The sequence below is a fragment of the Burkholderia sp. Bp9143 genome, from assembly GCF_003853645.1.
Taxonomy (GTDB): domain Bacteria; phylum Pseudomonadota; class Gammaproteobacteria; order Burkholderiales; family Burkholderiaceae; genus Burkholderia.
Window position 1 is genome coordinate 1 of record NZ_QTPO01000037.1, and the last position, 57,476, is coordinate 57,476.

The 57,476-nt window shown below is 67.3% G+C and carries 47 protein-coding genes (1 of these 47 running past the window's edge); 18 read left to right on the forward strand and 29 right to left on the reverse strand.

All coding sequences use genetic code 11. The annotated features are described in order from the left end of the window. Positions 1-53: 53 nt before the first annotated feature. Positions 54-542 (reverse strand): hypothetical protein, encoded by a 489-nt coding sequence (locus tag DIE23_RS25580; protein WP_124614663.1) that lies wholly within the window; start codon positions 540-542, stop codon positions 54-56. Positions 543-587: 45 nt separating this feature from the next. Between DIE23_RS25580 and DIE23_RS25585 the strand changes: the two genes are divergently transcribed. Beyond that, complete coding sequence (locus DIE23_RS25585) at positions 588-2,012, forward strand: DHA2 family efflux MFS transporter permease subunit (RefSeq protein ID WP_124614664.1); 1,425 nt, start codon at positions 588-590, stop codon at positions 2,010-2,012. Between the two features lie 255 nt (positions 2,013-2,267). Here DIE23_RS25585 and DIE23_RS25590 read toward each other — a convergent pair whose 3' ends face one another. The 3 genes from DIE23_RS25590 to DIE23_RS25600 form a co-directional block, all read right to left on the reverse strand. Beyond that, entirely contained in the window at positions 2,268-3,011 is a 744-nt protein-coding gene (locus DIE23_RS25590; protein WP_124614665.1) for a 2OG-Fe(II) oxygenase, read from the reverse strand. Between the two features lie 295 nt (positions 3,012-3,306). Next, positions 3,307-4,899: an inorganic phosphate transporter gene (locus DIE23_RS25595; RefSeq protein ID WP_124614666.1), complete on the reverse strand. Its 1,593-nt coding sequence runs from the start codon at positions 4,897-4,899 to the stop codon at positions 3,307-3,309. A 223-nt stretch (positions 4,900-5,122) separates the two neighbouring features. Next, positions 5,123-6,031, reverse strand: coding sequence for a LysR family transcriptional regulator (locus DIE23_RS25600; protein ID WP_124614667.1), 909 nt, complete (start codon positions 6,029-6,031; stop codon positions 5,123-5,125). A gap of 127 nt (positions 6,032-6,158) precedes the next feature. Here DIE23_RS25600 and metE point away from each other — a divergent pair, with 127 nt between their 5' ends. Further along, positions 6,159-8,453: a 5-methyltetrahydropteroyltriglutamate--homocysteine S-methyltransferase gene (metE, locus tag DIE23_RS25605; RefSeq protein WP_124614668.1), complete on the forward strand. Its 2,295-nt coding sequence runs from the start codon at positions 6,159-6,161 to the stop codon at positions 8,451-8,453. A 178-nt stretch (positions 8,454-8,631) separates the two neighbouring features. Here metE and DIE23_RS25610 read toward each other — a convergent pair whose 3' ends face one another. Further along, positions 8,632-9,957, reverse strand: coding sequence for an MFS transporter (locus DIE23_RS25610; protein ID WP_124614669.1), 1,326 nt, complete (start codon positions 9,955-9,957; stop codon positions 8,632-8,634). 53 nt (positions 9,958-10,010) lie between these two features. Next, on the reverse strand, positions 10,011-10,967 hold the full coding sequence (gene speB, locus DIE23_RS25615; protein ID WP_124614670.1) for an agmatinase: 957 nt from the start codon (positions 10,965-10,967) through the stop codon (positions 10,011-10,013). A gap of 139 nt (positions 10,968-11,106) precedes the next feature. Here speB and DIE23_RS25620 point away from each other — a divergent pair, with 139 nt between their 5' ends. Then, a complete protein-coding gene (locus tag DIE23_RS25620) occupies positions 11,107-12,021 on the forward strand; it encodes a LysR family transcriptional regulator (protein ID WP_124614671.1) in 915 nt (304 codons plus the stop codon). 175 nt (positions 12,022-12,196) lie between these two features. On the opposite strand, the gene DIE23_RS25625 is transcribed toward DIE23_RS25620, so the two are convergent. After that, positions 12,197-12,661, reverse strand: coding sequence for an Lrp/AsnC family transcriptional regulator (locus DIE23_RS25625; protein ID WP_044848788.1), 465 nt, complete (start codon positions 12,659-12,661; stop codon positions 12,197-12,199). A 134-nt stretch (positions 12,662-12,795) separates the two neighbouring features. Between DIE23_RS25625 and DIE23_RS25630 the strand changes: the two genes are divergently transcribed. From DIE23_RS25630 to DIE23_RS25640, 3 genes are all read left to right on the forward strand, one after another. Continuing rightward, positions 12,796-13,416, forward strand: a complete 621-nt coding sequence (locus DIE23_RS25630; RefSeq protein WP_124614672.1) for a LysE family translocator — start codon at positions 12,796-12,798, stop codon at positions 13,414-13,416. 260 nt (positions 13,417-13,676) lie between these two features. Beyond that, positions 13,677-15,266, forward strand: a complete 1,590-nt coding sequence (locus DIE23_RS25635; RefSeq protein WP_124614673.1) for a protease pro-enzyme activation domain-containing protein — start codon at positions 13,677-13,679, stop codon at positions 15,264-15,266. Between the two features lie 73 nt (positions 15,267-15,339). Then, positions 15,340-17,016: a S10 family peptidase gene (locus DIE23_RS25640; RefSeq protein ID WP_124614674.1), complete on the forward strand. Its 1,677-nt coding sequence runs from the start codon at positions 15,340-15,342 to the stop codon at positions 17,014-17,016. Positions 17,017-17,090: 74 nt separating this feature from the next. Here the strand turns inward: DIE23_RS25640 and nadE are convergent, their stop codons facing one another. The 3 genes from nadE to DIE23_RS25655 form a co-directional block, all read right to left on the reverse strand. Continuing rightward, on the reverse strand, positions 17,091-17,939 hold the full coding sequence (gene nadE, locus DIE23_RS25645; RefSeq protein WP_124614675.1) for an ammonia-dependent NAD(+) synthetase: 849 nt from the start codon (positions 17,937-17,939) through the stop codon (positions 17,091-17,093). A gap of 238 nt (positions 17,940-18,177) precedes the next feature. Continuing rightward, positions 18,178-19,047, reverse strand: coding sequence for a DMT family transporter (locus DIE23_RS25650; RefSeq protein WP_124614676.1), 870 nt, complete (start codon positions 19,045-19,047; stop codon positions 18,178-18,180). Positions 19,048-19,313: 266 nt separating this feature from the next. Next, on the reverse strand, positions 19,314-19,499 hold the full coding sequence (locus tag DIE23_RS25655; protein WP_006752380.1) for a hypothetical protein: 186 nt from the start codon (positions 19,497-19,499) through the stop codon (positions 19,314-19,316). Positions 19,500-19,704: 205 nt separating this feature from the next. On the opposite strand from DIE23_RS25655, the gene DIE23_RS25665 reads away from it, so the two are divergent. Both DIE23_RS25665 and DIE23_RS25670 read left to right on the forward strand, forming a co-directional pair. Continuing rightward, entirely contained in the window at positions 19,705-20,463 is a 759-nt protein-coding gene (locus tag DIE23_RS25665) for a DeoR/GlpR family DNA-binding transcription regulator (RefSeq protein WP_124614677.1), read from the forward strand. A gap of 104 nt (positions 20,464-20,567) precedes the next feature. Further along, positions 20,568-22,361, forward strand: a complete 1,794-nt coding sequence (locus tag DIE23_RS25670) for a phospholipase D-like domain-containing protein (RefSeq protein WP_124614678.1) — start codon at positions 20,568-20,570, stop codon at positions 22,359-22,361. A gap of 157 nt (positions 22,362-22,518) precedes the next feature. Here DIE23_RS25670 and DIE23_RS25675 read toward each other — a convergent pair whose 3' ends face one another. The 3 genes from DIE23_RS25675 to DIE23_RS25685 form a co-directional block, all read right to left on the reverse strand. Beyond that, entirely contained in the window at positions 22,519-23,193 is a 675-nt protein-coding gene (locus tag DIE23_RS25675) for a TetR family transcriptional regulator (protein ID WP_044848780.1), read from the reverse strand. 118 nt (positions 23,194-23,311) lie between these two features. Then, on the reverse strand, positions 23,312-24,580 hold the full coding sequence (locus tag DIE23_RS25680; protein ID WP_124614679.1) for an FAD-binding oxidoreductase: 1,269 nt from the start codon (positions 24,578-24,580) through the stop codon (positions 23,312-23,314). A 133-nt stretch (positions 24,581-24,713) separates the two neighbouring features. After that, positions 24,714-26,294 (reverse strand): amino acid permease, encoded by a 1,581-nt coding sequence (locus DIE23_RS25685; RefSeq protein WP_124614680.1) that lies wholly within the window; start codon positions 26,292-26,294, stop codon positions 24,714-24,716. Positions 26,295-26,936: 642 nt separating this feature from the next. Between DIE23_RS25685 and DIE23_RS25690 the strand changes: the two genes are divergently transcribed. Continuing rightward, positions 26,937-28,448: an aldehyde dehydrogenase family protein gene (locus tag DIE23_RS25690; RefSeq protein ID WP_124614681.1), complete on the forward strand. Its 1,512-nt coding sequence runs from the start codon at positions 26,937-26,939 to the stop codon at positions 28,446-28,448. 140 nt (positions 28,449-28,588) lie between these two features. Here DIE23_RS25690 and DIE23_RS25695 read toward each other — a convergent pair whose 3' ends face one another. Then, positions 28,589-31,051, reverse strand: a complete 2,463-nt coding sequence (locus tag DIE23_RS25695) for a DUF3772 domain-containing protein (RefSeq protein WP_124614682.1) — start codon at positions 31,049-31,051, stop codon at positions 28,589-28,591. 416 nt (positions 31,052-31,467) lie between these two features. On the opposite strand from DIE23_RS25695, the gene DIE23_RS25705 reads away from it, so the two are divergent. After that, positions 31,468-32,883 (forward strand): MFS transporter, encoded by a 1,416-nt coding sequence (locus tag DIE23_RS25705; protein WP_124614684.1) that lies wholly within the window; start codon positions 31,468-31,470, stop codon positions 32,881-32,883. A 296-nt stretch (positions 32,884-33,179) separates the two neighbouring features. Then, positions 33,180-34,448: a hypothetical protein gene (locus DIE23_RS25710; RefSeq protein ID WP_124614732.1), complete on the forward strand. Its 1,269-nt coding sequence runs from the start codon at positions 33,180-33,182 to the stop codon at positions 34,446-34,448. A 112-nt stretch (positions 34,449-34,560) separates the two neighbouring features. On the opposite strand, the gene DIE23_RS25715 is transcribed toward DIE23_RS25710, so the two are convergent. Further along, positions 34,561-36,759 (reverse strand): penicillin-binding protein 1A, encoded by a 2,199-nt coding sequence (locus DIE23_RS25715; RefSeq protein WP_124614685.1) that lies wholly within the window; start codon positions 36,757-36,759, stop codon positions 34,561-34,563. Positions 36,760-36,856: 97 nt separating this feature from the next. After that, entirely contained in the window at positions 36,857-38,410 is a 1,554-nt protein-coding gene (locus DIE23_RS25720) for a PLP-dependent aminotransferase family protein (RefSeq protein ID WP_124614686.1), read from the reverse strand. A 127-nt stretch (positions 38,411-38,537) separates the two neighbouring features. Here DIE23_RS25720 and DIE23_RS25725 point away from each other — a divergent pair, with 127 nt between their 5' ends. Beyond that, entirely contained in the window at positions 38,538-39,176 is a 639-nt protein-coding gene (locus DIE23_RS25725; protein ID WP_124614687.1) for an FMN-binding negative transcriptional regulator, read from the forward strand. Between the two features lie 157 nt (positions 39,177-39,333). On the opposite strand, the gene DIE23_RS25730 is transcribed toward DIE23_RS25725, so the two are convergent. The 4 genes from DIE23_RS25730 to DIE23_RS25745 all read right to left on the reverse strand — a co-directional run bounded on the left by DIE23_RS25730 (position 39,334) and on the right by DIE23_RS25745 (position 41,600). Further along, complete coding sequence (locus tag DIE23_RS25730; RefSeq protein WP_124614688.1) at positions 39,334-39,651, reverse strand: hypothetical protein; 318 nt, start codon at positions 39,649-39,651, stop codon at positions 39,334-39,336. Next, a complete protein-coding gene (locus DIE23_RS25735; RefSeq protein WP_124614689.1) occupies positions 39,648-40,280 on the reverse strand; it encodes a type VI secretion system amidase effector protein Tae4 in 633 nt (210 codons plus the stop codon). Before DIE23_RS25735 ends, DIE23_RS25730 begins: the two co-directional genes overlap by 4 nt. Before the next feature lie 3 nt (positions 40,281-40,283). Beyond that, complete coding sequence (locus DIE23_RS25740; RefSeq protein WP_124614690.1) at positions 40,284-40,838, reverse strand: PAAR domain-containing protein; 555 nt, start codon at positions 40,836-40,838, stop codon at positions 40,284-40,286. A gap of 189 nt (positions 40,839-41,027) precedes the next feature. Beyond that, a complete protein-coding gene (locus DIE23_RS25745; protein ID WP_124614691.1) occupies positions 41,028-41,600 on the reverse strand; it encodes a thioredoxin family protein in 573 nt (190 codons plus the stop codon). A gap of 228 nt (positions 41,601-41,828) precedes the next feature. Between DIE23_RS25745 and DIE23_RS25755 the strand changes: the two genes are divergently transcribed. Both DIE23_RS25755 and DIE23_RS25760 read left to right on the forward strand, forming a co-directional pair. Then, complete coding sequence (locus tag DIE23_RS25755; RefSeq protein ID WP_124614693.1) at positions 41,829-42,569, forward strand: response regulator; 741 nt, start codon at positions 41,829-41,831, stop codon at positions 42,567-42,569. Beyond that, on the forward strand, positions 42,566-43,888 hold the full coding sequence (locus DIE23_RS25760) for an ATP-binding protein (RefSeq protein ID WP_124614694.1): 1,323 nt from the start codon (positions 42,566-42,568) through the stop codon (positions 43,886-43,888). Before DIE23_RS25755 ends, DIE23_RS25760 begins: the two co-directional genes overlap by 4 nt. Positions 43,889-44,027: 139 nt before the next feature. On the opposite strand, the gene DIE23_RS25765 is transcribed toward DIE23_RS25760, so the two are convergent. The 3 genes from DIE23_RS25765 to DIE23_RS25775 form a co-directional block, all read right to left on the reverse strand. After that, positions 44,028-44,762: a metallophosphoesterase gene (locus DIE23_RS25765; protein ID WP_124614695.1), complete on the reverse strand. Its 735-nt coding sequence runs from the start codon at positions 44,760-44,762 to the stop codon at positions 44,028-44,030. 121 nt (positions 44,763-44,883) lie between these two features. Further along, positions 44,884-45,420, reverse strand: a complete 537-nt coding sequence (locus DIE23_RS25770) for a GNAT family N-acetyltransferase (RefSeq protein ID WP_124614696.1) — start codon at positions 45,418-45,420, stop codon at positions 44,884-44,886. Positions 45,421-45,462: 42 nt separating this feature from the next. Further along, entirely contained in the window at positions 45,463-46,095 is a 633-nt protein-coding gene (locus tag DIE23_RS25775) for a LysE family translocator (protein ID WP_124614697.1), read from the reverse strand. Here DIE23_RS25775 and DIE23_RS25780 point away from each other — a divergent pair. The 3 genes from DIE23_RS25780 to DIE23_RS25790 all read left to right on the forward strand — a co-directional run bounded on the left by DIE23_RS25780 (position 46,094) and on the right by DIE23_RS25790 (position 50,079). Continuing rightward, positions 46,094-46,414, forward strand: a complete 321-nt coding sequence (locus tag DIE23_RS25780; protein ID WP_124614698.1) for a hypothetical protein — start codon at positions 46,094-46,096, stop codon at positions 46,412-46,414. The two genes, DIE23_RS25775 and DIE23_RS25780, sit on opposite strands and share 2 nt — an antisense overlap. After that, on the forward strand, positions 46,411-47,604 hold the full coding sequence (locus DIE23_RS25785; RefSeq protein WP_124614699.1) for a porin: 1,194 nt from the start codon (positions 46,411-46,413) through the stop codon (positions 47,602-47,604). The genes DIE23_RS25780 and DIE23_RS25785 overlap by 4 nt, the downstream gene beginning before the upstream one ends. A gap of 552 nt (positions 47,605-48,156) precedes the next feature. Next, on the forward strand, positions 48,157-50,079 hold the full coding sequence (locus DIE23_RS25790; protein WP_124614700.1) for an SMP-30/gluconolactonase/LRE family protein: 1,923 nt from the start codon (positions 48,157-48,159) through the stop codon (positions 50,077-50,079). A 25-nt stretch (positions 50,080-50,104) separates the two neighbouring features. On the opposite strand, the gene DIE23_RS25795 is transcribed toward DIE23_RS25790, so the two are convergent. From DIE23_RS25795 to DIE23_RS25820, 6 genes are all read right to left on the reverse strand, one after another. Continuing rightward, complete coding sequence (locus DIE23_RS25795; protein ID WP_124614701.1) at positions 50,105-51,061, reverse strand: c-type cytochrome; 957 nt, start codon at positions 51,059-51,061, stop codon at positions 50,105-50,107. After that, the gene (locus tag DIE23_RS25800) at positions 51,058-51,744 is read right to left on the reverse strand and encodes a c-type cytochrome (RefSeq protein ID WP_124614702.1); all 687 of its coding nucleotides are present in this window, start codon (positions 51,742-51,744) and stop codon (positions 51,058-51,060) included. The genes DIE23_RS25795 and DIE23_RS25800 overlap by 4 nt, the downstream gene beginning before the upstream one ends. A 46-nt stretch (positions 51,745-51,790) precedes the next feature. Beyond that, complete coding sequence (locus DIE23_RS25805; protein WP_124614703.1) at positions 51,791-52,843, reverse strand: extracellular solute-binding protein; 1,053 nt, start codon at positions 52,841-52,843, stop codon at positions 51,791-51,793. Between the two features lie 8 nt (positions 52,844-52,851). After that, complete coding sequence (locus DIE23_RS25810; RefSeq protein ID WP_124614704.1) at positions 52,852-53,643, reverse strand: transcriptional initiation protein Tat; 792 nt, start codon at positions 53,641-53,643, stop codon at positions 52,852-52,854. Between the two features lie 215 nt (positions 53,644-53,858). Further along, a complete protein-coding gene (locus DIE23_RS25815; RefSeq protein ID WP_124614705.1) occupies positions 53,859-55,139 on the reverse strand; it encodes an MFS transporter in 1,281 nt (426 codons plus the stop codon). A 138-nt stretch (positions 55,140-55,277) separates the two neighbouring features. Continuing rightward, a complete protein-coding gene (locus DIE23_RS25820) occupies positions 55,278-56,741 on the reverse strand; it encodes a mannitol dehydrogenase family protein (RefSeq protein WP_124614706.1) in 1,464 nt (487 codons plus the stop codon). 157 nt (positions 56,742-56,898) lie between these two features. On the opposite strand from DIE23_RS25820, the gene DIE23_RS25825 reads away from it, so the two are divergent. Then, positions 56,899-57,476 carry the 5' portion of a GntR family transcriptional regulator gene (locus DIE23_RS25825; RefSeq protein WP_124614707.1) on the forward strand. The gene runs 154 nt beyond the window's last position, so the window shows 578 of its 732 coding nt (coding positions 1-578); its start codon is at positions 56,899-56,901; its stop codon lies off the right edge, out of view.

A 57,476-nucleotide genomic window follows, 5' to 3' on the forward strand; every position in this document is an offset into this window, starting at 1 on the left:
TACGCCGATGATAGTGCGGATTCCCGTGTGAAAGTAGGTAATCGTCAGGCTCCCTAAGCCAGAAACCCCCGCCCGAACAGGCGGGGGTTTTTGCATTTTGCGGCGCGGAAAAGCGCGATCCGTCGACGTGGTCGTCGATGAGCGGGCAGGACCGTCTGCACCCACGGTTCTCGAGCAATCCGCCACTTTGCACCACCGAGATCTCCCGGCACATCCTTCTTCAGATCAGACCAATCCCCCTCAGTCAGCGTCCGGCCAATGTCAGTGAATCCGGCGATGGTGATGTGATGGCCGACGATGTGCGATGTTGATCGACGATTGTCGATAAATGCCACTTTCCGGCGAAAAATGCCCCTACTTGATCTACCCGTCCTTCGACGTGTCGCGTCGACCTGATCGTGTGCGCCATTCGGCGAACGCAGCACGATATCGTCATAAAAATCTATGCGCATAAAGTCCAGCTGCGCATGCCCGACAGAGCGGACAACCCGCCCTTCAGAGTAATATCGCCATTCGTCCCGATTCCCGGCGCTTGTCTCCATCTGCCGGCACTCGGCGTCCTTCGCATTCCGTCTCCCGTACCGTTCATGACTGACAGCCCTGCCCAAGGTGGTCGGACGACCGACTTCTTGCCGTATCTCGTCGCCGCAACGTTCTTCATGGAGTACCTCGACACGACCGTGATCGCGACCGCGCTGCCGCAGATGGCGCGTTCGTTCGGCGTCGGGCCGAACGCGCTGAGCCTCGGGATGACGGCGTACATGCTGGCGCTCGCGGTGTTCATCCCGATCAGTGGCTGGATCGCGGATCGCTATGGCTCGCGCACGGTGTTCGCCACCGCCATCTTCGTCTTTACCGGCGCGTCGGTGCTGTGCGGGCTGTCCGAGGGTGTGGTGACGTTCACGGCCGCGCGCCTGCTTCAGGGTGTCGGCGGGGCGATGATGGTGCCGGTCGGACGGATGATCGTCGTGCGCAGCACCGAGAAGGCCAGGCTGATGCGTGCGATCGCGACGATCACGTGGCCGGGCATCGTCGCGCCGGTCGTCGGGCCGCCGATCGGAGGCTTCATCACGACCTACGCGTCATGGCGATGGATCTTCCTGTTGAATGTCCCGTTCGGCATTGCTGCGCTCGTCTGTACCTGGCTGATCGTCCGGAACACGCGGGCCGACGAACAACGGCCGCTCGACTGGGTCGGCTTCGTGCTGGCCGGTGGAGCGCTGACCTGTCTGCTGATCGGTACCGAAGCGGCTGGCCAGCAGGACGTCGACTTCACGCGCGCGGGCATTCTGGTGGGCGCGAGCGTGTTGTTCGGCATCGCCGCGTGGATGCACGCGCAACGCTGCACGCATCCGCTGCTCGATTTCACGACGCTGAAGGTGCCGACGTTCTCGGTGACGGTAATCACCGGCTCGATCACGCGGATGGCGATCAATGCCGTGCCGTATCTGCTGCCGCTGCTGTTCCAGATCGGCTTCGGGCTGTCGCCGTTCCAATCCGGCCTGCTGCTGCTCGCGAGCGCGCTCGGCAATCTCGGGATGAAGGCGGGAACCTCGTGGATCCTCGACCGCTTCGGTTTCCGGCGCGTTGCGCTCGTCGACGTGACGATCGTCGGCATCTTCACGATCGCGTGCGGCTGGCTGACCGCGTCGACGCCGTTGGCGATCACGCTGTGCGTCGTCTTCGTCTACGGACTCACGCGGTCGATGCAGTTCACGACGCTTGCGACGCTGGCATATGCGGATATCCCGGCTCGGCAGACGAGCGCGGCCAGCACGCTGTGGAGTGCCGCGCAGCAGATGACGATCGGGATGGGGATCGCGTTCGGCGCGTTGTCGCTGCGGCTCGCGGCGTTGGTGCGTGGCGACGCGGTCGGCGTGCACTACGTACTCGACGATTTTCGCTGGGCGTTCGTTGCAGCGGGCGTGCTCGCGCTGCTGACGTTGCCGGGCTATGCGCGACTGGCCTCCAATGCTGGCGATCGCCTGCGGGCAAATGTGGCCCGAGGGTAGGCCGGATCTCTCGTTGCATTGGCGTTGCTGCAGGTGAGGGCTGCGGCTTTTCGTTGCTCACCTGAAACGTCGATCCATCATGGCGACGATGGTCCGACGGGCGGCGCAACCCGTCATCCGTTACTGCGGACGATGAGCAGACCGTGCGGCGATGCCACGGTACAACTCGCCTCGAACAATGATGGGTGGGAACCGCTGCGCGAACCCATCCGCGTGCCGAATGGCACGACAGCGCCATGCGCGCTTCGCGGGCCGTCACTGTGCGTCATGGAAGATGATGCCGACCGTGTAGCGGTGGCCGCTTCGAATTCTGCTCACACCATGGCGCAAGTTGACGCGGTAGGCGCCGCGCGTTCCCTGCACGGGCCTGCCATGCACGGCGAAGATCACCGCGTCGCCTTGTGTCAGCGGCACCACTTCCGCGCGTGACTGCATGCGTGGCCGCTGTTCCGTCAGCACGAACTCGCCGCCCGTGAAATCCCGACCAGGTGCCGACAGCAGGATCGCGACCTGGAGCGGAAAGACATGCTCGCCGTACAGGTCTTGATGGAGGCAGTTGTAGTCGTCGGGACCGTATTGCAGGATCAGCGGCGTCGGTCGTGTCTGTCCCGCCGCGTGGCAGCGATCGAGGAATGTCTCGTGCTCTTTCGGATAGCGGACGTCGATCCCGAGTGCCTGGTTCCAGCGATTCGCGATCGGCGCGAGATGCGGGTAGAGCGTCGCGCGCAGCTCGGCGACGACCGCAGGCAGCGGGTACGCGAAGTACTTGTATTCGCCGCGCCCGAACCCGTGCCGTGCCATCACGACGCGTGAACGATAGAGCGCATCCGGCGGATAGAGCGAGGCGAGCGCATCGCATTCGCTTGCGGAGATCAGGCCCGGTACACGCGCACATCCGTAGCGATCGAGCTCGACATCGACGGTCGACCAGTCGATTGCGTCGACGCGTTGCGCGATGTCCGTCGATTCGACGGCAGATTGCAGATCGGCGATATTCACGGGCCTACCTCGGTTCGTCAGCAGTGTGGCGTCGTACAGTCGCGCGGAATATTCGCAAGCGTCGCGTGTACGGTCGAAGTCACGATGAAAGTTGATGAAGCCAGTCTAGCGGCGTCCGTGTGCCGGCGCGCTCCAGATCTTGCGCTCCAATTCGGAAGGGGGAAAGGGGAGGGCGCGGCACGGACACGTCGAATGCCGCGACGTGTCGGAGCGGAGAAGCGGAGAAGCGAAGAAGCGACGTTGGAACCTGCTACAGCAGGCGGCCAGCGCTCACCGGCCACCCACCGTTCCCCAATCAAGCCACCGACCGGAACAGCCAGTAGAGCCCGCCTGCCAGCACGATCGACGCGGGCAGCGTCAGCACCCATGCAAGCACGAGGCTGCGCACCGTGCTCCACTGCAGCCCGGATCCGTTCGCCCCCATCGTGCCCGCGACGCCCGACGACAGCACGTGCGTCGTCGACACGGGCAGGCCATACACGTCGGCTGCGCCGATCGTCAGCATCGCGACGAGTTCGGCCGACGCGCCCTGCCCATACGTCAAATGCTGCTTGCCGATTTTCTCGCCGACGGTCACGACGATCCGCTTCCAGCCGACCATCGTGCCGAGGCCCAGTGCGATCGCAACGGCCACCTTTACCCACGTCGGAATGAACTTGGTCGCGTGGTCGAGCTGCTTGCGATAGTTGTCGATCGCGAGCTTGTCGTCAGCGGCGAACGCGGGCTGCCCCGACTTCTCGATCAGGCGAATGGCTTCGGACACCAGATACATCGTATTGCGCACGTTGTCGACGTCGCGTTGCGGCACCGCCGCCATCGACCCCGACGCGCCGACCGCGGTCGCGAGCGACGTGGACAGCTGCTGCACGGCCGGCAGCACGGCGGGCGTCAGGTCACGATGCTGCACGTAGTGTTCGACGTCGGCACGCGGGTTCGCGGACGGCGCGACGCCGTTCGTGTACTTCCCGAGCGTCGCGGCAGCCTGGTTCGCGACGGCGACGAAGGTCTGCGTTTCGGCCGGCGTGACGGCCTTGTTCAGCGCATACGCGGTCGGCACCGTGCCGATCAGGATCAGCATGATGAGGCCCATTCCTTTCTGCCCGTCGTTCGACCCGTGTGCGAACGACACGCCCGTGCACGTGAGGATCAGCAGGCAGCGAATCCAGAACGGCGGCGGCTGATCCTTCGGTGGCTCCTTGTACAGTTCCGGAATCGGCACGAGTGCCTTCAGCACGAGCAGCAGCAGTGCCGCGCACAGGAAGCCGACGATCGGCGAGAACAGCAGCGACTTGCCGACGCCGAGCGCCTGGCCCCAGTCGACGCCGCTCGTGCCCGATGGCCCGTGCATCAGCTGGTTCATCAGACCGACACCGATGATCGACCCGATCAGCGTATGCGAGCTCGACGACGGCAACCCGAAATACCAGGTCGCGAGGTTCCACACGATCGCGGCGATCAGCAGCGCGAACACCATCGCGAAGCCTGCGCCGCTGCCGACCTGCAGGATCAGTTCGACCGGCAGCAACTGCAGGATGCCGAACGCAACGGCGCCGCTCGAGACCATCACGCCGAGGAAGTTCCACATGCCGGACCAGATCACCGCGACGTTGGGCGTCAGCGAGTGCGTATAGATCACGGTGGCGACCGCGTTGGCGGTGTCGTGGAAGCCGTTGACGAATTCGAAGCCGAGCGCGATCAGCAGCGCGGCGCCGAGCATCAGGTACGGAAACAGCGATCCTTCGCGGACCGGCGACAGATCGGCGATCAGGTGCGTGGCGATATAGATCGCACCGAGCGCGAGCACCAGCAGGAACACGGCATAGCCGACCTGCCCGGTGCGTTCGACGGAGCCCGAATTGTTCGGTGCGGACGAAGCAGGTTGATTCATGACGGCATCTCGTAAGGGAACCGCGTCCGATCCTAGCTTTCGCTACCAGTCAGTTTGATGACAGTCGGGAGGGCGAATCATTGCTTTACAGGTGTGTAAGGGGTTGGTGCCGTTACGTCGCGACGCGACATGCCGTGCCGGCTCGCGTCGTCGTCCATATAGTGAACAACGGGCCTGCGCATCGGCATGCGGACCGCCGGAAGTGCGCACGGCGCGAGCGCGGCTAGCGCAGCATGCGCGGCGCGTTCCACGTCGATTCGCGCGCCAGCGCGACGAATGCGGCCAGATAGTCGATCGACGCATCCGCGTCGCGGATGCCGAGGAAGATCTGTTTCGCGATGCCCTTCTTGCCGAGCTTGACCGGCACGACCGGCATGCGGTCCGCGTATTCATCGGCCAGCCATCTCGGCAGAGCGGCCACGCCGCGCCCGCTCGCCACCATCTGCAGCATGATGTCGGTCGTCTCGATCGACTTGTGGCGCCGCGGCACGATGCCGGCCGGCGTCAGGAACTGGTTGTAGATGTCGAGCCGGTCGGTCTCGACCGGGTAGGTGATCAGGACCTCGTCGGTCAGCTGCTCGGGCGTCACGTAGTCGGCGTTCGCGAACCGGTGCGCATCCGCGACCACCAGCACCTGCTCGTAGTCGAACACGGGATCGAAGCGCAGCCCCGGCTTGTTCAGCGGGTCCGGCGTCACGAGCACGTCGATGTCATGGCCGAACAGCGCGCCGATGCCGCCGAACTGGAAGCGCTGCTTCACGTCGACGTCGACGTCCGGCCAGCGCGACAGGTACGGCGACACGACCTTCAGCAGCCACTGGTAGCACGGGTGGCACTCCATCCCGATGCGCAGCGTGCCGCGCTCGCCCTTCGCGTACTGCTTCATCCGCTCCTCGGCGAGTTCGAACTGCGGCAGCAGCCGGTGCGCCAGCTTCAGCAGATACTGCCCGCCCTGCGTGAGCCGCAGGCCGCGCCCCTCCCGATCCCAGATCGGCGTGCCGAGCTGCTGCTCGATTTTCCGGACGGTATGGCTGAGCGCCGATTGCGTGAGATGCAGCGCGTTGGCGGCTGCGGTCAGCGAGCCCTGGCGCTCGACTTCGCGGATCACGACGAGATGGAATCGTTCCAGCATGGCTATCGCTCACCCAACAAATACATGAACAAATTTAATGGATAAATGAAATAATGCCATTTTATTTCATGGGGTGAAATCCCTATGATGGCTGCCGGATCGACTATTTCTTCTGGACGGCAGCTTCATGGTTACGACACACAACCTCGGTTTTCCGCGCATCGGCGCGAAGCGCGAACTCAAGTTCGCTCTCGAACGCTACTGGAAGGGCGAATCATCGCGCGACGCGCTGAAGGCACTCGGCACCGAGCTCCGCCAGCGCCACTGGAACGACCAGCGCGACCTCGATCTCGTACCGATCGGCGATTTCGCGTTCTACGATCAGGTACTCGACATGAGCTTCACGCTCGGCAACCTGCCGACGCGCGTGCAGGACTTCCATGGCGATGCGCTCGACAATTATTTTCGCGTCGCGCGCGGCCGCTCGGCGGAGTCGGCGGAAGCACACGCGGCATGCTGCGGCGGTGTTGCGGCCGGTGAAATGACGAAGTGGTTCGATACGAACTATCACTACATCGTCCCGGAATTCCATGCGGATACGAACTTCTCGCTCGATCCGTCGCGCCTGCTCCAGCAACTGGCGGAAGCACAGGCGCAGGGTGTCGCCGCGAAGCCGGTGATCCTCGGCCCCGTCACGTATCTGTGGCTCGGCAAGGCGAAGGACGATTCCGATCGCCTCGCGCTGCTGCCGAAGCTGCTGCCGGTATATGGCGCGCTGCTCGACACGCTGACCGCGCAGGGCGTCGAATGGGTGCAGATCGACGAACCGATCCTCGTGACCGAGCTCGACGCCGAATGGCGCCAGGCGCTGCGCACCGCATACGACGCGCTCGAGACGCGCCGCATCAAGCTGCTGCTCGCGACGTACTTCGGCCAGCTTCAGGACAACCTGACACTCGCCGCCTCGCTGCCGGTCGACGGCCTGCATATCGATGCGATCAACGCCCGCGACGAACTCGACGTACTCGTGCGCGAACTGCCGGCCGACCGCGTGCTGTCGGTGGGCGCGATCAACGGCCGCAATATCTGGAAGGCGGACCTGAGTGCGACGCTCGACTGGCTCGAACCGCTCGCGAAGCAACTGGGCGATCGCCTGTGGCTCGCACCGTCGTGCTCGCTGCTGCACGTGCCGGTCGATCTCGCGAGCGAGGAGAAGCTCGATGCGGAGATCCGCTCGTGGCTCGCGTTCGCGCTGCAGAAGCTCGACGAACTGAAAGTGCTCGCGACCGCGCTGAACGAAGGCCGCGACGCGGTGGCCGACGCGCTCGCCGCGAACACGGCCGCGATCGACTCGCGCCGCCGCTCGCCGCGCGTGAACAACCCGGCGGTGAAGGCCGCGATCGCGCGCATCGACGCGCAGCTCGGCAACCGCGTGAGCCCCTATACGGAGCGCGCGCCGAAGCAGTCGGCACGACTGAACCTGCCGGCGTTCCCGACGACGACGATCGGCTCGTTCCCGCAGACCGCCGAGATCCGCCAGGCGCGCAGCCGATTCAAGGCCGGCGCGCTGGATGAAACCGGCTACCGCGCGGCGATGCACGCGGAAATCGAGCGCAGCGTGCGCGAACAGGAATCGCTCGAACTCGACGTGCTCGTGCACGGCGAAGCCGAACGCAACGACATGGTCGAATACTTCGGAGAGCAGCTCGACGGCTACGCATTCAGCCAGTTCGGCTGGGTGCAGTCGTACGGTTCGCGCTGCGTGAAGCCGCCGATCCTGTTCGGCGACATCAGCCGCCCGAAGGCGATGACGGTCGAATGGATCACGTACGCGCAGTCGCTGACGAACAAGCCGATGAAGGGCATGCTGACCGGCCCGGTGACGATCCTGAACTGGTCGTTCGTGCGCGACGACCAGCCGCGTTCGGTGTCGTGCTACCAGCTCGCGCTCGCGATTCGCGACGAAGTGCTCGATCTCGAGAAGGCCGGCGTGCGCGTGATCCAGATCGACGAGGCCGCGCTGCGCGAAGGGCTGCCGCTTCGCCGCGCGCAATGGGGCGAGTACCTGAAGTGGGCGGTCGAGTCGTTCCGCATCACCGCGAATGGCGTGCAGGACGATACGCAGATCCATACGCACATGTGCTATTCGGAGTTCAACGACATCATCGCGTCGATCGCCGACATGGACGCGGACGTGATCACGATCGAAACGTCGCGCTCGGACATGGAACTGCTCGACGCTTTTGACAGCTTCAGGTATCCGAACGAGATCGGGCCGGGCGTGTACGACATTCACTCGCCGAACATCCCGACGCAGGATCACATCGTCGGCCTGATGAAGAAGGCGGCCGGGCGGATTCCGGCGGAACGCCTGTGGGTGAACCCGGACTGCGGGTTGAAGACGCGCCAGTGGGCGGAAGTGATTCCGGCGCTGACGAACATGGTCGCTGCCGCGAAGACGCTGCGCAGCCAGGTGAAATAACGCAGCGAACGCTGCGCGGCTGCCGTCGCGATCGATGATCGGGCGGCACGCTTGCGGCCCGCATGTGCGGGCCGCTTGTCGTAATGAATGTTCGGGGAGGCGGGGGCGTTGCGGCGTACCGCCGGACGCCCAATGCAAACGGGCAGGCGATGTCGCCTGCCCGTTGCGTGAGGTGAGGTTACGCGGTACGTGTGCCGCGCGGCAGCGCATCGTCCGCCTTGCCGGGCGCGCCCGCATCGTCGATGCTGACGCGGCGCGAGATCAGCCACACGCACACCGACGACAGCATGGCGGCGCTCATGTACTGGATCGCGAGCGGCCACCATTGCGGCGCGGTGTTCTGTGCGATCAGCGTGGCGACGAGCGGCGTGAGGCCGCCGGCGATCGCGCCGCACACCTGGTACGCGATCGAGATCGCCGTGTAGCGGATGCGCGCGATGAAGATGCCGCTGACGAAACCCGCGACCACCGAGTAGTAGCCCGATTCCGCGAGCGTCGCGAGGCCGACGCCGACCGTGATCGACAGCGGCGTGCCCATGTGCACGAGCGGCAGCATCACGAACGGCACGATCGCGGCCCAGGCGCCGGTGATCAGCAGCACGCGCGTCGTGCCGAAGCGCTGCGCGAGGAACGCGGCCGCGAGCTGCACGACGAACTGCAGCACGGCGACGATCGTCATGCAATGCAGCACCATCGACCGGTCGAGCGACAGGAACTGCGTCGCGTAGCTGATCATGAAGATGTTGCTGAAATACACGCCGGCGATCCCGTACACGTTCGCGCCGATCGCGAGCAGCAGCAGCGGCCAGTACTTGAGCGCTTCGCGCACCGGGTTTTGCGCGGTGTTGCCGCTTTTCCTGACTTCCTCGAACTCGGGCGATTCGGACACGCTCGCGCGGATCACGAAGCCGACCGCCAGCAGCACGGCGCTCGCGAGGAACGGCACGCGCCAGCCCCAGCTCATCATGTCGTCTTTCGACAGCGTGCTGATCGCGCCGAACGCGAGCATCGACAGGATCAGGCCGCTCGCGCTGCCGAGCTGCGCGAACGACGCGAAGAACGTGCGCTTGCCTTCGGGCGCATGCTCGCCGGCGAGCAGCACCGCGCCGCCCCATTCGCCGCCGACCGCGATGCCTTGCAGCACGCGCATCAGCACCAGCAGGATCGGTGCGATCACACCGGCCTGCGCATGGGTCGGCAGCAGGCCGATCGCGACCGTCGACACGGCCATCAGCATCAGCGTCGCGAGCAGCGAGCGCTTGCGGCCGAAGCGGTCGCCGAGATAGCCGAACATCACGCCGCCGAGCGGCCGCGCGAAGAAGCCGACCGCGAACGAGCCGAACGACGCGAGCAGGCTGACGAAACGGCTTTCACCGGGGAAGAACAACGGCCCGAACACGATGGCGGCGGCGGTCGCGTAGCTATAGAAGTCGTACCACTCGATCGTGGTGCCGACGAACGAAGCGAGCGCCGCCCGCTTCGGTTGCTTGACGGAAGTCCCCATCTGTTATGTGCTCCTCTGGAATCCTCTGATCTGGAATAGGTCGTGTGCCGGGATCAGTCGCGATAGGCGACGCCGGGCAGCACGCACAGCAGCTCGTACGCGAGGTTCGCGCCGAGCAGGGCCGTGGTGCCGAACGGATCGTACGGCGGCGCGACTTCGACGAGATCGCAGCCGACGATGTTCAGCCCCTTCGCGCCGCGGATGATCTCGAGCGCCTGCGGTACCGTGAGGCCCGCGATTTCCGGCGTGCCGGTGCCCGGCGCGTAGGCCGGGTCGATGCCGTCGATGTCGAAGCTGATGTAGACGGGCGTATCGCCGATGCGCGCGCGCACTTCCTCCATCAGCGGCGCGAGCGACTTGTTCCAGCATTCCTCGGCCTGGACCACGCGGAAGCCCTGCTCGCGGCACCAGTCGAAATCCTCGGCGGCATAGCCGGTGCCGCGCAGGCCGATCTGCGTGACCTTGTCGCCGTGCAGCAGGCCTTCCTCGACCGCGCGGCGGAACGGCGTGCCGTGCGCGATCTTTTCGCCCATCATCGTATCGTTCACGTCGGCGTGTGCATCGACGTGGATCAATGCAACCTTGCCATGCTTGCGGTGGATCGCACGCAGGATCGGCAGCGCGATCGTATGGTCGCCGCCGAGCGTGATCGGCTTGCAGTCGTGCTCGAGAATCGCGTCGTATGCGGCCTCGATGCGCGCGATGGAATCGTGCAGGTTGTACGGGTTGATCGCGACGTCGCCGATGTCGGCGACCTGCAGCGAATCGAACGGCGCTGCGCGCGTGGCCATGTTGTACGGGCGCAGCAGCACGGATTCCGTGCGGATCTGGCGCGGGCCGAAGCGCGCGCCGGTGCGGTTGGAGGTGCCGAGGTCGAACGGCACGCCGACGAAGCAGGCGTCGAGCCCGGCGGCGCTCGCCACGTGCGGCAGGCGCATCATCGTCGCGATGCCGCCGCAGCGCGGCATTTCATTGCCGCCGAGCGGCTGGAAATGGGTGTGGTCGTTCATGGGCTTGTCTCTTCCGATGTGGGGTTGCCGTATCATTCGACGCGGCCTGGCACATAGTTTTACGCGTCACGCCGGAAAGAAGAATGCGAAGATATCGACGTAAACATCGATTTCCATCGATGTATGGAAGGGGGATAACGTGCTCGGGAATCTGTCGACCCTCGATCTGCGGTTGATCCGCGTGTTTCTCGCGGTCACGGACGCGGGCGGCGTGTCGGCCGCGCAGGCGATGCTGAACGTCGGCCAGTCGACGATCAGCGCGCAACTGTCGTCGCTCGAGACGCGGCTCGGCTACCGGCTCTGCGAGCGCGGCCGCAGCGGCTTCCGGCTCACGCCGAAAGGCGAGCGGTTCCACGCGATGAGCCGCAAGCTGCTCGCCGCGCTCGACGAATTCGGGATGGCGGCGCGACACATGGACCGCCAGCTGGTCGGTACGCTGCATATCGGCCTGATCGGCCATACGCCGGTCAGCCAGAACGCGCGGATCGCCGAGGCGATCGCCGCGTTTCGCACGCGCGACGAGGCCGTGCGTTTCTCGATCTCGGTGCGCGCGCCGGGCGATCTCGAGGAGAAGCTGCTGAGCGACGAGATCCAGATCGCGGTCGGCTACTTCTGGCATCGCGTGCCGTCGCTGCACTACACGCCGCTGTTCATCGAGCGGCAGGTCGCATACTGCGGCCGCGGCCATCCGCTGTTCGAACGTGCCGGCGCGCTGACGCCGGACGATGTCGCCGGATTCGAGTGGGCCTGGCGCTCGTATCCGCTGCCGGAGGCGCAGATGTCGACGACGCCCGATCGCGTGACCGCGACCGCCGACAACATGGAGGCCGTCGCGCTGCTGATCCTGTCTGGCCATCACCTCGGCTACCTGCCGCAGCACTTCGCGGCGCCGTATGTCGCGCAGGGATTGCTCGCGCCGCTCAATCCGGAGCAACTGCGCTACGACGTCACGTTCCACATGGTCGTGGCGCGCGACGGGCGCGGCGATCCGCTCGTCGAAGCGTTTCTCGAGGATCTCGAACGCGCGCACCAGTCGCCCGACATCGTCACGTAGGCGGACGAATCTCGGCGCGCACGCCAGTTGCACGACATCGTCGTGCAGGCCCGACGACGTCGACAATGTGAACAAGCGTTACGCCGGCGTGCCCGGTCATGGCCCGCATCGAAACGCGTCGACGTGACGGGTCGAGTGTCCGTCGTGCGCGGCCTTCCGTCCGGGGCCGCCCGCATCACGGCACCGGCAACCCCGCATCGTGCTTCACCTCCCGCAACGACAGCGCCGATTCGATCGACGTGACGCCCGGCAGCATCCGCAGCGAGTCGCGCAGGAACGTGCCGTAGTCGTCCAGATCGCGCGCGACCACCTGCAGCAGGTAGTCGGCCGTGCCCGCGACGTTGTGGCACGCGAGGATCCGCTCGATGCCAAGCACTTCCCGTTCGAACCGGTCGGCGACCTTGCGGTCGTGCGTCGCGAACCGCACGAGCACGAATGCGACCACGCCGAAGCCGAGCGCCTGGCGCGACAGCTGCGCGCGGTAGCGCTCGATGTAGCCGTCGTTTTCGAGACGTTTCAGGCGCCGTGCGCACGGCGTCTCGGACAGGCCGACGGAATCGGCGAGGCGCGCGATCGGCAGGCGGCCGTCGCGCTGCACCGCGGCGAGGATCGCGCGATCGGTTTTGTCGAGTTCGGTCATGTTGGCGGAATCCTTTTCTGTATTCCGTGATTGTGGCGGATTCCGCCATGAATCGCCAATCCTGAGCCAAAGATGGCCAATAATCCCTCCACCTTCAGCGGCAACATATCGTCATTGAAGGACGGGGGCAGACCATGATTTCCACGCATTTGCTGTTGATTTATCTGGCCGCGCTGGCGGCCATCTACGCGGTGCCCGGGCCCGACATGGCGCTCGTGCTGCAGACCAGCATCGGCCGCGGCGTGCGCCCGGGCATGGCGGCGGCGGCCGGCCTGTCGCTGTCGCGCACCGCGCACGTGACGCTGTCCGCCTGTGGCGTCGCGGCGCTGATCCGCAGCGCGCCGTGGCTGTACGAGGTGATCCGCTACGGCGGCGCGCTCTATCTCGCGTACGTCGCGATCCAGGTGTTCCGTTCGCCCGTGTTCGCGCTCGGCGACGGCGACGCGGCGGCGGGCGAGTTGCGGCAGTCGTTCTTCAAGGGGCTGCTGACGAACCTGCTGAATCCGAAGGCACTCCTGTTCTGCTCGGTGCTGCTGCCGCAGTTCGTGCGCCCCGAGGCCGGGCCCGTCGTGTGGCAGATGTTCGAGCTCGGCGCGTTGCTCGTCGCGGCCGGCGTATGTTTCGACCTCGCCTGCGTGTTCGGCGCGTCGCGCATCGCGGCGTGGATGCGCGCGCATCCGCTCGCGCAGACGGTCCAGCGCTGGACGTTTTCCGCCGCGCTGATCGGGTTCGCGCTGCGCCTGTCGATGGACTGAGTTGCTTCATCGCATCGCCGCCGCGCGGGTCGACAGGCCGCACGGTGGCGCTGCGCCGATCGGTACGGACCGCGTGCAAGGCCGGTCTTCGCGCGCATGCGCCCGCCGCAGAAGGGCGTGCGCGCAAATCATCTGACTGATCTAAACTCCCCTTAACCTCGCGCTTTCGCGAACCGACTGACCGAACGGAACCGTCTCCCGCCGGCCCTGTCCGATTTCCTGGCTGTTCCGTGCAACGCGGTACCAAGGAGGGTCTGAACATGGCAAGGCATCTTCACGCCGACCGTGAACCCCGAATCGTCGCCGAGTCCAAGTGCCTCGGCCCGTGCGATCCGGCAGAACGCATTCACGTCACGATCATGTTGCGGCGGCAGGAAGAAGGGCAACTCGATACGTTGGTCCACCAGCTCGCCACCGGCGACGCACAGGCGAAACCGCTGTCGCGCGAAGCGTTCGCGCAGCGTTTCTCCGCCAATCCCGACGACATCCGCAAGACCGAGGACTTCGCGCGTCGTCACCAGCTGACGGTCGATCGCGTCGATCCGGTCGAAAGCGTCGTCGTGCTGTCCGGCTCGATTCAGCAGTTCGAAGCGGCATTCGGCGTGAAGCTCGAGCGTTTCGAGCATCGCGCGATCGGCCAGTATCGCGGCCGCTCGGGCCCGATCGCGCTGCCGGACGAGCTCGGCGATGCCGTCACGGCCGTGCTCGGCCTCGACAGCCGTCCGCAGGCGCGGCCGCACTTTCGGCTGCGCCCGCCGTTCCAGCCCGCGCGCGGCGCCGCCGGCGTCACGTTCACGCCGATCCAGCTCGCGTCGCTGTACGGCTTTCCGGCCGGCGACGGTGCCGGGCAATGCATCGCGATCGTCGAACTCGGCGGTGGCTATCGCGCGGCCGATATCCAGCAGTATTTCCGCGGGCTCGGCATCGGCACGCCGCCGACGCTCGTCGACGTGAACGTCGGCACCGGCCGCAATGCGCCGACCGGCGAGGCGAACGGCCCGGACGGCGAAGTCGCGCTCGACATCGAGATCGCCGGTGCGATCGCACCGGCCGCGAAGATCGCCGTCTACTTCGCGCCGAACAGCGACGCAGGCTTCATCCAGGCCGTCAACGCGGCCGTCAGCGACAAGACCAACCGGCCGTCGGTGATCTCGATCAGCTGGGGCGGGCCGGAAGCGATCTGGCAGGCGCAGTCGGCGCAGGCGTTCAACCGCGTGCTGCAGGCGGCCGCGGCGCAGGGGGTCACGGTGTGCGCGGCGTCGGGCGATAGCGGCTCGGGTGACGGGCTGCAGGACGGCACGGATCACGTCGACTTCCCGGCGTCGAGCCCGTACGTGCTCGGCTGCGGCGGCACGCAACTCGATGCGCTGCCCGGGCAGGGCATTCGCAGCGAGGTCACGTGGAACGACGAGGCGGCCGGCGGCGGCGCGGGCGGCGGTGGCGTCAGCACGCTGTTCGACCTGCCGGCCTGGCAGCAGGGGCTGACCGTCGCGCTCGCCGACGGCAGCACCACACCGCTCGCGAAGCGCGGCGTGCCGGACGTCGCCGGCGATGCATCGCCGCAGACGGGCTACGAGGTGTCGGTCGCCGGCACGGCCGCGGTGATGGGCGGCACGAGCGCGGTCGCGCCGCTGTGGGCCGCGCTGATCGCACGGATCAACGCGGCGGCCGGCGCATCGGCCGGCTGGATCAATCCGGCGCTGTACAAGAATCCGGGCGCGCTGCGCGACGTCACGAAAGGCTCGAACGGCAGGTATGCAGCCGCGTCCGGCTGGGATGCGTGCACGGGCCTCGGCAGTCCCGACGGCCCGAAACTCGCGGCGATCCTCGCGCGCAAGCCGTCGAGCTGACGCGCCGGCACGGACCTTCTTATGCGACGCGGGTTTCCTGCCCGCGTCTTTTTTCACCTCCAGGAGCAGCACGATGGGCATCGATTCCGCATCCTCCGGCGGCGTGTATCCGCTGCATCACGGCGACCACAATTCGCATGGCGTGCCGCCGACCATCAGTCCGGTCGCGTTGAGCCACGGCCGCGACCAGCCGTTCTTCGATCCGGTCGCGTATGGCAACGGCCCCGACGACTCGGTGACCGACACAACCGAAGCGGCTGCGATCACGCACCATACGATCCTGATCGACGGCAAGCGCATCGCGTACACGGCGACGGCCGGCCATCTCGTGACGGTCGACCCGAGCAGTTCGCAGCCGGCCGCGAAGCTCTTCTACGTCGCGTTCACGGCCGACGGCGCGAAGGAGGAAACGCGGCCCGTCACGTTCTTCTACAACGGCGGGCCCGGGTCGTCGTCGGTGTTCGTGCTGCTCGGCTCGTTCGCGCCGAAGCGCATCAAGACGTCGATGCCGGGGTTCACGCCGCCCGCGCCGTACCAGATGGAAGACAACCCGGACAGCATGATCGACCACAGCGACCTGGTGTTCATCAACCCGGTCGGCACCGGCTATTCGGCGGCCGTCGCGCCGAACAAGAACCGCAATTTCTGGGGCGTCGACCAGGATGCGGATTCGCTGAAGCAGTTCATCAAGCGCTACCTGACGAAGAACAACCGCTGGAATTCGCCGAAATACCTGTTCGGCGAATCGTACGGCACCGCGCGCAGCTGCGTGCTCGCGTACAAGCTGCATGAGGACGGCGTCGACCTGAACGGCGTCACGCTGCAGTCGTCGATCCTCGACTACCGGCAGGCCGGCAATCCGGTCGGCGCGCTGCCGACCGCGGCGGCCGACGCGTGGTATCACAAGAAGCTCGGCGTCAAGCCCGCGCCGACCGATCTCGGCACGTTCGTCGAGGAAGTCGCGCAGTTCGCGCGCACCGACTACCTGACCGCATTGCGCAACGTGCCGCATGCCGACCCGGCCGCCGTGCTGAAGCTGTCGGACTATACGGGCATCGACACGGCGACGCTGCAGACGTGGGGGCTCGACATCGCGGGTTACAACGCGCGCGGCAATTCGCTGTTCCTGACGACGCTGCTGCAGGCGCAGGGGCTCGCGCTCGGGTCGTACGACGGGCGCGTGACCGGGATCTCGTCGGGCATCGCCGGCAAGGTCGATCCGAACTCGGGCGGCAACGATCCGACGATGACGGCCGTGACGGGCGTCTACACGGCGATGTGGAACAGCTACCTGAACGAGCAGCTGAAGTTCACGTCGAACTCCGCGTTCACGGACCTGAACGACCAGGCGTTCCAGAACTGGGACTTCAGCCACATCGACCCGACCGGCGCGCAGCAGGGCATCGATGCGAAGGGGAACCTGATTCTCTATACCGCGGGCGATCTCGCCGCGGTGATGGCGCTGAACGTCGACCTGAAGGTGTTGTCGGCGAACGGCTTGTACGATTTCGTCACGCCGTTCTACCAGACCGTGATCGACCTGCAGCAGATGCCGCTCGAGGATCAGAAGGTGCGGCAGAACCTGTCCGCGCGCTTCTATCCGTCGGGGCACATGGTGTATCTCGACGGCGGGTCGCGCACCGCGCTCAAGCGCGATCTCGCGACGATGTACGACGCGACGGTCAGCGATACGGGCGCGCGGATGCGGATTCGCGCCCTGCAGGCGAAGAAGACGGGCGGGCACGCGTAGCGCTGCCCGTCATGCACGTGCCGCGCGCAACCGCCATGGTTCGCGCGCGCGGTGTTTTGGCCGGAGCGGCCGGCTTACGCGGCCGGCCAGTCGAACGGCGTGTACGGCAGCGCGCGCTTGTGGCGCGAACCGTCGTAGAAGCGCAGCACCGTTTCGTACACGCTGTCGGCGACGGGCTTGCCTTCGAGGAAATCGTCGATCTCGTCGTAGGTGACGCCGTACGCGTGCTCGTCGGGGCGCAGCGGACGCAGTTCCTCGAGGTCGGCCGTCGGCACCTTCATCACGATCAGTTCGTCGCCGCCGAGCGCGCGGGCGACCGCACGCACGCGACGCTTGCTCAGGCCGGCGAGCGGCAGCACGTCCGCGCCGCCGTCGCCGAACTTCGTGAAGAAGCCCATCAGCGATTCGGCTGCGTGGTCGGTGCCGATCACGATGCCGCGCCGCGCACCGGCGACCGCGTACTGCGCGATCATGCGCTCGCGCGCCTTGATGTTGCCGTGCACGAAGTCCTGCTGTGCCGGGTTTTCGAACGCGTGGCCGGATGCGACCAGCGATGCGAGCATCGCGTCGGCGGCGGGCTTCACGTCGACCGTGAATGTTTCGTCCGCGCGCACGAACGCGAGCGCGCGCTGCGCGTCGGCTTCGTCGTTCTGCACGCCGTTCGGCAAGCGCATTGCGATGAAGCGGGCGTCATAGCCGCCGGCGCGCAGCTGTTCGACCGCCAGCTGCGCGAGCCGTCCGGCCGTCGACGAATCGACGCCGCCGCTGATGCCGAGCACGTAGGTCCGCAGGCCGGTCGAACGAAGGTACTGCGCGAGGAAATCTACGCGGCGGGCGATCTCGGCGTCGACGTCGAAATGGGGGGCGACGTTCAGTTCGGCAATGATCGCGCGTTGGCGGCTGGCGTAATCGGCGGATGTCATGAAGGGAGTTCCGGAACGAAATGCAAGGCGCCCATCATAAGCGCAATCGCGGGCCGGCGCCGTGCCGGGCATGCGATCCGGCGGCCGCGCGTTGCTTCGGCGAGACGCGATGCATCGTCATGGTGCAGCGCGCGGGGCGGCGCATCGTAGCGTGCGCGTGCACGCTTCGTTTCGATGCATGAAGGGGCGCTTTGACGGGTGCTTCCCGCGCCCGCTCCCGTTCGCGTTCGCGTTCGCGTCAGCGCCGCGCGAGCACGACGCCCACCAGCGCGAGCGCGAAGCCGGCGAGCTGGACGGTCGCGAGCGTTTCGCCGAACAGCAGGTAGCCCTGCAGTGCGGCGAGCGGCGGCGCGAGGAACAGCAACGACGTCGCGCGCGCGGCGTTGCCGCGCCGCAGCATCCACATCAGCATCGTGACCGCGCCGCCGGACAGGAACACGACGCCCCATACGAGCGAGATCCACAGCGCCGGCGCGCCGATCCAGCGCGTTTCGTGCAGCAGCACGACGAAGACGGCCGCGACGATCGCCGCGCCGAGGTTCTGCACGGCGACGGCCGTGCGCAGGTCGTTCCGCGCGAGCTTGCCCTTCTGGTACAGCGAGCCCGCGGTGATCGAGCCGACCGACAGGATCGACACGGCCACGACGAACCACGCGGGCGCGGCGCCCGGCGGCGGCGCGACGCCGCCCGCGACCTTCGGCGCGAGCACGAGCGCGACGCCGGCGAGCCCGAGCGCCATCCCGAGCCAGCCGCGCGCGGGCAGCCGCTCGTTGAACAGCGGCACCGCGAGCACGGCGGTGGCGAGCGGCTGCAGTGCGCCGAGCAGTGCCATCACGCCCGCGTTCAGCCCTTGTGCGACGGCCCAGTAGCTGGCGCCGAGATAGACGCCCTGCAGCAGCGCGCCCGCGATCAGGTGGCGCGGCCATTCGCGGCGGGCCGGCCACGGCGCGCGCGCGGCGAGCGCCACCGCGCCGAACAGCACGGCCGTGCCCGCGAAACGCGCGAGCAGGAACAGGTTCGGATCGGCGTAGGGCTTGATTGCCCGGGCGACGATGAAGCCGGTGGACCACAGCGCGACGAAGGCCGCGGCGACGAGCGAGGTAAGCATGCGTGGCGAGCCGCGATACGGCCGGACGAATCGTGAAGTCGGCCAGTATCGGGCGAAGCGGTGCTGCCGTCTTGTCGGATTCTGCACTCGTTCGTCGCGCGTGCGGGGCGCATGCGTGCGGCCATGCGCGGCGCGTGGCTTCGAGTGGTGGCAACGGACGCAAAACGCCGCAAGCGCGGCAGCGTACCGGCCGTTCGGTTATCGGCCGGGCGGGTGAAGGCGCCGCGGCATGAAAGCGCGTCGTGGCGCGCGCAGAGGAAGGGAGATCAGTCCAGCGAGAACGTGTCGAGCGGCTGGTTCGCGCGCGCGTCGGTCGCGAAGCGCGCGGCGAGCTGTTCGTACAGCCGGCGGGCCTCGTCGAGCGTCAGGTCGATCCAGTACGGATCGCCGGCCCCATCGTTGAGTCGTTCCGGCGAAAACTGGATTTCGAGCACACTGCCTTTGCGGTACATGGCGCAAGCCCCTTGATGGTCTGTCGTTCGGCGAAACGCAGAGTGTAGCAACCGCTTGCCGCACCGATTCGCGCGCATCGGGCAATACAGAATTTCGCTTTCGTGAAACGCGGCGGCCGCCGGACGCGCCGCCGTCAAATGGCGGTCAAACGGTCGTAATACAATGATTGGCTTACCCATTACCAATCGCCTCGGGCGCATTGCGATGCTGGCGGAACAACGTCATCAATACATTCTGTCGGAGCTCGGACGATCGGGCGCATTGTCGGTCGCCGAACTCGTGCGCTCGCTCGACGTATCGCGCGAGACCGTGCGGCGCGACCTGAACGCGCTCGCGGCGCGCGGCCTGCTCGTGATGACGCACGGCGGCGCACTGGCGGCGGACCGCCGCGAGCCGAGCCTGTCCGAGCGTGAAGCGGCGAACGCCGAGGCGAAGCGCACGATCGGGCGACGCGCGGCCGAATTCGTGCCCGACGACGCATCGGTACTGATCGACTCGGGCAGCACGCCGCACGCGGTCGCGCTCGCGCTGACCGACCGGCACCGGCTGTCGATCTACACGAACGACTGGCGCACCGCGTTCGTGCTCGCGCGGCGCAACGGCAATCGCGTGACGCTGCTCGGCGGCGAACTGTCCGACGACGAGGACGCGACGTTCGGGCTCGATACGATTCAGCAGCTCGCGCAATACCATGTCGATTTCGCGTTCGTCGGCGCGGGCGGCATCACGACTGACGGCGACTGCACCGACTACTCGCGGCTCGCCGCCGAAGTGCGCAGCCGGATGATCGCGGCGGCCGGCACGGCGATCATCGTCGCCGACCATTCGAAATTCGGCCGCGTGACGCCGGTGCGGATCAACGGCACGTCGGCCGCGCGCTATCTCGTCACCGAGCGCGCGCCGGACAAGACCGTGCGCCGCGCGCTGACCGCACGCGGCATCGAGCTGCTCGTGTGCGACTGACGCGGCGCCGACATACAAGGTTCATCGAACGGTCATCGCACTGGAAGACCCGCAGTCAAGACTGACTCATTCATCTCTATTGGCCGGAACGCCAGGAGCAACGAATGACCGTCAGCGTACGCAGCTATCTTTCCCCGACCCTGGTTCTGCTGGCCTTCGACTGGCCCGATGCGGCCTCGCGCACCGACTTCCTCGGCTTCGCGATCCGGCGCACGCCGGGTTTCTGGTCGGCTGACGGCAAGACGCGGGCACCGAACAGCTGGCTGCCGAACCGGCTGACGTTCGACGGCCCGGCCGCCGACACGCAGGGCGACGCGCCGACCGACCAGGCGCCGATCCAGAAATTCATGTGGTGGGACGCGCGCATCGATCCGCAAGACCGCGATGCGTCGTTCCGCTATGACGTCTATCCGGTCGTCGGCACGCCGGAGCACCTGCAGGTGCTCGATGCGGAGGCCGGCGTGTGCGAGGTCGTGCTGCCCGCGCACATCGTGGACGGCGTCGGCACGTGGTTCAACCGCGCGGTGGTCAGCTCGCAGGCGTTCGCGAAGCAGGTGGCGGCGCTGGGTCTCGCGCCGAATGCGGCGCCGAGCGCGGACCAGGCGCTGAAGTTGCGCACGTGGCTCGCGAACGACATGGAACAGGTGTTCGCGGAGATGCTCGACCCCGCGTCGCGCGCGGCGTCGGCCGCCTATCACCTGACGGACACGCTGTGGACGTTGCCCGCATTCGAGGCGTTCGGCCATCAGCACGGCGAAGCGTCGCTCGCGATCGTCTACGACGCGCACACGACCGCGCGCAAGGGCAAGCCGCCGCTGCCGTCGCCGAACCAGCCGGCCGTCGACGCGCTGCAGGGCCTCGCGACGCTCGCGCCGCGCGACAAGACGCACATCATGCACGACAAGTTCATCGTGACCGACGCACCGGCGAATGGAGCACCTGCGGTGACGCCGGCGCGCGTGCTGACCGGTTCCGCGAACTTCACGACCGAAGGGCTGACGGAGCAGGCGAACGTGCTGCACGCATTCGATTCGCCGCCGCTCGCCGCGCTGTACAACGCGCGTGCGCATGCGCTGGCCGCGAATCCGTCGATCGCGGAGACGGCGAAGTTGTCGCCGGGCTGGTCCGAGCCGATGGCGATCGGCAGCGCGCGGGTGCGCGTCGCGTTTTCGCCGGAGCCGGCGGGGCAGCGCACCGAGATCGATACGATCGTCGCCGCGATCGCGGCCGCGAAGCATTCGGTGTCGTTCTGCCTGTTCATGCCGACCGACGCGGCGCTGCGCGACGCATGCTTTGCCGCCGGCGACCGCGGCCTGATGATGTTCGGCCTGGTGAACCGCATCAACGTCGGCAGCGCGACGAAGGCCGATGCCGCGCAGCACGACGGCCAGCCGCTCGATGCGGCGACGCTTGCCAACCTCGAGCTTTACCATCGCCAGCGCGATCGTCGCGACGTGATCGATGCCGCGTATTTTTCGCCGGCGACGGTGCCGCAAGGTTTCGAGCCGGAACTGCGCCTTTTTCCGGGCGAGCCGGTGCCGGCCTATCCGCCGGTCGTGATCCATCACAAGTTCATCGTGATCGATGCGGAAGGCGCGAACCCGATCGTCTATACGGGCTCGGCGAACATGAGCCGCAATTCCGAGCAGTTCAACGACGAGAACCTGCTCGAGATTCGCGACTCACGGATCGCGGCGATCTATCTCGCGGAATTCCTGCGGCTCTACGAGCACTACCGCGCGCGGGCGCTGTCGATCGAAACGAAACAGCATGGCGCTGGTGCGCATCGGTCGCTCGCGCTCGCGCCGGATGCGAGCTGGGCGAAGAAGTATTACGTGGCGGGAAGCCCGGAAGAGAAGGCGCGGATCGCGCTGGCGTCGACCGCGCCGACGGACTGACGCGCGACGCACGCGCTCGGCCTGAAGCGGCCGAAGGGACGCGCCGCGTGCGTCCGGCTCATGCCGGTTGCACGCGGCGAGGTGTCGTTCGGGAGGTGTGCCGGACGGCGAGTTCATCGCGCGCCAGCAGGCCTGCGGGCGGAATCGCGCGGGGTGCCTATGCGGCGACGTAGCGCAGCACGGAGTCGGCGATCGTCTCGCGATGCCGCGCGCGCAGCCGCGGCGCAGACGGATCGCGGCCGAACGCGGCGCCGAACGTGTAGCGGTTCGACACGCGGTGGAAGCAGAACGAGCTGATCAGCAGGTGCAGGTCGAACGCGTCGATGTCCTTGCGGAACGCGCCGCTCGCCGCGCCGCGCTCGAGCAGTTCCTCGAGCGTCTTGATGATGCTGACGTTGCGGTTCTTGAACGACTTCAGCTGTTCGAGATACTTCGCGCCGTGGATGTTCTCGATCGACACGAGGCGGACGAAGTCGCGATGCTTGTCGTGATAGTCGAACGTGAATTCGACGAGCCGGCGCATGCCTTCGCGCGGCTCCATGTCGCCGACGTGCAGTTCCTGCTCGAGCGCGCGGATGTCGCCGTACACCTTCTCCAGCACGGCCTCGTACAGGCCTTCCTTGCTTTCGAAGTAGTAGTAGAGCATTCGCTTCGTCGTGTTCGTACGCTCGGCGATCGCGTCGACGCGCGCACCGGCGAGGCCCATCGCGGAAAACTCCTGCGTGGCGACGTCGAGGATGTTGCGCTTGGTTTGCTCGGGATCGTATTTGCGCCGCGCATCGGTCGCAAGCGCGCGGCTTTCGGACGTGGCGGCCTTGCTTCCAGCTTTCATGTGACTTTGTTGTGGGTTGGCGGCGGCATGAAAAAATCATTCTAGCATGCGGGAAATCCCCGTCCCGCCGACCTTCCGCTCTAATCGGCCGCGCGGTTTCGGCCGCCGCCGGCGGCGTTCAGCGCCGGCACGACGCGAGCGCGTCGCGGGCCTGGTACGCGGTGTACGTGAGCTGCGCGGCGGCGAGGCCCGCGAGCCCGAACGTGCGCGTGAGCCCGAACGCGGCGAAGCCTTCCGGCACGGGCTGCTCGCCGGCCAGCGCGGCGGCGAGCGCTTCGCCGGCGACGGTGGTGGGCGCCATCCCGTGGCCGCCGAACGCGATCGCGTGCCACACGCCGTCCGCGTCGCGCCCGATCTGCGGCATCTTGTGCCGCGCATAGCTCATCAGTCCGCCCCATGCGTAATCGACCTTCACGCCGTCGAGCTGCGGATACACGCGCAGCAGGTCGCGCCGCAGCAGACGCGCGATGGCGTCGGGGCCGCGGTCGAGCACCGAGATCCGGCCGCCCCACAGAATCCGCGTGTCCTTCAGCGGACGGTAGTAGTCGAACGCGAAACGCGTGTCATAGATCGCGTACGGCGCATCGATCGCGTCCGGCAGGCGCGTGCCGAGCGGCTCGGTCGCGATCACGTAGGTCGCGATCGGCAGCACCGCGCGTTCGATGCGCGGCGACACGCCGCGCGCATAGCCGCCGCCGGCGAACACGACGTCCTTCGCGCGCACCGTGCCCTGCGCCGTACGCACGACGTAGCCGGCGCCTTCGCGCGCGATGCCGAGCGCGGCCGAGCGTTCGTACACGCGTGCGCCGCCGCGCGAGGCGGCCGCCGCGACGCCGAGCACGTACTTGAGCGGATGGAAGTGGAACGCGTTCGGCTCGAACAGGCCGCCGTAATAGCGCTGCGACTTCAGCCGCGCGCGCAGCGCGTCCGTCGAGACCGGTTCCCAGTCGACGTCGAATTCCTGCTTCATCAGCGTGCGCACGCCGTCGAGCCGCGACGGATCGTCGAACCAGTTCGCGAGCATCACGCCCTTGTCGACGATGTCGCAGTCGATCCCGTAGCGGGCAATCCGTGCGCGGATCAGATCCACCGCATCGACAGTGAGCCGGTACAGGCGGCGGCCCTCGTCGCGGCCGAGCGTGCGCAGCAGGTCCGCGTTGTCGAGGCTGTAGCCCCCGAACACGAAGCCGCCGTTGCGGCCCGATGCGCCGAAGCCGACCCGTTCGCCGTCGAGCACGACGACATCCCGCACACCGCGCTCGACGAGGCCGAGCGCCGTGCACAGGCCGGCGAGGCCGCCGCCGACGATGCAGACCTGCGTGTCGATCGTGCCGGTCAGTTGCGGGTAGGGCTGGCGGGTAACGGTGGCTTCGTAGAAGTTCTGCATGCGTTTTCGGTGACGTAACGGCGGAAAAACGGACGGCGCGCGTCGATCTTGCCTGAACGCGCGCGCCGCGTCGAATGGGGTTTTCAGTGCAGCGGCCGCCGCGGTCGGGCGGCGGCCGCTGCACGACCGGACATCAGGCGCCCGGCGTCGGATTGACCGGGGTGCCGACGTAGGCCGGATAGCCGGCGTCGGCCTTTGGCGTGGCGTCGGGCGTCGCGTTGCGCTCGATCCACGGCGCGATCTCCATGTCCTCGTAGCGCACGAGGCGGCATTTGCGCACCAGCGCGTAGCCGAGCCAGATCACGAGGAAGAACGGCAGGCCGATGTAGGTCGCGGCGATGCCGGCCCAGTCGATCTTGTCGGCGAGGAATGCCTGGTAGTCCTGGCCGAGCGCGACGATCCCGCACAACGCGAACGCGAACAGCGGACCGAACGGGAACCACTTGGATCGGTACGGCAGCTGGTCGAGCCGATAGCCCTGCTTCAGGAAACCCTTGCGGAACCGGTAGTGACTGACCGCGATGCCGAGCCACGTGATGAAGCCGGCCATGCCCGACGTGTTCAGCAGCCACAGGTAGACGGTTTTGTCACCATACAGCGACGTGAGGAAGCACAGCGCGCCGACGGCCGTCGTCGCATAGAGCGCGTTGCGCGGTACGCCGCCGGGCGACAGCTTCGCGAACAGCTTCGGCGCGCGGCCTTCGACCGCGAGGTTGTAGAGCATCCGCGTCGACGCGTACATGCCCGAGTTGCCGGCCGACAGCACGGCGGTCAGGATCACCGCGTTCATCACGCCGGCCGCGAACGCGAGGCCCGCGTGGCGGAACACGAGCGTGAACGGGCTCACGCCGATGTCGGTGACGTCGCTCTTCAGCAGGCTTGGGTCGGTGTACGGAATCAGCACGCCGATCACGAAGATCGCGAACACGTAGAACAGCAGGATGCGCCAGAAGATCTGGCTGACCGCGTGCGGGATCGTCGTGCGCGGGTTCTCCGATTCGCCGGCCGCGACGCCGATCATTTCAGTGCCCTGGAACGAGAAGCCCGCGATCATCGCGACGCCGAGCATGGTGGCCCAGCCGCCCGCGAACGGCGCGTCGCCGATCGTGAAGTTGCCCCAGCCCGCGCTCGGGCCGCCCTGCATGATCCCGAAGATCATCAGCAGGCCAATGCCCACGAATGCGAGCACCGTCAGCACCTTGATCAGCGCGAACCAGTATTCGGCCTCGCCGAAGCCGCGCACCGACAGCGCGTTGAGCGCGAAGATCAAGGTGAGGAAGATCGCGCTCCACCAGACGCCCGGCACGTGCGGAAACCAGTAGTGCATCACGAGCTGCGCGGCGACGAGCTCGACCGCGAGCGTCACGGCCCAGCTGTACCAGTAGTTCCAGCCGAGTGCGAAGCCGAAGCCTTCATCGACGAACTTGGAGCCGTAGGTCGCGAACGAGCCCGACACCGGCATGAACGCGGCCATCTCGCCGAGGCTCGTCATCAGGAAGTAGACCATCAGGCCGATCAGCATGTACGCGAGCATCGCGCCGCCAGGGCCGGCCTGCGAGATCGACGCGCCGGACGCGACGAACAGGCCCGTGCCGATCGAGCCGCCGATCGCGATCATCCGCAGATGGCGCGCCTGCAGGCTGCGGTGGAGGGACGGCTTCGCGGGCGGCGAGCCGGACGGACGGGGCGAGTCGGGGCGGGCATCTGAATGCATGGCGGGTGCTGGGCGCTGTCTCCGGGATTGTTTTTTGGCTACGAAGTGCGACGCGTTGCCGGCCGCCGGCCGGGCAGCGGCGCTGCCTCGCGGGGCCGATCCGGATCGGCCGGGTCCGGCGGGCCGCGACGCGTGTCGCCTTCGTCTGTCGTCCGGCCGCCGTTGGGCGGCCGTCGGCGCGACGGGTGCGGTGCACCTCGACGCCGCCCCGATTGTGTGTGCCCGCCGCACGCGCGGCAAACGATATTTCCGCACAGGGTGATGCAACTTTGTCATCAAGTTGCGACGGGCCGCAACCGGCGCGGCGGCCCGGACACCGGCCCTGGACACGTCCCATACCCGTGCCGAAACAGGCGGATTCGTCCTGCCGGGGTGTTGCGTTTTTGGAATGAAGTCGTGAGTTAATATCAATAGCGGCCCGACTTGTGGCCACCGACAATGTGTCTCATGGATCGTGCCTCGCGAGGCGGGGGCGCGCCGTCCGGCCGGGTTTCCGGCGGCGGCGCCGCGCGATGCGCCGTGCGGCGCATCGGGCCTGCCGAGTTGCGCATCCGCTTGCACAGGGCGCGCGAACGCGCTCCAATCGAATCACGCGGGCGGCGTCGCCGCCGCACCGATCAATCTGTCCCTGAAGAGGAAGTGATGCAATTCAACGACATTCTTGCTGCGCTCGACATCGATCTCGCCCAGTGGAAAGGCAATGCGCTGACCGCGCGTTCGCCGCTCGACGGCGCGACGCTCGCGACGCTGGCGGTCGACTCGCCTGCCGACGCGGAGCGCAAGATCGACGCCGCGCACGACGCATTCCTCAAGTGGCGCACGGTGCCGGCACCGGTGCGCGGCGAACTCGTGCGCGTGTTCGGCAACGTGCTGCGCGAGCACAAGGCCGAGCTCGGCCGCCTCGTCACGCTCGAAGCCGGCAAGATCACGTCGGAAGGGCTCGGCGAAGTGCAGGAAATGATCGACATCTGCGACTTCGCGGTCGGCCTGTCGCGCCAGCTCTACGGCCTGACGATCGCGTCCGAGCGCCCGGGCCACCGGATGATGGAGACGTGGCACCCGATCGGCGTGTGCGGCGTGATCTCGGCGTTCAACTTCCCGGTCGCGGTGTGGGCCTGGAATGCGGCGCTCGCGTTCGTGTGCGGCGATTCGGTCGTGTGGAAGCCGTCGGAGAAGACGCCGCTCACCGCGATTGCGTGCCACGTGCTGCTCGAGAAGGCGATCCGCGAATTCGAGAAGACCCATCCGGGCGTCGCGCCGAAGGGCCTGAGCCAGCTGGTGCTCGGCATGCGCGATGTCGGCGAGGTGCTGACGTCGTCGAAGAAGGTGCCGGTCGTCAGCGCGACGGGCAGTGTGCGGATGGGCCAGGAAGTCGCGAAGGTGCTGAGCCAGCGTCTCGCACGCGGCATCCTCGAGCTCGGCGGCAACAACGGGATGATCGTCGCGCCGAGCGCCGACCTCGACCTCGTGGTGCGCGCCGTCACGTTCGCGGCGGTTGGCACGGCCGGCCAGCGCTGCACGACGCTGCGTCGCCTGATCGTGCATCGCAGCCTCGTCGATCAGCTGCTGCCGCGCATCGAGAAGGCCTATGCGTCGGTGAAGGTCGGCAGCCCGCTCGAGGAAGGCACGCTCGTCGGTCCGCTGGTCGACCGTGCGTCGTTCGACGCGATGCAGAAGGCGCTGGCCGATGCGCGCGAGCAGGGCGGCGAAGTGAAGGGCGGCGAGCGCATCGACGTCGGCCACGCGGATGCGTACTACGTGCGTCCGGCGATCGTGCGGATGCCGAAGCAATCGGCGGTGGTCGAGCGCGAGACGTTCGCACCGATTCTCTACGTGATGGTGTACGACAACTTCGAAGACGCGATCGACGTGCACAACGCAGTGCCGCAGGGCCTGTCGTCGGCGATCTTCACGAACGACATGCGCGAGGCCGAGCAGTTCATGTCGGCGGCGGGCAGCGATTGCGGGATCGTCAACGTGAACATCGGCACGAGCGGTGCGGAAATCGGCGGCGCGTTCGGCGGCGAGAAGGAAACGGGCGGCGGCCGTGAGTCGGGTTCGGATGCGTGGAAGGCGTATATGCGCCGTGCGACGAACACGATCAACTACAGCCGTCAGCTGCCGCTGGCGCAGGGGGTGAAGTTCGACGTGTGATGCGGGGCGCCCGGGAGGGCGCCTTGACGGTCGAATGAAAAAGGGCTGGTTGCCGCGAATGCGGTAACCGGCCCTTGTCGTTTCCGGCGATGCGTGCGCTGCGATGCTCGATCGGAGCGCACGCCCGCTCAATGACTCACTTAAGGTTCATGTCGCGCCGACCCGTCGCTCGCCGGCATGTTCTGCACGACCAGCATCTGCGGCGTCGACAGTGTGATCTTTGCCGCCCGCAACTGCTTCAGGATCTCGAACAGCAGGTCGCTCTTCGTCGAGCTCGCGATTCGCGGGCTCGCCACGTAGCCCGTGACGCTCAGCGTGATCCCGTCCGGCGCCAGCTGGCTGAACGTGACCGACGGCGCCGGCTTGTCGAGAATCGCCGGGTGCTCGCAATACGCATCGAGCAGCAGGTCGCGCACCTGCTCGGGGTCGGTGTTCAGCGGGAACGTCAGCATCAGCGTCGCGACACCCTGCGTGCTGTTGCCCATCGTCACGTTGCGCACGTTCTGCGAGATCAGCTGCGAGTTCGGCACGATCACGGTCGAGCGGTCGCTGAGCTGGATCTCGGTCGCGCGCACGTTGATGCGGCGGATGTCGCCTTCGACGCCCGCGATGCTGACCATGTCGCCCACCTTCACCGGCCGTTCTGTCAGCAGGATCAGCCCCGACACGAAGTTCTTCACGATCTCCTGCAGGCCGAAACCGATACCGACCGACAGCGCACTGACGATCCACGCAAGGTTGCTCCATCTGACGCCGAGCAGCCCCAGCGTCATCAGCACGAGCAGCACGTAGCCGACGTTGGTGAACAGCGTGATCAGCGACACGCGCATCCCCGTGTCCATGCCGAGCGCCGGCATGAACTCGCTGTCGAGCCAGCGGCGCACCGAGCGCAGCAGGTAGAAGCCGATCGTCAACCCGATTCCCGCGTTCAGGATCCGGTCGGGCATGATGTTCAGGCTCTGCAGCCGCTGGCCGCCGATCATCGCGACCGCGCTGTCGAGCAGGTCGCTCGGCGTCGTGCCGAAACCGCCCGTCAGCAGCGCGATCGCCGCGACCAGCATCAGCAGGCTCGTGCCGAGGCCGGACACGACGGTGTGGGCCTGCTCGAGATGCCGGTCGTCGAGCGCGAACAGATGCTTGATCTGCTTGCCGGTCGACAGGTTCGCGGAGAACAGGCTTTCGCTCGCGTCGCGCGTCAGTTGGGTCAGGATGTAGACGCCGCACAGCACGATCTCGAACCATACGAGCTCGTACGTGATGAAGCGCGCGACCGTGATGTAGCCGATCAGCAGCGCGACCAGCGACACGACGATCGCCAGCGTGACGCCGGCGTGGATCAGCCCCGCGAGCGTCGAGCGTTGCTCGGGCGATTCGCCGGCGGCCGCGAGCGCGGCGCGCTCGCGGTTCGCGCGCAGCAGCGATGCACCGACGGTCAGCGTGACGACCAGCGAGACGATGCCGCGGCCGAACAGCGTGACCGACAGGCTGGTATCGACGATCCGGTTGATCGATTCGAGCGTGCCGGACATCAGCAGCAGCGCGGCCAGCACGCCGGGGAACGGCCGCATCGCGAGCGCGACGGGATCGGCGAGCGCCGGCAGCCGCCACGACGGATGCTTCGTGCAGAGCAGCGCACGGCCGAGGCCGGCGATCAGCGCGCAGGTCACGGCGAGCTTCGCGAACTGGTCCCACAGATCGCTCATCGACGGCGTGAGCTCGTAGTGGCGGGCGAGTGCGAGATAGAGGATCTGGACGGCGACCGCGGTCGCGAGCAGCGTCGAGAACGCCGTCGCCAGCGCCAGCGCGCTGCGCCGCAGCCGGGTGGGCGGCAGACGGTTCAGGCAGAACCACGCGAGCCCTCGTTCGACGACGCGGCGGCCGCCGAGCCACGCAGCGACCGCCGCGATCAGCAGCAGCGTGGTGACTGCGCGCTGTCCCGGCGTCCACGACGAGCGCAGCATGTCGCGCAGTTCGTCGTTGAAGTCTTCGAGCCGCTGAACGTCGTCCGGCGACAGATGGAACAGCGGCAGCCAGAACTGCGCGGCGAAGATGCTGCCCGAACGGAACGCGAGCTGGTTCTTCAGCAGACTGCGGTGCAGCTTCGCGAACTGGTCGTTCAGGTTCGCGAGATTCGCCTTCTGGTCGGCCGCCTGCTTCAGCGCCGCTTCGATTTGCGTCTTGCGCGCGTTCAGCGTCGCCCGCTGTTGCGCGACCGCGGGCGTTTCGGGGGACGCGCCCGGGGCCGGCGGCGGGCCGAGCACGTCGAGCTGCGCCTGGACTTGCGTGCGCTGCGGTGCGAGCTGGCCATGCAGCTTTTCGACGTCGGCGCTCAATTCCTGGGTCGCGTCGCCGAGTTCGTCGAGTTCCTTGCTGTTGGTCGCGTTCGACGTCTGCTGCTTGATGCGGTCCTGTTGAACCTGTGTCTGTTTGAGCCGCGCAACCGCGTCGCTCAGCGAAATGGTCGGCACCGGGACGCCGACGCCGCTCGCAGTCGGCGCGGATGCGGCAGCCGGAAACGCCGAAGCGGTCGCGAGCGCCGCGAACTGCAGCAGTGCGAACAGCGCGATCCGGCGTACGTACGTGGATAGTCGTTGTATGGACATGGAATGCTTACGTTTTGCCGACAATGCCGGGCGACGAAAGGCGCCCGGAAGCCGGGCGTTGGCCCGGTAGCATGTTACCGGGGCATGGCGACCGCAGTGACGTCGATTGCGCACCTGACCGGTCGCGCACAGGGTCGCCCGCGCGGGCTTGCTATGGTCCTGTGTGCCCTTGCCGACGGGGCCGTGCCGGTTCCGGTCGCAGTCGGACAGCGGTTTCTCGCGATGCCGGCAAACCTTACAGATCCGACAGACGGTTACGCAATTTACACATTACCGGGCCTGAAAATGGGGTGTCCGAACCGGTTCGCCACGCGACGCGGCCGGCGCGGCGTGCCGGTACAATGCAGCGAAACGCCCGACGGCGGCCGCTGGCCGCCGGACAACAACACACGACACGATCAGGAGACACGACCAAGATGGTCTCAACGGACAGCTTTCCACAGGTAACCTCGTCCTCTTCCATCGACGCCGGCTCGATTTCAGCCCGCCTCGATCGCCTGCCGCCGACCCGCAGCGTCTGGAAGCTCGTCGTGCTGCTGAGCCTCGGCTTCTTCTTCGAACTCTACGATCTGCTGTACAGCGGCTACGTCGCGCCGGGCCTCGTGAAAAGCGGGATCCTGTCCGCGACGACTCACGGCCTGTTCGGCACCACGGGCGTCGCGAGCTTCATCGCGGCGCTGTTCTCCGGCCTCTTCATCGGCACCATCGCATGCGGCTTCCTCGCGGACCGCTTCGGCCGCCGCGCGATCTTCACCTGGTCGTTGCTGTGGTACTCGGCTGCCAACGTCGTGATGGCGTTCCAGGACACGGCAGGCGGATTGAACTTCTGGCGCTTCGTCGTCGGTCTCGGCCTCGGCGTCGAGATGGTGACGATCGGCACGTATATCTCCGAACTCGTGCCGAAGCAGATCCGCGGCCGTGCGTTCGCGTGCGAGCAGGCGGTCGGGTTCGTCGCGGTGCCGGTGGTCGCGTTCCTCGCGTACCTGCTCGTGCCGCACGCACCGCTCGGCCTCGACGGCTGGCGCTGGGTCGTGCTGATCGGCGCGCACGGCGCGCTGTTCGTGTGGTGGATTCGCCGCGCGTTACCGGAAAGCCCGCGCTGGCTCGCGCAGCAGGGCCGCGTCGACGAAGCCGACCGCATCATGCGCGCGCTCGAGGCGAAGGTCGAAGCCGAATACGGCCGGCCGCTGCCGCCACCCGCGCCGGCCGAGCCGGTGCCGCCGCGCGGCAGCTTCCGCGACATGTGGGTGCCGCCGTATCGCAGCCGCACGATCATGATGACGATCTTCAACGTGTTCCAGACGGTCGGCTTCTACGGCTTCGCGAACTGGGTGCCGACACTGCTGATCAAGCAGGGCATCACGATCACGTCGAGCCTCATGTATTCGAGCGTGATCGCGCTCGCGGCGCCGCTCGGCCCGCTGATCGGCCTCGTGATCGCCGATCGCTTCGAGCGCAAGTCGGTGATCGTCTCGATGGCGGCGGCGATCGTCGTCTGCGGGCTGCTGTTCAGCCAGACGACGGTGGGCGCGTTCCTGATCGTGCTCGGCATCGGCCTCACGCTCGCGAGCAACATCATGTCGTACAGCTTCCACGCGTATCAGGCCGAGCTGTTCCCGACGTCGATCCGCGCGCGCGCGGTGGGCTTCGTCTACTCGTGGAGCCGCTTCTCGGCGATCTTCTCGTCGTTCGTGATCGCGGCCGTGCTGAAAGGCTTCGGCACGTTCGGCGTGTTCGCGTTCATCGCCGGCGCGATGGTGATCGTGATGGCCGCGATCGGGTTCATGGGGCCGCGCACCAAAGGCATCGCGCTCGAAACCATCTCGAAGTAGACGATGGTTGCGCACTCGCGTGTCGCGTGCGGCACGCGGGTGAATTCCCGCGGTTTCATGTTGCCGAAAACGCCCGACGAAGCAACCTGCCATGCGGCGTCAAAGCTGGCGGCAACGAGTTGAAACAAAGCGTGACGAAGCGAAAAAGCGCTGCAAGACCGGAGGTCCGGCCCTGCCGATCGTTGTCCGCGCGGGTAAAATAAAAGACTTGACGACACATTAGCCGCCATCTGACCGAACGCGTCGCACTCGCGAACGGCTCCACCGCGAAGAGGCGTCGGCGCCGGGTGCAAGCGATGCCGCCGGCGTGTCGATGGCTCGTGCGGAAGACGCGCCGTTCGCAACGTGCGGCGGCCGGATCGGCCGACGGCTTCGATCGCATGATGCTTTCCGACCTGACGCGGCGGTTGCCGAACCCGCGTTGCCGTACCTTCGCAGTCGCCACGTATGTGTGGCTCGCGGCCGCTCTCCCGATCTCCGTTCTTGTCGCGCGGCCGGCCTTTGCCGCGTCCGACGTGCCGTCGGCCGCTGCTACGTCATCCTCATCAACGGCTTCGGCCGCGCATCCGGCTTCGCCAGCTCATGTGTCGTCCGGCGTAGCGCCGGCATCCGCGGCATCCCCCGTGCATCATGCGCCACCCGCCATCGGGGCATCGGGGGCATCGCCGGCTTCCGCGGCTTCCACGGCATCGCCTGCATCGGCGGCGTCCGGCACGCCGGCGAGCGAAGCCGAGGCCCCCGCACCGACGCCCCCGCGCCAGCATCCGCCGCTGTCGGCCGGAGAGGCGAAGAATGCAACCGCGCGTGCGATCGACATGCGCAAGCGCTTCACGCAGGAAGTCACGCGACGTCTGAACGTGCCGGCGAGCGAGCAGCGCGGGTACGGCGACCGCCTGCAGAAGGCGCTCGCCGATGAGAGTCTCGGCGACCTGGCCGGCGAATACGTCGCGATGGTCGACCGCGCGCCGAACGTGCAGGCGCTGTTCATCTACTTCCGCGCGACGCCGAACAATGCGTGGCTGCTGATCGGCGCGTCGCCGGTCGGCACCGGCTGGCCCGGCAAATACGATCACTTCCTGACGCCGCTCGGCGTGTTCCACCACTCACCCGACAACATGGATTTCCGCGCGGAAGGCACGACGAACGACAACGGCATTCGCGGCTACGGCAAGCGCGACATGCGCATCTACGATTTCGGCTGGGTGGACGGCGAGCGCGGCTGGGGCAAGGGCGGCAAGTCGCCGATGCGCTTCCAGATGCACGCGACCGACCCCGATCGCCTCGAGCCGCTGCTCGGCATCCGGCACTCGAAAGGCTGCGTGCGCATCCCGGCTTCGCTGAACACGTTCCTGGACCGGCACGGCATTCTCGACGACGACTACCAGGCGCGCGTCGAGGCCGGCAAGTCGTTGTGGGTGCTGCGCCATGATCGCGACATCACGCCGATCGCCGGCCGCTACCTGGTCGTGATCGACAGCGCGCGCAAGACACGTCCGGCATGGTCGCCGGCGCCGGGGCGCAACGCATGGTCGAAGCTGCCGAAGAGCGGCGATACGGCGGACTGACGGCAGCCGGCCCGCCGGCGTGGGAGATACACGGATGAGAGCGAATCCGTTCTATCGATGCGTGCCGGGATCGCTTCGTCCAGGTGAACGAAGCGTCGTTGCCGTGCGGCGGTCAGCGGAAAATCTTCAGCCAGTCGAACAGGCCGGGGTGCGGACGCCGCCGCGGTGCCGGCACCGGTGCACTGCGCGGCCGGAAGTCGGGCGAGAACTGCACTTGCGGGTCGATCGCACGCGCTCGCAGCGCCGCATCGTAGAACGAGCCGACGATCGGCAGCGCGCTGTGCGCGCCCGCACCCCAGTAATCGCTGCGCAGCGTCACGTTGCCGTCGTCGAAGCCGACCCACGCGCCGGCCACCAGTTGCGGATGCATCAGGATGAACCAGCCGTCCGTGTTGTCCTGCGTCGTGCCGGTCTTGCCCGCGACGTCGATGCGAATCCCGTAGCGCGAGCGGATGTCGGCCCCGGTCCCGTAATCGACGACGCCGCGCATCACGTCGACCAGCGTCTGTGCCGCGTTCACCGGCAACGCGCGCTCGGGCGGCGCGCTGCCGAATGCGGCGAGCACCTTGCCGTCGCGGTCCTCGATGCGCGTGATCATCTGCGGCGCGACGTACACGCCGCGGTTGGCGATCGTCCCGTACGCGGACACCATTTCCTTCAGCGTGACGGGGCTCGTACCGAGCGCGAGCGACGGCACCGCGTCGAGCGGACTTTCGCGCACGCCCATCGCGCGTGCGAGCTGCGCGACCCTGGCCGCGCCTTCGCGCTGCATCACCTGTGCGGTGATGCGGTTGCGTGACAGCGCGAGCGCGTCGCGCAGCGTCATCGGCTCGCCGGTCGGCGGCTCCTCGTCCGTCGGGTGCCAGACCGCATGCGCGCCGATCGGGATTGCGACAGGACGATCGACGAACGTATCGCCTGGCCGCATGCCGTCCGCGAACGCGGCGCCATAGACGAACGGCTTGAACGTCGAGCCCGGCTGGCGCCGCGCCTGCACGACGTGATCGAACGGCTCGCTGCCGAAATCGGGGCTGCCGACCCACGCGCGGATCGCGCCGTTGCGCGGATCGATCGCGACGAAGCCGGCCTGCACCTGCGTCTTGCGCTCGCACAACGCGCGCACGAACGCGTGATTCGCGCCGAGCTGCTTCAGCGCCGCCATATCGGCGAGTCCCGCGTCGCGCGCAGCGCGATAGTCGGGCGTCTGCCGGATGAAGCCGCGGAACAGGTCGTTGCGCAGCCCGCAGCCGGACGGGTTGTGCCACGCGCTGTCGGCGATCGCCTGCAGGCGATCGGTTTGCTGCGTCAGCGCTTGCGTCGCCATGTCCTGCAGCTGCGCATCGAGCGTCGTGCGCACGACGAGGCCGTCCGAGTAGAGATCGTAGTTGTTGCGGTCGGCCCAGGCGATCAGCCACTTGCGCAACTGCACAGCGAAGTGCGGGGCAGGGCCCGGCTGCGCGGTCTGCGGCTCGAAGTCGACACGCAGCGGCCGGCGCTGCAATTGCGCGAGCTGCCGCGGCGACAGCATGCCCATCGCGGCCATCCGCTCGAGCACGATGTTGCGGCGCTGGACCGCGCGCTCCGGATTCAGCACCGGGTTGTAGTAGCTGTTGCCCTTCAGCATCCCGACGAGCGTCGCACTTTCGACGATGTCGAGCTGGTCCGCCGATTTGCCGAAATAGGTCCGCGCGGCCATCTCGACGCCGTACGCGTTGTACAGGAACGGCACCGTGTTCAGGTAGGTCTCGAGGATCTCGTTCTTGCTGTACACCGTCTCGATCTTGAACGCGGTGATCAGTTCCTTCACCTTGCGCGTGAGCGTCGGCGCGCGGCCGACTTCGTCCGGATACAGGTTGCGCGCGAGCTGCTGGGTGATCGTCGAGCCACCCTGGCGGCTGCCCGAGAACGTATGCAGCCCGGCCGCGAGCGTGCGGCGCAAGTCGATGCCGTGGTGCGTGTAGAAGCGATGGTCCTCGGTCGCGATCAGCGCGTCGACCATGTGCGGCGAGATCTGCTTGAGCGGCACCCATTCGCGGTTGACGGGCCGGAATTCGGCGATCAGCTGGCCGTCGGCCGACAGCACGCGCGCGGGACGGTCGATGCGCGCCTTGCGGATGTCGCCGATGCTCGGCGTGAACGGGATGAACGCGAGCAGGACCAGCAGGCCGAGCAGCGGTATCGCGGCGAGCGTCAGCGCGACGCCGCGGCGGGTCGGATGGCGCAGACGATGCCACGCGCCGGCGCCCAGCGCGCGGGCGCCGGTACGGCAGCGAAGCCACAGATCTCGAAGAAACGGCACGAAGCGATTCACGGCGGCAGGAGCGCGATCGGAAAAGGCGCGATCCTAGCAAACCGCGCGGCGCTGCCTGTGGCCAAAACGCCCGTTTTCTTGCAGGAGTTACAGACGATTACGTTTGTTGCCCGCGGACAACCTTTAATCGTATGCGCCGCCGCGATTCTTCCGATGAATCGGCGCCGGCCGCTTCGCCCACCACATCCGCGAGCCGCTGCGCGGCCGCTTCCATTCTTGCGCGATCGAACCCGCCGAAGCCGAGCACGAGGCCCGGACGCGCGGTGCCCGGCGCGAACATCGGCGACACCGCGCGCACGGCCACGCCCGCCTGTGCGGCGCGCGCCACCACGTCGAGATCGTCGATCCCTGCCGCGAGCCACAGCACGACGTGCATCCCCTGATCGCCTGGCTGCACCCACGCGCGCTCGCGCGGCAGCCGCGCGCCGAGCGTGTCGATCAGCAGCGCGCGCTGTTCCGCGTAGACGCCGCGTACGCGGCGAATGTGGCGGTCGAGATGGCCTTCCGCGATGAAGGCGGCGAGCACGTGCTGATCGGCGGTCGGCGCGTGACGATCCATCAGCACGCGCGCGCCGCAGAACGCGGGCACGAGGTCGTCGGGCGCGATCACGTAGCCGAGCCGCAGCGACGGGAACAGGATCTTGCTGAACGTGCCGAGATAGACGACGCGGTCGGGATCGAGCCCTTGCAGCGACGGAAACGGATAGCCTTCGTAGCGCAGCTCGCTGTCGTAATCGTCCTCGACCACCCACGCGCGATGCGTGCGTGCCCAGCCGAGCAGCGCGTTGCGCCGCGCCATGCTCATCGGCATCCCGAGCGGGTACTGGTGCGACGGCGTGACGAACGCCGCGCGTGCGTCCGGCGCGAGACGGATGCCGGCCTCGACGTCGATGCCGTCCGCGTCGACCGGCACGCGGACCATCGCGTCGCGCCGCCCGGTGCTCTCGAGCAGCGCGGTGATGCCGCGATAGGCGGGATTCTCGACCCACGCGCGATCGTTCGGGCCGAGCAGTACCTGGCTCGCGAGGTGCAGTCCCTGTTGCGTGCCGCTCGTGATGACGACCTGATCGGCGCTGCAGCGCACCGAGCGCGAGCGGCGCACGTAATCGGCGATCGCTTCGCGCAGCGGCAACGCGCCTTGCGGATCCGCATAACCGGACGGCGCGCCGGCGCCGCGGGCGCGCAGACGGTTGCCGAGCCGGCGCCAGATGTCGTCGGGCGCGGTGAGCCCGACCGGCACCGAGATCGCGAACGGTGCGGCCGGCAGCGGACGGAATTCGCGGGCGATCCGCGCGAACGTCGCGGCCGGTTCGGGGAGGCCGGCGTGTGCGGCGCGCTGGCGGGCGGCGGATGGTTCGCCAGCCTGCGGCGACGGCTCGGCCAGCGCGTTCGCGACCCGCGTGCCGGCGCCGCCGCGCGACTCAAGGAAGCCTTCGGCGACGAGCTGCGCATACGCGTCGACGACGGTGCCGCGCGCGACCTGGAGCGATGCCGCGAGCAGCCGCGTGGACGGCAGCGTGTCGCCGGGCCGCACGTCGCCGTGGCGCACCGCGTCGCGCAACGCCTGCGCGAGCTGGCGGCTCAGGTCGCCGGCTGCGCGGTCGAGCGCGCCGAGCGACGGGATTTCGACGATCCGTGCGGTTCTGGCCATGATTCTGGTCTGCTGAAATTGTTCGAAACCGGCTCTACAGCATAAACCAGTTAGCGATCACAATCTGCACATGGCGGGCCGGTTTCCGGCCCGCTCCTTCCGAACCCTGTCCGACCGTGGAGCCGCCATGTATGTCCCCGCCGATTTCGCCGAATCCCGTCCCGACGTGCTGCGCGAACTGATCGTCCAGCATCCGTTCGGCACCCTGGTCACGCACGGGAAGGGCGGGCTCGACGCGAATCACCTCCCGTTCGAACTGCTGCCGGGCGACGGCGGCCTCGGCGAGCTGCATGCGCACGTCGCGCGCGCGAATCCGGTCTGGCAGGCGGTCGCGGACGGCGACGAAGTGCTCGTGATCTTCCGCGCCGGCGACGCGTACATCTCCCCGAACTGGTACCCGAGCAAGCACGTCGCGCATCGGCAGGTGCCGACGTGGAACTACGTGGTCGTGCATGCGCACGGCCGCATCACCGTGCGCGACGACGAGAAGTTCGTGCGCGGCGTGGTCGCGCGGCTGACGCGTACGCACGAGGCATCGCAGCCGGCGCCGTGGAAGATGGCCGACGCGCCGAAGGAATATCTCGACACGATGCTGCAGTCGATCGTCGGGCTGCAGATCGAGATCACGCGGCTCGTCGGCAAGCGCAAGCTCGGGCAGAACAAGGCGGTCGACGATATTCGCGGTGCGGGCGACGCGCTGATCGCGGACGGGAGTCTCGCGATCGGGGAGGCGATGCTGGCGGAGGCGGACCGCAAGAATGAATAGTCTTGCGGTCGCGAGGTGAGGGGCTCCTCGCCTGGACCACAACACCGCGCAAGTGTCGCTTATGCGCGGACGGGTTTTCCTCGACGCGTCCGAACCTTGTAGGGCCAATACACATGCCGGTGAAGGAAGGCGGCACGTGTCGTACAGGTCAGGCGATTCATTTCATGACGTAATCGACAATGTATAGGGCGGCGGTCACGAAGAGAATCGCGGCACTCCATAGTGCCCATGTTCTAGTGGGCCAACGCTTCCAGGCAATGGCGTTGAGCGTGCCGAAAGCGATCGCGGGACCAAAAAAATACGAAATCAATATTGGTGCAATCCACCACGGCGTCGGGCATTTGTCCAGTTCATGGCAGCCTGTGGCGATATGGTTAGGTTTGACCAAGGGAACGCGGCTGAGCGCATAGACAAATACCCATGCGACCAGCAGACCGAACAAAAAGCCGCAGAGCGATATCGCAAGCCGTTTCACTTGATTTCCCAAAATAGGATTTGCTTCGAGCCGCCAAGGTCAGAATACGATGCGTCGCCGAGTATGGTCGCGCCTTGACGAACAGACCTGGCGCCAAAGTAACGCCCCCATGTCGCGAACCCGCTCCAAAATCCGCTGACCGTCAAGCGAGATCCGTTCCACAGATCAATGTGGCCGCCACTCGCGTTCTCGGTCGATTCGCCGCTGCGCGTCCAGTACCTTGAGAACTGGATGATACCGGTGCGGCCTTTGACCTTCGCCTCCCAATCCTCCCCGGTAATGTTTTCAGCTTTGGGAAGACCTGCGAACGGCTGTAGCTGCAACCATGCGCCCAGCTCATCAGCGCGCGTCGCCGTGGGTTTCCCGTCAAGCAGGATACGGCCGATCGTCTTTGCGCCCGACATCGGTCTGACGTTCTTTGCATTGAACGATTTCATTCCGACACCGACGCGGTGCAGAGTGACGCTGACGCGAATGGCGCATTGATTGGTATACGCCGGGTTGTCGAACGGATTGCCGGACGGGTAGTTGTCCCAAAGCTCTTGGAAGGTGACGCCTGCCAATGGCACCTCTTTCTCTGAATCTTTGGTGTCGGTAGTGCGAACTTTCGTGGGGCCGGTATGTGGCATCAACTATTCCCCACTTTGCTTCGAGAGCGCGTCATCGCCCCAGTAGACGGTGTAATCACTTGCCTCGTCGCCGGTATGGATGCGAGGTAGTTTGCCGCTTGCATCAAGACGCCCGAAATGCATTCGACCGTCAGAGGTTTCGATATAGTAGGGCAGCCCTTCTGTTACCTCGTTGGTCACCCTAACCAGCTCGTCGAAAGTGCCTTTCCTGACAGATATGATCTTGCCTGTTCGCGTGCGGCTCGAAACGACTTCCCCGAGACCCTTTATTCCATCGTTGCACCAGGCTTCGCCGGCAAGCAATGCAACGATGCGCGGCGGAGTTGCGCAGCCGCAAATGACTACATCATTATCCAGCGCGACCTCCCCCCGGAACTTGATTCGGTATGGGCCCCCGGCTTTCGCGATGGTGCCGACGCTTTGGCATGCGGTGCAGAATGCGCTACCCTCAATCAGGGCGGCTTGATGGCCGTGTACAACGAACGGCGGACCGTCGTATGCGGTAACTGTCCCGCCGCTTGAAAGACCATCGCCAACGACTGCAATTCTTCTTTTCATTGATCGGCCCTCTCGGAAAGCCGTAATCGTAGCCGCGTGGCGCGACAGCTCATCTTGATATTGACAGGGTTCGTTGAAACGGCAAATCTGAATCAGCAACCACCGAGAAGGAAATCACACGCTGCGGGTGATGAATCCGAGGTGCGTTCACCGTTTCCGACGCGGTTTCCGCACGACCACCGTTGCCACCTATTGCGGCCGTTTTCCGCCTTCTCCCGCCTGCGCCAGCGCCCCGCGAATCGCCGCTTCCGTCTTGTCATACCCGCCCTCGCCATACCGCGTATAGACGACCTTCCCGTTCGCGTCGATCAGATAAAGCGCGGGCCAGTACTGGTTGCCGTACGCGCGCCACGTGTCGTAGCGGTTGTCCTGCGCGACCGGATACTGGATGCCGAAGCGCTTGACCGCATCGGCGACGTTCTTCGCATCGCGTTCGAACGGATACTCGGGCGTATGCACGCCCACCACGACGAGCCCCTGGTCGCGATACTTCCGGTACCAGTCGTTCACGTACGGAATCGTGTGAATGCAGTTGATGCACGAGTACGTCCAGAAATCGACCAGCACGACCTTGCCGCGCAGCTGGTCGAGCTTGAGCGGCGCGCTGTTGTGCCAGCGCTCGATGCCGGTGAAGTCGGGTGCCGGCGTGCCGGCCAGCGAGGCGGTCATGCCCGCGTCGTCGCGGGTGCCGGCGAACGCGGCGAGGCCGGCCGTGGCGGCGAGGGCGATCACGAGGGCGGCGGTCTTGAGTCTGGTCGGCATGGCGGTTCTCCGGTTCGGCCGGCCGCCGCGCGCGTGCGTCGGCCGGACAGGTTTCGACAGCCCTCATTGGGCCGCGCCGACGTATCTGCGATGTGTCCGGCAAGCCGCGCGTGTGCAATGTTGTATGTCGTCACGGCGGCGCGATACATTGGGATACAAACGCGTGCCCGCGGTGCGGTATAAAAGCGGACATCGCCAGCCGGAACATCACGCCAACGACACCGACTCATGGACAAGATCGACCACGTACTGATCGTCGACGACGATCGCGCGATCCGCGAACTGATCGCGGACTATCTGGAGAAGAACGGCATGCGCGTGTCGCTCGCCGCGAACGGCCGCGAGATGCGCAACGTGCTCGACGACGGCGCGCCCGACCTGATCGTGCTCGACCTGATGCTGCCCGGCGAGGACGGCCTCACGCTGTGCCGCGATCTGCGCGCCGGCAAGTTCCGCACGGTGCCGGTGCTGATGCTGACGGCGCGCGGCGAGGAAACCGACCGCATCATCGGCCTCGAGATGGGCGCCGACGACTATCTCGCGAAGCCGTTCGCGGTGCGCGAGCTGCTCGCGCGGATCCGCTCGGTGCTGCGCCGCGCGCGCATGCTGCCGCCCGGCATGCAGGTGTCGGAGACGGCCGCGATGCTCGCGTTCGGCGAATGGCGGCTCGACACGACGGGGCGTCACCTGCTCGACGCCGAGGGTACGCTGGTCGCGCTGAGCGGCGCCGAGTACCGGCTGCTGCGCGTGTTCCTCGACAATCCGCAGCGCGTGCTGACACGCGACCAGCTGCTCAACCTCACGCAGGGACGGCAGTCCGATCCGTTCGACCGGTCGATCGACCTGCTCGTGAGCCGCCTGCGGCAGCGGCTGCGCGACGGCGCACGCGAGCCGCGCTACATCAAGACGCTGCGCAACGAGGGCTACGTGTTCTCGTCGGCGGTGACTGCGGTCGAAGGCGACGCATGAGCACGCGCACCCTGTGGCACTGGCCGCGGTCGCTGTTCGCGCGGCTCGCGCTGATCCTGTGCGTGGGCCTCGCGCTCGCGCAGACGCTGTCGTTCTGGCTCACCGTGACCGAGCGCGACCAGGCGACCACCAACCTGATGATGGGCTACATCGAGCGCGAGGTCGCGAGCTCGGTCGCGCTGCTCGACCACCTGCCGCCCGACCAGCGCGCCGCGTGGCTGCCGCGCCTCGCACGGCGCAGCTACGCGTTCATCCTCGGGCCCGGCGAGACGGGCACGCCGCCCGAGGCGCGGCTGTCGGCGCGTGTCGAGCGGTCGATCTCGGACGGCATCGGCGGCGACTACCCGCTGACCGCGAACGCGCTTCCCGGCGATCGCGAGCATCTGCAGGTGCATTTGCGCCTGACCGACGGCTCGCCGCTGACGATCGATATCCATCCGATGTCGACGGTGCCGCTGTCGGGCTGGCTGCCGGTCGTGCTCGCGCTGCAGCTCGCGGTGCTGGCCGCATGCTGCTGGCTCGCGGTGCGGCTCGCGACGCGGCCGCTGAACCAGCTCGCGCAGGCCGCCGACGCGCTCGGCCCCGATCTGAAGGGCGAGCGCCTGAACGAGGACGGGCCGTCCGAAGTCGCGCGCGCCGCGCGGGCGTTCAACGCGATGCAGGACCGCATCGCGCAGTACATGGCCGAACGCATGCAGATCCTCGCGTCGATCTCGCACGACTTGCAAACGCCGATCACGCGGATGCGTCTGCGGGTCGACACGATGGACGACGACGTGCAGGGCGCGAAGCTGCGCCAGGACCTGCTCGAGATGGAGCATCTGGTGAAGGAGGGCGTCGCGTATGCGCGCACGCTGCACGGCACGGAAGAGGCCGCGCGCCGCATCGATCTCGATGCGCTGCTCGACAGCATCGTGTGCGATTACACGGATGCGGGGCAGGATGTCGCGCTGCATGGCGGCGGGCCGCTCGCGCTCGTCACGCGGCCGAAGGCGCTGCGCCGGATCGTCGGCAACCTCGTCGACAACGCGCTGAAGTTCGCGGGCGCGGCCGAGATCGACGTGCAGGCGGCGCCGGGCGGCGGCGCGGTCATTGCGGTGCGCGATCGCGGGCCCGGCATTCCGGACGATCAGCTCGACGCGGTGTTCGAACCGTTCCGGCGCGTGGAGACGTCGCGCAATCGCGAGACGGGCGGCACCGGGCTCGGCCTTGCGATTGCGCGGCAGCTTGCGCTCGCGATGGGCGGCACGCTTACGTTGCGCAACCGGGCGGATGGCGGCGGGCTCGAAGCGCGGTTGACGCTGGTGAATGCCGCGTGACGAGTGACGAGTGACGCGATGGCGCGCGCGGCGCCGTCAGGCGTGTCGCGGGCTGCGCGTTGACGCGGGCTGCGTCACACGCGCATGACGGGGCGGCTTTCCATTGAACGAAGCGGGTTGAGCGAGGCGCGATGCTGCGTCAGCACTGGCCGGTGCGCAGCGCGACGGTCCAGTCGTCGCGGCCGCGCGATGCCGCGGTGGCGGCCGCCGAATGCCAGTCGTATTCGACCGCATGAAACTCGGCGTGCCAGCCGGCCGGCGTGCGCGACACCATCGCATAGCGCGCATGCGGCGAACCCGTTTCGATCCGGTGCGGATGCGGTTGATCGTCGGTGTACGCCTGCAGTCCGACGCTGCCCGGGTTGACGATCAGCCGGCCGTCGTCGAGCTTCGCGATGCGCGGCACATGCGTGTGGCCGCACAGGATCAGCGACGCCGGCTCGTCGCCCGCGCGCTGCGCGATTTCATCGGGCGTCGCCGCGCGGCAGCCGTCGGGCGTCACCGTTTCGAGGAAATAGACGAGGTCGCTGGCGGGCGTGCCGTGCACCATCAGCACGTCGTCGCCGAGCATCAGGCGTTCGGGCAATGCGGCGATCCACGTGCGGTGGTCGTCGCGCAGCGTGTCGTGTGCCCAGCGATCGGACAGCCGCATCGCTTTGCGATCGCCGGTCAGCAGTTGCCGTTCGTGATTGCCCTTGATGGTCGGCAGGTCGAGCGCGATCAGGCGGTCGGCCGTTTCGGCCGGATGGAGCGCGCCCGACACGATGTCGCCGAGGTTGACGATCACGTCGGCGCCGCGGCGGCGCACGTCGTCGAGCACCGCGTCGAGCGCGGCGAGGTTGCCGTGGATGTCGGACAGCGCGGCGATTTTCATGGCGAGGAAGTCGATGCGGGGAACGGCGATTGTCGCGAATTCGGCGCGGATCGTCCAATCGCGTCGACGGCGGCGCACGCGCGGCGCGTGTCGAGTGTCGGCTTGTCAGCCGGCCAGCGTGTCAGTCGGTTGCGATGCGCGCGTACATCGCGAAATCACCCGGCACGCCGCGCACCATCCGGTATGCGCGCAGCAATCCTTCGTACCGGAAGCCGCATTTTTGCAGCACGCGCGCGGAGCCGGCGTTGCTGGTCATCACGATGCCCTGGATGCGCACGAATTCGCCTTCGGCGAACGCCCACGCGGTGACGCTCGCGCACAGCGCGCTCGCGATGCCGCGCCCCCAGTGCGATGGTGCGAGGTCGTATGCGATCTCGGCTGACCGGTTCGCGGTGGACACAGTATGCAGCCCGATCGTCCCGGCGAGCGCACCCGATGCGTCGTCGACGATCGCGAGACGGCGGATCGAATCCGGCTGGACCGATTCGATGCCGTCGAACAGCGGCAGCAGATCGTCGCGCGAATGCAGGTTCCAGCTCGTGTGGCGGACGACGTCGGGGTTCGACAGGTACGCGTACCACGCGTCGAGGTCCGCGCGGTCAAGCTGCCGGAGAGACAGGCCGGGGAAGCCGGAGCGGGGTGGCGCGGCGATTCTCATCGCGTAGTGGTCGCGAACGATGCGGCGCGCATGCCGATGCCCCTACGCAGCATGACGCCGGTACAGCGCAAGCGAACCGGCCAGTGCGAGCAGCATCGCGCCGCACGTGCGTTCGAGCCACAGCGCGCCCGAGCGCTTCAGCAGCCGCACCGCGCGTGCGCCGAGCAGCGCGTAGCCGAACATCACCACGCCGTCGAGCAGCGCGAACGTGACCGCGAGCGCGACGTATTGCGGCGCGAGCGGCGCGGACGGATCGAGGAACTGCGGCAGGAACGCGGAGAAGAACAGATAGCCCTTCGGATTCGTCACCGCGGTCAGGAAGCTCTTCGCGAAGATCGCCGCGTTGCGTTCGGGCGCCGCGCCGCCGTGTGCGGCGGCGACGTCGAGCGAGCCCTTCGACGTGAGCAGCCGGATGCCGACGTACGCGAGATAGGCCGCGCCGAGCCATTTCACCACCGAGAACCAGAACGCCGACGCCATCAGCAGTGCGCCGAGACCGAGCGCGACCGCGACGATCAGCACGAAGTCGGACAGCATCGCGCCGGCGAAGCCGTAGGCCGCGCGGCGCACGCCGAAGCGCGAGCCGTTGGTCAGCGCGAGCAGCACGGTCGGGCCGGGCGTCGCGATCCCCACGAACGCGACGGCGGCGAAGATCAGCAGGGTCGTTTGATGCATGACGGAGGCTCCCGGTGGCAAGTGCGCGCTCGATTATCGGGCGCGCGGCCCCGCGCTGTACAGGGAGGTTCGCTGCCCGCCGGATTATCTCGATATTGGCAAGAAGCTGTTTTCATTATTGCGCTATCGACTGAAACCGGTTCCAACTACCATGGCGGGCCGCAGCGGGCTTGCCCGCCGCGACGTCGCGCGCGCGTATCGCACGCGCGCGTTCCTGCGTGCGGACGTCGCCGGCCTCGCATGCCGGCGGATCTTGCCGACCGCACGCGCTACTCGCATAGAACAACGGGTTCACCGCCCGGAGACGCTAAAACCATGAACAAGCAACTGATCGCAGCGCCGCTGCTGCTCTCGCTCGCGGGCATCGCATCCGCGCAAAGCTCCGTCACGCTGTACGGCATCGTCGACGCGGGCGTGACCTATCGCAGCAACGAACGGGTCGGCTCGCCGGGTGCCTACACCGGGCATTCGGACGTCGGCCTGACGACCGGCAACCTGTCCGGCAGCCGCTGGGGCATCAAGGGTTCCGAGGATCTCGGCGGCAGGATGCGCGCGCTGTTCGTGCTCGAGAACGGCTTCGACATCACCAACGGCACGTCGGGTCAGGGCGGTCGCCAGTTCGGCCGTCAGGCGTTTGTCGGCGTCGGCAGCGACCGCTACGGCACGATCACGCTCGGCCGCCAGTACACGTCGCTCGACGACTTCGTGAGCCCGGTCGGCCCGTCGTCGTTCATCGGCGGCTTCGGCGCGCACCCGGGCGACATCGACGATCTCGACCAGACCGCGCGCGTCGACAGTTCGATCAAGTACACGAGCGCGAACTACTCGGGCTTCACGTTCGGTGCGCTGTACGGCTTCGGCGGCCAGCCGGGCAGCATGAAGCAGCGCAATACGTGGAGCGTCGGCGCGGCATACGCGGCGGGGCCGCTGCGCGTGGGCGTCGGCTACGAGCGCTCGGACAACAGCAAGACGGGCGCGACCGACCCGACTACGGGCAAGTGGCAGAGCACCGACGACGGCCTGTTCAACTCGTCGATCAACGAGGGCTATGCGAGCGCGCAGTCGCAGCAGGTCATCGCGACCGGCGCGACGTACGACTTCGGCCGGGCCGTCGTCGGCTTGAACTACAGCAACGTGCAGTACCGCAGCGGTGCGCAATCGCTGTTCAGCGGTCATGCGACCTTCAACGTCGCGGGCGTGTTCACGCGCTGGAACGTGCAGCCGCAGACGCAACTGTTCGCGGGCTACAGCTACACGCGCGGCAGCGACGTGGACGGCATCGACAACCGTGCGCAGTATCACAACGTCACGCTCGGCGCGGTCTACGACCTGTCGAAGCGCACCAGCGTGTACCTGCTCGGCGCGTACCAGCATGCGTCCGGCACGACGCTCGATGCGCTCGGCCGGCCGGTGGCCGCGACCGCATCGGTGTCGGACAAGGCGAACGGCCACTCGTCCGACTCGCGATCGCAGGCGATCGTGAGCCTCGGCCTGCGCCAGAAGTTCTGACGTCACGCGTATGACCGGCGGCCGTGCGCGATGCGGGCCGCCGGCCGCACGCCCGGCCGGCGTGCGGCCTTCTTCATTCGCCACGGGCCGCATCACCCTTCGCCGCACGCGCGGCGCATCTTCGCCTCTCTCCAATCTTCATCGGCAACCGCATTTCGCCGCGCATCGCCTTATTGCACATCTTCACGATTTTCCCGGCAATACAGCATGAGCCGGATAATATTTTTTCTCTTTCATTTCAATTTCGATTTGTAATCATCGAGCCGACTTGCCGGTAATGAAAATCAATGCGCGCGCATCAGAAAAAATGACGCACCCGCATTGGGGGATTCGGAACAAAGTGCCGGTAATGACGAATCGCAACAACGCTGTCTGACGGGGGATTCGCGGTGCCGGTCCCGGCATGTCCCATCGCCGGTCAATCCGCGTTGCGCGGTAAGGGAACGTAACGAATCATTCGCAGTGGAATTGAACCGGTTTTTGAAAAAATCACCAATATTTCATACGCAGCGAATTAGAGTGTAGAAAAACGATCGTCCGGGAGCATCATTCATGTTATCGAAACAAATTCGCGCGGCATTGCTTGGATTGTGCATGGCAATGCTGGCACCGGTCAGTCACGCACAAGCGCAATACACGATGGACTGGCTCGCGAACACGTTCGGCACGCTCGCCGCGCACGTCGGCAACGGCGCCCGCTCACTGTGGGTCGCCCCCGAGGGCGTGATCTACACGTCGTCGCGCTGGGACGAGAACGCGGGCGGCGTCGCGATCTACCAGAACGGCCAGACGCTCGGCACGATCGGCATCCATGACGAATTTCAGGGCGGCGCGATCACCGGCAACGCGAGCTCGCTGTTCGTCGCGCTGGGCTACAACCGCACGTTCGGCAGCGGCTCGGTCGGCCGCTACAACCGCAGCACGAACCAGCGCGACCTGCGCATTCCGGTCAGCACGTGGACGGGCATCCAGTACGCGGACGTGATCACCGGCCTCGCGACGACCGGCAACCTGCTGTACGTGAGTGACTTCTACGGCAACCGCGTACGCGTCTACACGACGGACGGCGTGTGGCAGCGCGACATCGGCGTGTCGGGGCCCGGTGCGCTGGCGCTCGACGCGGGCGGCAACCTGTGGGTCGCGCGCAAGAGCGCGGGCGTCGTCGCGCAGTTCAGCCCGACCGGCACGGCGATGAACACGATCCAGATGGCGGCCCGCGCACGGCCGGCGTCGCTGTATTTCGATGCACCGAGCGGGCAGTTGATGGTGGGCGACGAAGGCCCCGACATGAACGTCAAGATCTACACGCTCGTGGGCCAGCCCGTGCAGGTCGGCACGTTCGGCGTGCAGGGCGGCTATCTCGACACGACGTCGGGCATCAAGGGGCAGGTCGGCGACAAGCGCTTCACGCGCGTCGCGGGCATCGGCAAGGACGCGGCCGGCAACCTGTACGTGCTGAACAACGCGTGGGGCGGCGGCTGGGATCTCGGGCGCAACGGCAGCACCGACCTTCATTCGTACAGCCCGACGGGCGTGCTGCAATGGAAGCTGCAGGCGCTGAACTTCGAGGCCGCCGCCGCGCCCGATCCGGCGACCGACGGCGCGTTCTTCTACAGCGGCAACAACGTGTACACCGGCACGGCGGGCGGCACGTTCGTCGCGAACACGATCGATCCGTTCACCTATCCGAAGGACCCGCGCCTCGACATGAAAGACTACCAGCGCGGCCAGCATTTCGGCCAGCTCGCGCTGGTAAAGGGCACGCGGATGCTCGTCGCGACCGGGCAGAACCCGGGCAACTACAACGTCTATCACTTCAACGGCGCGAGCGGCTATATCGCGATTCCGGACGGCTCGATACCCGGCAAGCCGTTCAACACGACCCTGCAGGTGACGGCCGGTTTCGCGCTCGACGACAACGGCGACGTGTGGGCCGGGCTCGATCGCACCAACAACATCTCGCACTATCCGATGACCGGTTTCGACGCGACCGGGAAACCGTCATGGGGCAAGCCGACGCAGATCCCGATTCCGCGCACCGTGCTGCCGCTCACGCGGATCATCTACCAGGCCGACAGCGACACGATGATCCTCGCGCAGGGCATCTCGGGCAGCTGGGACTGGACCGCGATGAACGGGCACATCGAGGTCTATCGCGGCTGGAAGGCCGGCAACACGAGCACGCCGAACGTGGCGATCAACCTGACGAGCGCGAACCCGAAATCGATGGCGGCGGCCGGCCACTACCTGTTCGTCGGCTACGTGCACACGGTGCCGAACGTCGACGTGTTCGACCTGAACACCGGCAGCCTCGTCACCACGCTGACGAACTCGAACACGTCGGCGATGGATGTCGGCAACGACGTCGACTCGATGTACGGCATCCGTGCGTACCTGCGCTCGACCGGCGAATACGTGATCACGAAGGACAACTACAACGGTTCGAGCCTCGTCGTGTATCGCTGGCATCCGTGATCATGCGGGCCGCGCCGCTCGGACGTCACGGTGCGCCGAGCACGCGGCCGTTCACCTCGCGCCCGTACATCGAGTCGGGCGAGTCGTGGAATTTCGCGCGCGTGTCCTGCACCGAGCCGGTGAAGCGCGGATCCTGCGGCCGTTCGTGGCTGTCCATGAAGGTCGCGACGTCCCACGCTTCCTGATCGGTCAGCGTGCCGCCGAGCCCGAGCGGCATGTTGGCTTTCACGAAGCCCGCCGCGTTGCGGATGTCGCCCATCCCCGCGCCCCAGTTGAACGAGCGCGCGCCCCACAGCGCCGGAAAGACCGGCTTGCCGCCGCTCGATTGCCCCTGCCCATCCGTGCCGTGACACAGCGCGCAGTGCTGCGTGTAGACGGCGGCGCCGCGCGCGTAGTCGGCCTTCCGCGCGGGCGGCGGCAGTTTCGGGAATCCCTGGCCGGGCAGCTTCGTGCCGACCGGCGCGCCCTTCGCGAGCCAGTACGAATAGGTTTCGAGCGCAACGAGGATCGGGTCGCCGGCCGGCGGCGCCTTGCCATTCATGCTGTAGCGGAAGCAACCCTGCAGGCGTTCGGCGAACGTGTTGACGTGGCCGTTCTTGCTGCGATAGGCCGGGTAAAGCAGGTACGCGGCCCACATCGGGCTCGAATCGGGCCGGCGGCCCGCGTCGAGATGGCAGCTCGCGCAGGTCAGCTTGTTGCCGACGTACTTGCCCGCGTACTCGGGCGTGTGCAGGAAGATCTGCTCGCCGAGCTTCACGGTCTTGCCGAAGTCGTCGGCGGGTATCGCGGATTCGGCGGGCGGCGCGAACGGTTTCGCCGTCGCGGTGGGCAGGACGGCCGCCGCGGGTGCGGAGGCCGCCGCGGTTGCGGAGGCGGCGGCCGGTGCGTCCTGCGGCGCGGCCGCGCCGGCGAGCGCGGGCACCCAGGCCGCGCCGAGCAGCGCGGCACGCGCGCCGCGGATCAGCTTCGTGCGGTCGATCATTGTTTTTCTCCGTTCGTGGCGCCGCCGCGCGCATAGTACGCGGCTACCGCGTCGATATCGGCGTCGGACAGCTTGCCGGCGATCATCGGCATCAGCGCCATCGGGCCGGGCGGCCGCGTGCCGTGCTTCCAGCCGTTCAGCTGGCCCGCGATATACGCGGCCGGCTGGCCGGCGAGCGGCGGAAACGCGGTGCCCACGCCGAGGCCGCCCGCGCCGTGGCATTGCGCGCACGCGGGCAGGCCCCGCGACCAGCGTCCGCGCGTCGCGAGCCACGCGCCGGTGTTCGCCGGGTCGATCGACCCGGCGTCGGACGCGACAATGGCGGGCGGCGCGGGCAGGCTCGCGAAGTATGTGGAGACCGCGTCGCGATCGTGCGGCGACAGCAGTTTCGCGAGCGGCTGCATGATCGGGTTCTGGCGGCTGCCGTCGGCGAACGCGGCGAGTTGAGCAGAAAGATAGGCGGCATGCGTGCCGGCGAGGCGCGGGAAGCCGGCGGCCGCGTTGCCCTCGCCCTGCGCGCCGTGGCAGCCGATGCATGCGGCCACGCCCGTCGTCGTGCCCTGGGTGGCGATGGTCTTGCCGAGCGCGACGTCGTCCGCATGGGCATTGCCGGCCAGCAGTGCCGCCGCGGCGAGCAGCGGCGGCGCGAACCGGCGCCGCGGGTTGTCGACCGAATCGTTCACGTGTCCCCTCCTGGTTGTCTGTCTTGTGGCGTGCGCACGCGCGCGGTCAGCCCGCGTCGGGCCGGTCTTGCCGTGGCGCAAGGGGCGGTGTCGGCGCCGTCGCGTCGTATTGCCCGAAGCCGTAGCGCGCGAAAATCCGGAATGCGTCCGGCGACCGGATGAACGCGAGCCACGCGCGAGCGGCCTCCGGATGCGGTGCGTGCTTCACCATCGCGCCCGCATAGATCGCCGTCGTATTGTGCGCGGCCGGAATGTCGATGTGCATCAGCGGATGCCCGACCTGTTCCTGGAACGCCGCTTCCGATTGCCACAGCACACCGGCGTCCGCACGGCCCTGCATCAGGAACAACGCGGTTTCCCGATGATGGATGTGCGTGAGTTCGGTCGTGCCGGCGCGCACCTTGTCGTCGTAGACGGTGCGCGCGAGCGCATCGCCGCCGGCTTTCACGAGCGACGCGCGGATCTGCCGCGCGACGCCTTCGAATGCCGGGTTCGGCATCGCGAGCTTCACGTCGGGTCGCGCGAGATCGCTTAGCGACGCGATGTGCTTCGGATTGCCGGCGCGCACCATGATCGTCAACTGGTTGGTCACGTAGGGCACGGCCGGACCGTCTAGCGTGCCGTCCGCGATCAGGTCGTTGATCTTGCCGAGCCCCGCGAAATACGCGTCGGGCTTGACCGTCCACGTCATGTTGCCGACGGTGATCGTGCCGCCCGCGTGAATCTGCTTCACGAGCAGGCCGGGCGGGATCGTTTCCCAGTAGATGCGGCCGCGGTATTCGGGGTGGTCGGCCTCGAACTTCGCGACGAGCGGCGCCATCGCGAAGAAGTAGTTGCCGCCGACGTACAGCACGAGCTTCGGCGCGGTGAGGTCGCCGTGGAAATCGGCGAGCACGTCGACCTGCGGCACCGTGAATTCGAGGCCGCGATGCGTCGCGTCGTTGTTGCGGCCGTCCTGCCACGGCGGAAAGACGCCGGTTGAAGCGTCGCCGGGGGCGGCGAGCGACAGCGCCGACGTGCAGCAAAGCGCGGCCAGCGCGGCATGCAGCGCCGTGCGCCACAGGCGTTGCAACGGAGAACGCGTGCGGATCGGGGTCATGGCGCGCCTCACTTCGCGTAAGTGAAACCGGCGTGCTGCAGCTCGGGCAGCGTGCCGACCGCGCCCGGCGTGACGATCGCCGACGGAATCACGTGGTTGGTCAGGTCGGCGGCGAGCGCGTCGAGCGGCAGCTTGTCCGGGTTCGCGTTCGCGCGGTCGAGCCGTTCCGCGAGCTCCCAGATCGCGTTGTGACACGACAGGAAGACGACGCCGCGCTGCTGCAGCGCGGCGATGCTGTTGTCGTGCGACGAGAACGCGCCGTCGGGCAGTTCGTGATCGTTCACGTCCTTCGATTGCGCGGGTTTCGCGGCGAGCAGCGTGTTGGTCGCGAACGCGGCGCCGGCGTATGTCGCGAGGCCGTATTTGTCCCACGCGGCCTGGTCGAACAGCGCGAGATGCGCGGCGCCATGCGTGGCCGACACGACGAGAAAGTCAGGATGACCGAACGCCCAGATCTGCGCGTTCAGCGCATTGCGCATCAGGTTCAGCCACGGGCCGCCGAGCTCGGTGTTGTCCCACACCTGCTTCGGGCCGCCGCGATAGCCGATCACTTCCATCAGCGCCGCGTGGTCCCATTGATCGGGATGCTCGACGATCATCGGCACCGTCTTGAAGTCGCGCCGTCTCGGTACGGCCGCGAGACGGCGGGTGAGGTCGGCGAGGCGCGTCGCGCCGCCGGCCAGCAGCGTGCCGGTTTCGGGTGTCGCCGCCTGGGCGACGCGCGAGGCGCCGAGCAGCGCGGTGCCGGCCGCGAGGCCGAGTGTCTTGAGCGCGCCGCGGCGCGCATGCCGGTCGGACATCGAACTCTCCCATATCGTTTTCGTGGGGGGCGTGCCGCATCGCCGTGCCGCGGCGATGCGGCGCCATCGCGTAGCCAGTCTAGAGGCGCGCGATCGATCCCGGAAATCGCGATATCGGATGGGAGATATTCGAGGGTCCGATGATTGGCCGAAACAATAAGGCCGCGCGGTGCCGACTCATGCGGCGCCGCGCGGCCTTAGTCAGCCGTGGAAGGTCAGTGCGCGGTGCGTTCGCGCAGCACTTCCGACGGCCGCGCGTTGCGCACGAACACACCGGCGAGCACCGCGCCCGCGAGTGCGATCGCGCCGGCCAGCACGAACGCGGACGCGAACGAGCCGCTGCGCTCGACGATGAAGCCGGTCACGGCCGGCCCGATCACGCCCGACAGGCTACCCATGCAATGCAGGAAGCCGCTGACGCCGCCGACGCGCGCCGGATGCACGACGTCCTGCACGATCGCCCAGTAGATCGCGCCCGTCACGTACAGGAAGAACAGCGACACCGACATCAGCGCGACCGCGCCTTGCGTCGACTGCACGGCGCCCGCGACGGCCACGCACGCGCCGGCACCGAGCAGACATGTGACGAGCACGATCCGGCGCGACAGCAGCAGGTTGCCGGTGAGCCGGTACAGCGCATCCGAGATCGCGCCGCCGCACGCGAGGCCGACGGTGCCGACGAGCCAGGGCACGACGGTGGCGACGCTCATCTCCTTGATGTTCAGATGGTGCGCCCGCACGAGGTAGCTCGGGAACCAGCTCAGGAAGAAGAACAGCACGTAGTTGTAGCTGAAGAACGCGGCGGCTGTCGCGAGGATGCGCGGCTGGCGCACGTAGTGCGACAGCGTGTGCGCGGGCGTTGCCGCGCCGATGGCGGCAGGCGCGTCGGCGGGCGATGCGGCCGCGGCCGCTGTATCGCCGACCGGCGCGGCCGGACGGTCCGACGTCGACATCATCCACACGACGACCCACGCGAGCCCGATCGCGCACACGATCCAGAAGGCCGGCCGCCAGCCGAACTGAGCGGCCAGCAGGCCGACGATCGGCCCGGCGATCGCGCCGCCGAGCGGCGAACCGGCGCTGAGCAGGCCCATCGCGGTCGCGGCGGCGTCGCGCGGCAGCCAGTTGTTGACCATCTTGTTCGCGGCCGAACACAGCGGCCCTTCGGCCATGCCGAACAGCAGCCGCACGATCAGCAGGCTCACGAAGCCGACGGTGAGCGCGGTCATCCCGCAGAACACCGACCACAGCCCGACCGACAGCACGTACACGAGCTTCGGCCCGAGCCGGTCGGACGCGAGCCCGCCGATGAAATTGAACAGCGCGTAGCCGATGAAGAACGTGCTGAACACGAGGCCCATCCGCGCGGCGTCGATGCCGAGATCGGTCTGCACGATCGGCGCGACGATCGACAGCGCAACGCGGTCGAGATAGTTGATGCCGTACACCAGGAACAGCAGGAATACCGTGAACCACGCCTGCGACTTCTGCTTCATGTCTGTCTCCTTCGGCCGGTGGGCCGGCCGTCATGTCATGTCTTGTCTTGTCGATCGTTCGCCGCGTCGTTACGGAGCGCGGCGGGCAGGGCATTGCGCGGTTCGCTTCGGTTGTGGCGAACCGTGATGAGCGTTCGTTCAGCGTGCGTGCAACGGCGCGAGCAGCGCGTCGGTGCCGTGTGCGCGCAGCGTCGACAGATGCGCACCGACGCGCGTGATCAATGCGTCGGGCCATGCAATCGAGCCGGCGAGCGCGGTGCTGCCGAGTGCGGCACGAACCGCGCTGGCAGCATCGCCGGCGGCCGACAGCGTCGCGCCGAGCGCGGCCGCGCCCGGATCGCAGATCGCGAGCGGCCGGCCCGATTCGTCATGCGCGGTGGCGAGGTAGTGCAGCCACAGCGCGAGCGCGCGTTCCAGATACGGACGTTCGACGCCGGCCGCCGCGCTTTCGCCGAGCGCCGGCAACCAGCGCAACGGCACCTTCTGTGTGCCATCCATCGCGATCTGTTCGGTGCGATGCGCGAGCGTCGGATTGCGGAAGCGCTGCACGAGCGTCGCGCAATAGCCGTGCGCGTCGTAACCGGACGGCACGTCGACGGTCGCGAGCAGGTCGCGCGTCATCACGCCGTCGACGAGCGCCGCGATCGCCGGATCGGCCATCGCGTCGGACACGGTCGCGCGGCCGCGCAACTGCCCCGCATATGCGATCGCCGAATGCGAGCCGTTCAGCAGCCGCAGTTTCATCGTTTCGTACGGCCGCACGTCGCCGACGAGATGCGCGCCGGCGTCTTCCCAGCGCGGGCGTAGGCCGGCGAAGCGATCCTCGATCACCCATTGCGAGAACGGCTCGCAGACGATCGCGGCCGCGTCGCGCGCGCCGAGATGCGCGTGCGCCCAGTCGAGCGATTCGGGCGTCGCGGCCGGCACGATCCGGTCGACCATGCTGTTCGGGAACGCGACATCGTCGCGGATGCGCCGCGCGAGCGCGCCGTCGATGTGTTCCGCGTAGTCGATCAGCAGCGCGCGCAGCGTGTCGCCGTTCGACGTCATGTTGTCGCAGCACACGACGGTCAGCGGCGCATGGGCCGGCCGCAGGCGCAGGCCGGCCGCGATCACGCCGAGCGCGGTGCGCGGCGTGTCGGGCGTCGCGAGATCCTGGCGAATCGCGGGATCGTCGGCATCGAGCCCGCCGCCGGGGCGGCGGCAATAGCCTTTCTCGGTGACGGTCAGGCTGACGATCGACACGGCCGGATCGGCGATCAGCGCCAGCAGCGCGGGCCGCGATTCGGGCGCGAACAGCGCGCCGTGCACCGCGCCGACGATGCGCGTGCGCGCGCCGTGGCCGTCGCGCTCGGTCACCGTGTACAGGTGATCCTGCGCGGCGAGCAGGTCGACGGTATGGCGCCGTCGCAGTTCGACACCCACGATCCCCCAGCGGAGGTCGCCCTGTTCGAGCACCGTTTCGGTATGCAGCGCCTGGTGCGCGCGATGGAACGCGCCGAGGCCGAGATGGACGATGCCCGTGCGGACAGCCTGCCGGTCATAACCGGGGCGGCGAGTGCCGGGCGGCGCGGTGCGCAGGAAATCGGGGGCGGATGACATGACGATCGGTAACGGTATGTACCATGGTAGATGGTGGAATGCGTGCAGGTTATTTCGAGTTTGATGACGAAGTTATCGGTGTAAACGCTAGATCGCCTGAATTCGGCCGCTTCTGTACCATGGTAGTTATCGATATCGAGTCGGATTCATCGCAACCATGAGCGAAACGGCAGCACTGGAAGAAGCGGACGTCGTGGTCACGGCGTTGCAGGGGTTCTCGCTGGACGAGAGCCGGTCGTATACGGAACAGGTGCACGCGCTGCTGCGCCACGCGATCGTGCGTGGTGCGCTGCCGCCGCGCACCGCGTTGTCGGAGGCGGTGATCTCCACGACGATCAAGGTCAGCCGCACGCCGGTGCGCGAAGCGTTCGCGCAGCTTGCCGACGAGCGGCTCGTGCAGATCATCCGCAAGGTCGGCACGCTGGTCGCGCCGATTCCGGTGTCGATCCTCGAGGAAGGGCGCTTCGCGCGCAGCACGCTCGAATGCGCGAACCACGTCGAGCTCGCGCAGAAGATCACGCCGGCGCAACTCGCGGAGCTGTCGCGGATCATCGACGCGCAGCGCGAGGCGGTGGCCGCCGGCGACGTCGAGGCGTTCTTCGAGCTCGACGAGGCGATGCACGGCCGGATGTTCGCGTTCGCGGGCCGGCCGCACGTGTGGGAAATGCTGCAGCCGATGAAGCGCCAGTTCGATCGCGTGCGCTGGCTGCTGCTCGACCGCGTCGAGGATCACGC

What these genes read in the sequence shown, in the direction of transcription:
- DIE23_RS25710 (WP_124614732.1), top strand. Translation starts at nt 33,180, where the DNA reads ATGCCGCCGGCGTGTCGATGGCTCGTGCGGAAGACGCGCCGTTCGCAA.
- DIE23_RS25585 (WP_124614664.1), top strand. Translation starts at nt 588, where the DNA reads ATGACTGACAGCCCTGCCCAAGGTGGTCGGACGACCGACTTCTTGCCG.
- DIE23_RS25755 (WP_124614693.1), top strand. Translation starts at nt 41,829, where the DNA reads ATGGACAAGATCGACCACGTACTGATCGTCGACGACGATCGCGCGATC.
- DIE23_RS25765 (WP_124614695.1), bottom strand. Translation starts at nt 44,762, where the DNA reads ATGAAAATCGCCGCGCTGTCCGACATCCACGGCAACCTCGCCGCGCTC.
- DIE23_RS25665 (WP_124614677.1), top strand. Translation starts at nt 19,705, where the DNA reads ATGCTGGCGGAACAACGTCATCAATACATTCTGTCGGAGCTCGGACGA.
- speB (WP_124614670.1), bottom strand. Translation starts at nt 10,967, where the DNA reads ATGAACGACCACACCCATTTCCAGCCGCTCGGCGGCAATGAAATGCCG.
- DIE23_RS25735 (WP_124614689.1), bottom strand. Translation starts at nt 40,280, where the DNA reads ATGCCACATACCGGCCCCACGAAAGTTCGCACTACCGACACCAAAGAT.
- DIE23_RS25690 (WP_124614681.1), top strand. Translation starts at nt 26,937, where the DNA reads ATGCAATTCAACGACATTCTTGCTGCGCTCGACATCGATCTCGCCCAG.
- DIE23_RS25680 (WP_124614679.1), bottom strand. Translation starts at nt 24,580, where the DNA reads ATGCAGAACTTCTACGAAGCCACCGTTACCCGCCAGCCCTACCCGCAA.
- DIE23_RS25785 (WP_124614699.1), top strand. Translation starts at nt 46,411, where the DNA reads ATGAACAAGCAACTGATCGCAGCGCCGCTGCTGCTCTCGCTCGCGGGC.
- DIE23_RS25600 (WP_124614667.1), bottom strand. Translation starts at nt 6,031, where the DNA reads ATGCTGGAACGATTCCATCTCGTCGTGATCCGCGAAGTCGAGCGCCAG.
- DIE23_RS25705 (WP_124614684.1), top strand. Translation starts at nt 31,468, where the DNA reads ATGGTCTCAACGGACAGCTTTCCACAGGTAACCTCGTCCTCTTCCATC.
- DIE23_RS25725 (WP_124614687.1), top strand. Translation starts at nt 38,538, where the DNA reads ATGTATGTCCCCGCCGATTTCGCCGAATCCCGTCCCGACGTGCTGCGC.
- DIE23_RS25685 (WP_124614680.1), bottom strand. Translation starts at nt 26,294, where the DNA reads ATGCATTCAGATGCCCGCCCCGACTCGCCCCGTCCGTCCGGCTCGCCG.
- DIE23_RS25635 (WP_124614673.1), top strand. Translation starts at nt 13,677, where the DNA reads ATGGCAAGGCATCTTCACGCCGACCGTGAACCCCGAATCGTCGCCGAG.
- DIE23_RS25595 (WP_124614666.1), bottom strand. Translation starts at nt 4,899, where the DNA reads ATGAATCAACCTGCTTCGTCCGCACCGAACAATTCGGGCTCCGTCGAA.
- DIE23_RS25745 (WP_124614691.1), bottom strand. Translation starts at nt 41,600, where the DNA reads ATGCCGACCAGACTCAAGACCGCCGCCCTCGTGATCGCCCTCGCCGCC.
- DIE23_RS25655 (WP_006752380.1), bottom strand. Translation starts at nt 19,499, where the DNA reads ATGTACCGCAAAGGCAGTGTGCTCGAAATCCAGTTTTCGCCGGAACGA.
- DIE23_RS25780 (WP_124614698.1), top strand. Translation starts at nt 46,094, where the DNA reads ATGACGGAGGCTCCCGGTGGCAAGTGCGCGCTCGATTATCGGGCGCGC.
- DIE23_RS25740 (WP_124614690.1), bottom strand. Translation starts at nt 40,838, where the DNA reads ATGAAAAGAAGAATTGCAGTCGTTGGCGATGGTCTTTCAAGCGGCGGG.
- DIE23_RS25580 (WP_124614663.1), bottom strand. Translation starts at nt 542, where the DNA reads ATGGAGACAAGCGCCGGGAATCGGGACGAATGGCGATATTACTCTGAA.
- DIE23_RS25810 (WP_124614704.1), bottom strand. Translation starts at nt 53,643, where the DNA reads ATGTCCGACCGGCATGCGCGCCGCGGCGCGCTCAAGACACTCGGCCTC.
- metE (WP_124614668.1), top strand. Translation starts at nt 6,159, where the DNA reads ATGGTTACGACACACAACCTCGGTTTTCCGCGCATCGGCGCGAAGCGC.
- DIE23_RS25640 (WP_124614674.1), top strand. Translation starts at nt 15,340, where the DNA reads ATGGGCATCGATTCCGCATCCTCCGGCGGCGTGTATCCGCTGCATCAC.
- DIE23_RS25695 (WP_124614682.1), bottom strand. Translation starts at nt 31,051, where the DNA reads ATGTCCATACAACGACTATCCACGTACGTACGCCGGATCGCGCTGTTC.
- DIE23_RS25720 (WP_124614686.1), bottom strand. Translation starts at nt 38,410, where the DNA reads ATGGCCAGAACCGCACGGATCGTCGAAATCCCGTCGCTCGGCGCGCTC.
- DIE23_RS25650 (WP_124614676.1), bottom strand. Translation starts at nt 19,047, where the DNA reads ATGCTTACCTCGCTCGTCGCCGCGGCCTTCGTCGCGCTGTGGTCCACC.
- DIE23_RS25770 (WP_124614696.1), bottom strand. Translation starts at nt 45,420, where the DNA reads ATGAGAATCGCCGCGCCACCCCGCTCCGGCTTCCCCGGCCTGTCTCTC.
- nadE (WP_124614675.1), bottom strand. Translation starts at nt 17,939, where the DNA reads ATGACATCCGCCGATTACGCCAGCCGCCAACGCGCGATCATTGCCGAA.
- DIE23_RS25805 (WP_124614703.1), bottom strand. Translation starts at nt 52,843, where the DNA reads ATGACCCCGATCCGCACGCGTTCTCCGTTGCAACGCCTGTGGCGCACG.
- DIE23_RS25760 (WP_124614694.1), top strand. Translation starts at nt 42,566, where the DNA reads ATGAGCACGCGCACCCTGTGGCACTGGCCGCGGTCGCTGTTCGCGCGG.
- DIE23_RS25815 (WP_124614705.1), bottom strand. Translation starts at nt 55,139, where the DNA reads ATGAAGCAGAAGTCGCAGGCGTGGTTCACGGTATTCCTGCTGTTCCTG.
- DIE23_RS25610 (WP_124614669.1), bottom strand. Translation starts at nt 9,957, where the DNA reads ATGGGGACTTCCGTCAAGCAACCGAAGCGGGCGGCGCTCGCTTCGTTC.
- DIE23_RS25820 (WP_124614706.1), bottom strand. Translation starts at nt 56,741, where the DNA reads ATGTCATCCGCCCCCGATTTCCTGCGCACCGCGCCGCCCGGCACTCGC.
- DIE23_RS25775 (WP_124614697.1), bottom strand. Translation starts at nt 46,095, where the DNA reads ATGCATCAAACGACCCTGCTGATCTTCGCCGCCGTCGCGTTCGTGGGG.
- DIE23_RS25795 (WP_124614701.1), bottom strand. Translation starts at nt 51,061, where the DNA reads ATGATCGACCGCACGAAGCTGATCCGCGGCGCGCGTGCCGCGCTGCTC.
- DIE23_RS25630 (WP_124614672.1), top strand. Translation starts at nt 12,796, where the DNA reads ATGATTTCCACGCATTTGCTGTTGATTTATCTGGCCGCGCTGGCGGCC.
- DIE23_RS25625 (WP_044848788.1), bottom strand. Translation starts at nt 12,661, where the DNA reads ATGACCGAACTCGACAAAACCGATCGCGCGATCCTCGCCGCGGTGCAG.
- DIE23_RS25675 (WP_044848780.1), bottom strand. Translation starts at nt 23,193, where the DNA reads ATGAAAGCTGGAAGCAAGGCCGCCACGTCCGAAAGCCGCGCGCTTGCG.
- DIE23_RS25670 (WP_124614678.1), top strand. Translation starts at nt 20,568, where the DNA reads ATGACCGTCAGCGTACGCAGCTATCTTTCCCCGACCCTGGTTCTGCTG.
- DIE23_RS25790 (WP_124614700.1), top strand. Translation starts at nt 48,157, where the DNA reads ATGTTATCGAAACAAATTCGCGCGGCATTGCTTGGATTGTGCATGGCA.